Annotated in this window: 56 protein-coding genes (1 of these 56 running past the window's edge); 31 read left to right on the forward strand and 25 right to left on the reverse strand. The window is 41.4% G+C overall.

Going from position 1 to position 57,671, the window contains the following annotated elements; genetic code table 11:
• The 3 genes from H7J92_RS11395 to H7J92_RS11405 form a co-directional block, all read right to left on the reverse strand.
• Positions 1-107, reverse strand: a 107-nt coding sequence (locus tag H7J92_RS11395) for a helix-turn-helix domain-containing protein (protein ID WP_221837090.1), incomplete at its 3' end; no start/stop codon positions are given.
• A 209-nt stretch (positions 108-316) separates the two neighbouring features.
• Complete coding sequence (locus H7J92_RS11400; RefSeq protein WP_221837009.1) at positions 317-472, reverse strand: hypothetical protein; 156 nt, start codon at positions 470-472, stop codon at positions 317-319.
• A gap of 1 nt (position 473) precedes the next feature.
• The gene (locus H7J92_RS11405) at positions 474-650 is read right to left on the reverse strand and encodes a hypothetical protein (protein ID WP_221837011.1); all 177 of its coding nucleotides are present in this window, start codon (positions 648-650) and stop codon (positions 474-476) included.
• Between the two features lie 151 nt (positions 651-801).
• Between H7J92_RS11405 and H7J92_RS11410 the strand changes: the two genes are divergently transcribed.
• The 8 genes from H7J92_RS11410 to H7J92_RS11445 all read left to right on the forward strand — a co-directional run bounded on the left by H7J92_RS11410 (position 802) and on the right by H7J92_RS11445 (position 9,281).
• Positions 802-1,356 carry a DJ-1/PfpI family protein gene (locus H7J92_RS11410; protein WP_078818448.1) on the forward strand — a complete coding sequence of 185 codons (555 nt, stop codon included), beginning with the start codon at positions 802-804 and terminating at the stop codon, positions 1,354-1,356.
• 245 nt (positions 1,357-1,601) lie between these two features.
• Complete coding sequence (locus H7J92_RS11415; RefSeq protein WP_221837013.1) at positions 1,602-3,914, forward strand: penicillin acylase family protein; 2,313 nt, start codon at positions 1,602-1,604, stop codon at positions 3,912-3,914.
• A gap of 110 nt (positions 3,915-4,024) precedes the next feature.
• Positions 4,025-5,047 (forward strand): NADPH dehydrogenase NamA, encoded by a 1,023-nt coding sequence (gene namA, locus H7J92_RS11420; RefSeq protein ID WP_221837014.1) that lies wholly within the window; start codon positions 4,025-4,027, stop codon positions 5,045-5,047.
• A gap of 138 nt (positions 5,048-5,185) precedes the next feature.
• A complete protein-coding gene (locus H7J92_RS11425; protein ID WP_221837016.1) occupies positions 5,186-5,509 on the forward strand; it encodes a PadR family transcriptional regulator in 324 nt (107 codons plus the stop codon).
• The gene (locus tag H7J92_RS11430; protein WP_221837017.1) at positions 5,506-6,372 is read left to right on the forward strand and encodes a permease prefix domain 1-containing protein; all 867 of its coding nucleotides are present in this window, start codon (positions 5,506-5,508) and stop codon (positions 6,370-6,372) included. The genes H7J92_RS11425 and H7J92_RS11430 overlap by 4 nt, the downstream gene beginning before the upstream one ends.
• A 15-nt stretch (positions 6,373-6,387) precedes the next feature.
• Positions 6,388-7,416: a TolB-like translocation protein gene (locus H7J92_RS11435; protein ID WP_221837019.1), complete on the forward strand. Its 1,029-nt coding sequence runs from the start codon at positions 6,388-6,390 to the stop codon at positions 7,414-7,416.
• Positions 7,417-7,604: 188 nt separating this feature from the next.
• A complete protein-coding gene (locus H7J92_RS11440) occupies positions 7,605-8,411 on the forward strand; it encodes a DUF2935 domain-containing protein (protein WP_221837020.1) in 807 nt (268 codons plus the stop codon).
• Positions 8,412-8,549: 138 nt separating this feature from the next.
• Positions 8,550-9,281, forward strand: a complete 732-nt coding sequence (locus tag H7J92_RS11445; RefSeq protein WP_221837022.1) for a YqcI/YcgG family protein — start codon at positions 8,550-8,552, stop codon at positions 9,279-9,281.
• Between the two features lie 34 nt (positions 9,282-9,315).
• Here the strand turns inward: H7J92_RS11445 and H7J92_RS11450 are convergent, their stop codons facing one another.
• From H7J92_RS11450 to H7J92_RS11460, 3 genes are all read right to left on the reverse strand, one after another.
• Positions 9,316-10,134, reverse strand: a complete 819-nt coding sequence (locus H7J92_RS11450; RefSeq protein WP_221837024.1) for an STAS domain-containing protein — start codon at positions 10,132-10,134, stop codon at positions 9,316-9,318.
• A gap of 69 nt (positions 10,135-10,203) precedes the next feature.
• Complete coding sequence (locus H7J92_RS11455) at positions 10,204-11,229, reverse strand: NAD(P)H-dependent flavin oxidoreductase (RefSeq protein ID WP_246602861.1); 1,026 nt, start codon at positions 11,227-11,229, stop codon at positions 10,204-10,206.
• 117 nt (positions 11,230-11,346) lie between these two features.
• A complete protein-coding gene (locus H7J92_RS11460; RefSeq protein ID WP_078818439.1) occupies positions 11,347-12,030 on the reverse strand; it encodes a hypothetical protein in 684 nt (227 codons plus the stop codon).
• Between the two features lie 126 nt (positions 12,031-12,156).
• Here H7J92_RS11460 and H7J92_RS11465 point away from each other — a divergent pair, with 126 nt between their 5' ends.
• Together H7J92_RS11465 and H7J92_RS11470 are read left to right on the forward strand one after the other, a co-directional pair.
• The gene (locus H7J92_RS11465) at positions 12,157-14,349 is read left to right on the forward strand and encodes a YhgE/Pip domain-containing protein (RefSeq protein WP_221837027.1); all 2,193 of its coding nucleotides are present in this window, start codon (positions 12,157-12,159) and stop codon (positions 14,347-14,349) included.
• Between the two features lie 77 nt (positions 14,350-14,426).
• On the forward strand, positions 14,427-14,759 hold the full coding sequence (locus tag H7J92_RS11470; protein WP_078818437.1) for a hypothetical protein: 333 nt from the start codon (positions 14,427-14,429) through the stop codon (positions 14,757-14,759).
• Between the two features lie 75 nt (positions 14,760-14,834).
• Here the strand turns inward: H7J92_RS11470 and H7J92_RS11475 are convergent, their stop codons facing one another.
• Positions 14,835-15,242 carry a YugN family protein gene (locus H7J92_RS11475; RefSeq protein ID WP_009498544.1) on the reverse strand — a complete coding sequence of 136 codons (408 nt, stop codon included), beginning with the start codon at positions 15,240-15,242 and terminating at the stop codon, positions 14,835-14,837.
• Between the two features lie 140 nt (positions 15,243-15,382).
• Here H7J92_RS11475 and H7J92_RS11480 point away from each other — a divergent pair, with 140 nt between their 5' ends.
• Together H7J92_RS11480 and H7J92_RS11485 are read left to right on the forward strand one after the other, a co-directional pair.
• Positions 15,383-16,399, forward strand: a complete 1,017-nt coding sequence (locus H7J92_RS11480; RefSeq protein WP_221837029.1) for a YsnF/AvaK domain-containing protein — start codon at positions 15,383-15,385, stop codon at positions 16,397-16,399.
• An 86-nt stretch (positions 16,400-16,485) separates the two neighbouring features.
• The gene (locus H7J92_RS11485) at positions 16,486-16,710 is read left to right on the forward strand and encodes a hypothetical protein (RefSeq protein ID WP_221837031.1); all 225 of its coding nucleotides are present in this window, start codon (positions 16,486-16,488) and stop codon (positions 16,708-16,710) included.
• Positions 16,711-16,903: 193 nt separating this feature from the next.
• On the opposite strand, the gene H7J92_RS11490 is transcribed toward H7J92_RS11485, so the two are convergent.
• Both H7J92_RS11490 and H7J92_RS11495 read right to left on the reverse strand, forming a co-directional pair.
• A complete protein-coding gene (locus tag H7J92_RS11490; RefSeq protein ID WP_221837032.1) occupies positions 16,904-17,401 on the reverse strand; it encodes a TspO/MBR family protein in 498 nt (165 codons plus the stop codon).
• A gap of 51 nt (positions 17,402-17,452) precedes the next feature.
• Positions 17,453-19,036: an amidohydrolase gene (locus tag H7J92_RS11495; RefSeq protein ID WP_221837033.1), complete on the reverse strand. Its 1,584-nt coding sequence runs from the start codon at positions 19,034-19,036 to the stop codon at positions 17,453-17,455.
• A 150-nt stretch (positions 19,037-19,186) separates the two neighbouring features.
• Here H7J92_RS11495 and H7J92_RS11500 point away from each other — a divergent pair, with 150 nt between their 5' ends.
• The gene (locus H7J92_RS11500) at positions 19,187-19,489 is read left to right on the forward strand and encodes a YunC family protein (protein ID WP_040759820.1); all 303 of its coding nucleotides are present in this window, start codon (positions 19,187-19,189) and stop codon (positions 19,487-19,489) included.
• Positions 19,490-19,773: 284 nt separating this feature from the next.
• Entirely contained in the window at positions 19,774-20,469 is a 696-nt protein-coding gene (locus tag H7J92_RS11505; protein WP_221837034.1) for a polysaccharide deacetylase family protein, read from the forward strand.
• A gap of 201 nt (positions 20,470-20,670) precedes the next feature.
• On the opposite strand, the gene H7J92_RS11510 is transcribed toward H7J92_RS11505, so the two are convergent.
• Positions 20,671-20,907 carry a hypothetical protein gene (locus H7J92_RS11510; RefSeq protein WP_078818431.1) on the reverse strand — a complete coding sequence of 79 codons (237 nt, stop codon included), beginning with the start codon at positions 20,905-20,907 and terminating at the stop codon, positions 20,671-20,673.
• Between the two features lie 34 nt (positions 20,908-20,941).
• Positions 20,942-21,133, reverse strand: a complete 192-nt coding sequence (locus H7J92_RS11515) for a hypothetical protein (protein WP_221837096.1) — start codon at positions 21,131-21,133, stop codon at positions 20,942-20,944.
• 655 nt (positions 21,134-21,788) lie between these two features.
• Between H7J92_RS11515 and H7J92_RS11520 the strand changes: the two genes are divergently transcribed.
• The gene (locus H7J92_RS11520; protein ID WP_221837035.1) at positions 21,789-25,625 is read left to right on the forward strand and encodes a DEAD/DEAH box helicase; all 3,837 of its coding nucleotides are present in this window, start codon (positions 21,789-21,791) and stop codon (positions 25,623-25,625) included.
• Positions 25,626-25,643: 18 nt separating this feature from the next.
• Positions 25,644-26,384, forward strand: coding sequence for a hypothetical protein (locus H7J92_RS11525; protein WP_221837036.1), 741 nt, complete (start codon positions 25,644-25,646; stop codon positions 26,382-26,384).
• Between the two features lie 340 nt (positions 26,385-26,724).
• Here the strand turns inward: H7J92_RS11525 and H7J92_RS11530 are convergent, their stop codons facing one another.
• On the reverse strand, positions 26,725-26,904 hold the full coding sequence (locus H7J92_RS11530) for a hypothetical protein (protein ID WP_078818426.1): 180 nt from the start codon (positions 26,902-26,904) through the stop codon (positions 26,725-26,727).
• A 198-nt stretch (positions 26,905-27,102) separates the two neighbouring features.
• On the opposite strand from H7J92_RS11530, the gene H7J92_RS11535 reads away from it, so the two are divergent.
• From H7J92_RS11535 to H7J92_RS11545, 3 genes are all read left to right on the forward strand, one after another.
• Entirely contained in the window at positions 27,103-27,798 is a 696-nt protein-coding gene (locus H7J92_RS11535; RefSeq protein ID WP_221837038.1) for a DUF421 domain-containing protein, read from the forward strand.
• Between the two features lie 158 nt (positions 27,799-27,956).
• Complete coding sequence (locus H7J92_RS11540) at positions 27,957-28,445, forward strand: KGG domain-containing protein (protein WP_221837040.1); 489 nt, start codon at positions 27,957-27,959, stop codon at positions 28,443-28,445.
• 239 nt (positions 28,446-28,684) lie between these two features.
• On the forward strand, positions 28,685-29,245 hold the full coding sequence (locus H7J92_RS11545) for an integrase (RefSeq protein WP_221837042.1): 561 nt from the start codon (positions 28,685-28,687) through the stop codon (positions 29,243-29,245).
• A gap of 27 nt (positions 29,246-29,272) precedes the next feature.
• Here H7J92_RS11545 and H7J92_RS11550 read toward each other — a convergent pair whose 3' ends face one another.
• Positions 29,273-30,022, reverse strand: coding sequence for an HAD-IIB family hydrolase (locus tag H7J92_RS11550; RefSeq protein WP_221837044.1), 750 nt, complete (start codon positions 30,020-30,022; stop codon positions 29,273-29,275).
• Positions 29,991-31,208: a glycosyltransferase gene (locus H7J92_RS11555; protein ID WP_221837045.1), complete on the reverse strand. Its 1,218-nt coding sequence runs from the start codon at positions 31,206-31,208 to the stop codon at positions 29,991-29,993. Before H7J92_RS11555 ends, H7J92_RS11550 begins: the two co-directional genes overlap by 32 nt.
• Before the next feature lie 146 nt (positions 31,209-31,354).
• Here H7J92_RS11555 and H7J92_RS11560 point away from each other — a divergent pair, with 146 nt between their 5' ends.
• The 3 genes from H7J92_RS11560 (at position 31,355) to H7J92_RS11570 (ending at position 35,081) form a co-directional block, all read left to right on the forward strand.
• The gene (locus tag H7J92_RS11560) at positions 31,355-32,635 is read left to right on the forward strand and encodes a CDP-glycerol glycerophosphotransferase family protein (RefSeq protein WP_221837047.1); all 1,281 of its coding nucleotides are present in this window, start codon (positions 31,355-31,357) and stop codon (positions 32,633-32,635) included.
• Positions 32,636-32,888: 253 nt separating this feature from the next.
• Positions 32,889-34,247 (forward strand): sodium-dependent transporter, encoded by a 1,359-nt coding sequence (locus tag H7J92_RS11565; RefSeq protein WP_221837050.1) that lies wholly within the window; start codon positions 32,889-32,891, stop codon positions 34,245-34,247.
• A 174-nt stretch (positions 34,248-34,421) separates the two neighbouring features.
• Positions 34,422-35,081, forward strand: coding sequence for a 3D domain-containing protein (locus tag H7J92_RS11570; RefSeq protein ID WP_245799535.1), 660 nt, complete (start codon positions 34,422-34,424; stop codon positions 35,079-35,081).
• Between the two features lie 90 nt (positions 35,082-35,171).
• Here H7J92_RS11570 and H7J92_RS11575 read toward each other — a convergent pair whose 3' ends face one another.
• Positions 35,172-35,798, reverse strand: coding sequence for a superoxide dismutase (locus H7J92_RS11575; protein WP_078818418.1), 627 nt, complete (start codon positions 35,796-35,798; stop codon positions 35,172-35,174).
• A gap of 253 nt (positions 35,799-36,051) precedes the next feature.
• On the opposite strand from H7J92_RS11575, the gene H7J92_RS11580 reads away from it, so the two are divergent.
• The 7 genes from H7J92_RS11580 (at position 36,052) to cax (ending at position 45,610) form a co-directional block, all read left to right on the forward strand.
• Positions 36,052-37,989 carry an alkaline phosphatase family protein gene (locus H7J92_RS11580; protein WP_221837053.1) on the forward strand — a complete coding sequence of 646 codons (1,938 nt, stop codon included), beginning with the start codon at positions 36,052-36,054 and terminating at the stop codon, positions 37,987-37,989.
• A gap of 204 nt (positions 37,990-38,193) precedes the next feature.
• Entirely contained in the window at positions 38,194-39,219 is a 1,026-nt protein-coding gene (locus H7J92_RS11585; protein ID WP_221837056.1) for an ABC transporter ATP-binding protein, read from the forward strand.
• Positions 39,194-40,213 (forward strand): ABC transporter ATP-binding protein, encoded by a 1,020-nt coding sequence (locus tag H7J92_RS11590; RefSeq protein ID WP_221837058.1) that lies wholly within the window; start codon positions 39,194-39,196, stop codon positions 40,211-40,213. The genes H7J92_RS11585 and H7J92_RS11590 overlap by 26 nt, the downstream gene beginning before the upstream one ends.
• Complete coding sequence (locus tag H7J92_RS11595; RefSeq protein ID WP_078818414.1) at positions 40,210-41,838, forward strand: ABC transporter substrate-binding protein; 1,629 nt, start codon at positions 40,210-40,212, stop codon at positions 41,836-41,838. Before H7J92_RS11590 ends, H7J92_RS11595 begins: the two co-directional genes overlap by 4 nt.
• Positions 41,839-41,926: 88 nt before the next feature.
• Positions 41,927-42,931: an ABC transporter permease gene (locus H7J92_RS11600; RefSeq protein WP_078818413.1), complete on the forward strand. Its 1,005-nt coding sequence runs from the start codon at positions 41,927-41,929 to the stop codon at positions 42,929-42,931.
• A gap of 17 nt (positions 42,932-42,948) precedes the next feature.
• Positions 42,949-43,845: a nickel transporter permease gene (gene nikC, locus H7J92_RS11605; RefSeq protein ID WP_221837060.1), complete on the forward strand. Its 897-nt coding sequence runs from the start codon at positions 42,949-42,951 to the stop codon at positions 43,843-43,845.
• Positions 43,846-44,563: 718 nt separating this feature from the next.
• Complete coding sequence (gene cax, locus H7J92_RS11610) at positions 44,564-45,610, forward strand: calcium/proton exchanger (protein ID WP_078818485.1); 1,047 nt, start codon at positions 44,564-44,566, stop codon at positions 45,608-45,610.
• Between the two features lie 52 nt (positions 45,611-45,662).
• Here the strand turns inward: cax and nspC are convergent, their stop codons facing one another.
• From nspC to speD, 6 genes are read right to left on the reverse strand one after another with little or no spacing between them, the layout of a single operon-like run.
• Positions 45,663-46,799 (reverse strand): carboxynorspermidine decarboxylase, encoded by a 1,137-nt coding sequence (nspC, locus tag H7J92_RS11615; protein ID WP_078818411.1) that lies wholly within the window; start codon positions 46,797-46,799, stop codon positions 45,663-45,665.
• A gap of 10 nt (positions 46,800-46,809) precedes the next feature.
• Positions 46,810-48,009, reverse strand: coding sequence for a saccharopine dehydrogenase family protein (locus H7J92_RS11620; RefSeq protein WP_078818410.1), 1,200 nt, complete (start codon positions 48,007-48,009; stop codon positions 46,810-46,812).
• Between the two features lie 16 nt (positions 48,010-48,025).
• Positions 48,026-48,886, reverse strand: a complete 861-nt coding sequence (gene speB / locus H7J92_RS11625) for an agmatinase (protein ID WP_217698595.1) — start codon at positions 48,884-48,886, stop codon at positions 48,026-48,028.
• Positions 48,876-49,727, reverse strand: a complete 852-nt coding sequence (gene speE / locus H7J92_RS11630) for a polyamine aminopropyltransferase (protein ID WP_078818409.1) — start codon at positions 49,725-49,727, stop codon at positions 48,876-48,878. Before speE ends, speB begins: the two co-directional genes overlap by 11 nt.
• Positions 49,724-51,211, reverse strand: coding sequence for an aminotransferase class I/II-fold pyridoxal phosphate-dependent enzyme (locus tag H7J92_RS11635; RefSeq protein ID WP_221837062.1), 1,488 nt, complete (start codon positions 51,209-51,211; stop codon positions 49,724-49,726). Before H7J92_RS11635 ends, speE begins: the two co-directional genes overlap by 4 nt.
• Positions 51,192-52,016 (reverse strand): adenosylmethionine decarboxylase, encoded by an 825-nt coding sequence (gene speD, locus H7J92_RS11640; protein ID WP_078818407.1) that lies wholly within the window; start codon positions 52,014-52,016, stop codon positions 51,192-51,194. The genes H7J92_RS11635 and speD overlap by 20 nt, the downstream gene beginning before the upstream one ends.
• 386 nt (positions 52,017-52,402) lie before the next feature.
• Between speD and H7J92_RS11645 the strand changes: the two genes are divergently transcribed.
• The gene (locus tag H7J92_RS11645) at positions 52,403-52,810 is read left to right on the forward strand and encodes a PaaI family thioesterase (protein WP_009498505.1); all 408 of its coding nucleotides are present in this window, start codon (positions 52,403-52,405) and stop codon (positions 52,808-52,810) included.
• Positions 52,811-52,878: 68 nt separating this feature from the next.
• Here H7J92_RS11645 and H7J92_RS11650 read toward each other — a convergent pair whose 3' ends face one another.
• The 4 genes from H7J92_RS11650 to H7J92_RS11665 form a co-directional block, all read right to left on the reverse strand.
• Entirely contained in the window at positions 52,879-53,034 is a 156-nt protein-coding gene (locus H7J92_RS11650) for a DUF1540 domain-containing protein (RefSeq protein ID WP_078818406.1), read from the reverse strand.
• Positions 53,035-53,234: 200 nt separating this feature from the next.
• The gene (locus tag H7J92_RS11655; RefSeq protein ID WP_221837064.1) at positions 53,235-54,968 is read right to left on the reverse strand and encodes an AAA family ATPase; all 1,734 of its coding nucleotides are present in this window, start codon (positions 54,966-54,968) and stop codon (positions 53,235-53,237) included.
• 305 nt (positions 54,969-55,273) lie between these two features.
• On the reverse strand, positions 55,274-55,813 hold the full coding sequence (locus tag H7J92_RS11660; protein WP_221837066.1) for a GDYXXLXY domain-containing protein: 540 nt from the start codon (positions 55,811-55,813) through the stop codon (positions 55,274-55,276).
• On the reverse strand, positions 55,803-56,876 hold the full coding sequence (locus tag H7J92_RS11665; protein ID WP_009498500.1) for a DUF2157 domain-containing protein: 1,074 nt from the start codon (positions 56,874-56,876) through the stop codon (positions 55,803-55,805). Before H7J92_RS11665 ends, H7J92_RS11660 begins: the two co-directional genes overlap by 11 nt.
• 322 nt (positions 56,877-57,198) lie before the next feature.
• Here H7J92_RS11665 and H7J92_RS11670 point away from each other — a divergent pair, with 322 nt between their 5' ends.
• Positions 57,199-57,671, forward strand: the beginning of a protein-coding gene (locus H7J92_RS11670) for an assimilatory sulfite reductase (NADPH) flavoprotein subunit (protein WP_040759814.1). Its footprint extends 1,348 nt past the window's final position; 473 of the gene's 1,821 nt are visible here — the first part of the coding sequence; its start codon is at positions 57,199-57,201; the stop codon falls past the right edge of the window.

Consider the following 57,671-nt stretch of genomic DNA (forward strand, 5'->3'; position numbering starts at 1 on the left):
AAAAAGTGGTTAAAAACAAAGCGGCTACAGCCAATGGTTTTTGCGATTAAAATACGTTGTTCTTTGTTGGGATAGATTTGAAACCTATAAGCTTTGTTGATCAGCATGAAATTCACCTCCACCAAAAAGAATATATGTTCCCATTATAACCGACTGACATACTCTTTGGCTAGCGCCAACCGACATTCATCACCCACTTACACATTGGGCTACGCCCTACACATTCCTTGAAGTGGGCGTCTTCTGTCGGAAAATAATAAAAAATCAAAAACCTGTCACACCGTTTATTCGGGTGACAGGCTTTCTTAGATCTAAATTACTTCGTTTGATTTAAATTGCTGTTCTTTTTTCTTTCTTCTATACATTGTGTAAGCATCTCATTGATTTCATTGTAGCTTGGACCAGATTCTGCATTTAGCCTCTTTACTTCCTCGATGTCTGTACCCGCCACTGTATACTTTTTCTTTTCCATTTCATCGACTCCTTTTATTTTCAGTTTTACGATATGTTTCTTTCAACGCTTCCCGGTACTCTTTTCCTGTCGCATTTTCACGCACCCGCGCGGCCTCTGCTTCACTTGCTTCGAAATCCAAACCGATTTCTTTATTAATCGTTTCTTTATGAAAAAGATGGCGTATATTTTTATCCATATTGATCCCTCCTTTTTCTAATATGGCTATTTTCGTTAGAAAAAATGTATGACTATAGGATTTTCATCAAAAGAAAGAGGATTCATTGTTGAAATGTCGAATCAAATGAAATAGGAACATAATTCAGAATTGAGAGAGAGAGGGATTGTAGATGAGCAAAAAAGTATTGATTCTAGGCGGAGATGCGGTTGAAGCATTGGAGATTTTCTATCCGTATTATCGTTGCTTAGAAGAAGGATTTGAGACTACGATTGCTTCCCCATCTGTAAAAAAATTATACACAGTTACTCATGATTTCATTGATGGAATGGAGACGTATGTGGAAAAGCCTGCGTACGGTTTAGATTCAAACATAGCGTTTGCGGATGTCAACCCAGCTGATTATGATGCATTAATCATACCTGGCGGACGGGCACCAGAGTATATCCGGCTGGATGAATCACTGCCAAGTATTGTGCGACATTTCTTTGAAGAAAATAAACCGGTTGCGGCTGTCTGTCATGCTGCACAAGTATTATCTGTGATCCCAGATCTTATGCAGGGCAGAGAGTATACGGCTTATATCGCTTGCAAACCAGACGTGACTGCCACAGGAGCTACTTACATTGAGAAAGATCTTCATACAGAAGGGAACTTGGTTTCTGGGCATGCTTGGCCGGACTTGCCAGGTTTAATGAGAGAGTTTATGAAAATGGTAAATAAGTAAGTCTAAAAGACGTAAAACCCTTTCTACTGGGTTTTACGTCTTTTAAATGATTCTAAGGATAACTAGTTAAACTGAAAAACTTCCACGTCTTCTATGCTTCTTGTACGTCTCGCTAACTTCAACTGGCCGATTTTTAATAAATTTCTAATTTTAGCCGTTCCCGAACGCCAAAACTTGCATAAGGTAAATAAGGATACTGCTAACGTTCTTTCGGGCGATCGGTTCTTACTGAAGGAGGGCGTAAAATGTATAGATGGAAGAAGTTTCGTGAATGGCAGACAGCTTATTCTATGTTGCGGGCTCTTCCTACAACTAAAGGCACCATAAAAATTCATGGCTTAGTGAATTCGGTGCTGGTAGTACGGGATGAGCAGGGAGTCCCACATATTGAAGCTAGAAATGAACATGATTTATATTTTGCACAAGGGTATGTGCAAGCGCAAGATCGGTTATTTCAAATGGACTTATTAAAAAGACAGTGTTCAGGCAGATTAAGTGAGATATTTGGGAAATCAACTCTTCATAGGGATCAATTCTTTCGAACAATCGGATTATACCGTGCTGCAGAAAAGTCACTTCCGCAGTATTCTGTCAAGACTAAAAAAATCTTGCACTCTTTTACACAAGGGGTGAATGCATATATAAAGGATGCGATTTGCAGACGCAAATTGCCCATTGAGTTTATTTTGCGTTCCTATCAGCCAGAAGAGTGGACACCGACTGATTGTATTGCAATAGGAAAACTGATGGCATTTAATTTAGGAGGGAACTGGCAAGGGCAAGCGTTCAAATACTGGGCATTGCATAATTTGTCTGAAGAAAAATGGAAAGACTTACTTCCCGAGACAGCAGGTGATTATGAAGAAGCGGCTGCGTATTGTATGGGTCACCCTTTAAATGTGGGGGCTATCTTTAAACACGCACCAATCGTAACTGACATAAATGGAGGTAACAGTTGGGTGCTGAGCGGAAAGAAAAGTAAGAATGGCAAGCCTATGTTGGCCGCTGATCCGAATTTTTCACTTGGAACGCCTGCTATTTTGTATCAAATGCATTTAAAGTCGTGTGATGTGAATGTATGTGGGGTTATTTTTCCGGGAATGCCAGGTATTCTGTTGGGGCATAACGAGCATATTGCATGGGGAGCTGTGAATACAAGACCCGACGTGCAAGATCTCTATATTGAAAAAAGACATCCTGAAAAACCGTATACCTATTTATATAATGATGAATGGTACGAAGCGCACTTAATCAGTGAAGTCATTCAGATAAAAGGAAGTCCTCCTGTACTATTTCAAATTCAAGAGACGAGACACGGACCCGTGTTCTTTGAGTTTCTGCAGGACCTGTCCCATACAGCTTTGTCATTGCGGTGCACTGCAATGGAACCAACAAAAGAAATCGAAGCGATAATCGCAATAAATTCAGCGACGAATTGGGGAGAATTTGAAAAGGGGCTTGAAGACTTTCATGCACCTGCCCAGAACTTTGTCTATGCTTCAATTGATGGGACGATTGCTTACAAGGCAAATGGGCGTATACCAGTCCGGAAGAAAGGTAATGGCTTACTCCCGGTGCCGGGTTGGAACGATGAATTTGAGTGGGATGGTTTTATACCGTACGACAAACTTCCACGTACGGTGAATCCTGTAGAAGACTTCATTTCTACAGCGGAATTGGAAGTAGAAGAAGACTACCCCTATCACATAAGTCATGCATTATCGCGACCTTATCGACAGCTGCGCATTCAAGAAGTGTTGCAAGCTGGAAGCCACTTTACAGTGCAAGACATGAAACGACTGCAAATGGATAAAATGAATTTGTACGCAGCTGAGTTCATCCCTCTTTTTCTGGACTGCTTGCGGCCGATGAAAAAGACGATGCCAATTCGGCGGGCATTGGGAATATTGGAGAAGTGGAAATTTGAAGACCGCGTCAATGAGGCGGCTCCTCTTTTGTTTCATTTGTGGATGAGTGAAATCCAGAAGCTTTTATTGGAGAAGGAGATTCCTGAAGAGGCACTGCGCTTATTTGACGGCAAGGAACAAATAGTAGAATGTATGCTGTTTCAAGCACTGCAGAAAAAGTCTGAATCAGTGTGGGTTACACAAGCAGGCGGAATTTCTGAGGTGCTCTATCAGGCACTCAACAAATGCTTAAAGCGTGCGGAAGTTCAGTACGGGAAAAACATGAAGGAATGGAAATGGGGCGATTATCACCGGTTGTATTTTGAACATCCTTTCAGTAAAACAAGTACTTTTGCTAAGGAACTTTTTAATCGAACGAAGCCTTTGCCTGTTGGAGGAAGCCAAGTGACAGTCCAATCGGCTGGATTTAATGAAGCAGGGACTGTTCATCATGGCGCATGCTGGCGGTTCGTAAAGGATTGGTCTAACCGGTTTAACGCGCATCATATTGTGGGGCCTGGGCAATCGGGACATGTGAAAAGTCAATGGTATGCAAACCAGCTGTCTGATTGGATGTATGGAAATTATCATATAACAGAATTGAAGATGGCGGAGTCCACTTATTATTTACGTTTAGTACCAAAGGGATAAATGGTCAGTAAGGGAGACATTCTATCCAGAAGGATAGAGTTCTCCCATCATATAAAGTTAATGGAACTTTGATATACTTTGTATATTAGCTAAATAAGGAGGATCATTTCATGGCAACTTTATTTACACCTTATACAATTCGTGGCGTGGAGTTCAAGAATCGTATCGTCATGTCACCGATGTGTATGTACTCTTCTCACAATCAAGACGGAAAAGTAGGGGATTGGCATAAGGTTCACTATCCAACCCGTGCAGCGGGACAAGTTGGTTTAATCATAGTAGAAGCTACCGCTGTTCAACCAGAAGGCAGAATTTCCAATGAAGATCTAGGAATTTGGTCAGACGATCATATCGAGGGATTATCCGAACTGGTTCGATTAATAAAAGGGTATGGTGCCCGTACAGGTATTCAATTAGCTCATGCCGGTAGAAAATCGACAGTAGAAGGGGATATCTATGCGCCAAGCCCCATTCGATTCAGTGAGCAGTACAAAACCCCGGTTGAAATGACTAGAGAGGATATTAAAGAAACGATTGAGTCCTTTAAAGCAGCAGCCATCCGTGCCAAGCAAGCAAGATTCGACGTCATAGAAATACATGGTGCCCATGGTTATTTGATCAATGAATTTCTATCGCCATTATGTAATACCCGTGCAGATGAGTATGGAGGTTCGTCTGAAAATCGATACCGACTCTTGAGACAAGTTATTGACGCAGTTCGATCTGTGTGGGAGGGACCTTTATTCGTCAGAATTTCTGCTGAAGAATATGCAGAAAACGGCATGGATACCACACAATATATAGAGATGGTACGTTGGATGAAAACTCAAGGCGTCGATTTAATAGACGTCAGCTCGGGTGGTGTAGTGCCTGCAGCCATCAATGCCTTCCCAGGCTACCAAGTGCCGTACGCAGATCAAATTCGAAAAGAAGCAGATATTCCAACAGGGGCAGTCGGTTTGATTACTTCCGCGATTCAAGCAGAAGAAATTTTACAAAATGGACGAGCTGATCTGGTCCTGCTCGCCCGTGAATTACTGCGGAATCCTTATTGGCCATACAGTGCTGCAAATGAACTGGGCGTCAAAATTGAACCTCCTGCGCCTTATGAACGGGGTTGGACATTTTCTTGAGTATGGGAAACTCAACTTTTATTTAATAACTCATTCACTGCCTTACCGAAATGAATAAGATATCGGTAAGGTGTTTTTTTGTCATCTACATTGTAATGCGATGTACATCGTGTTATGATGCGAAAGAGGTGAAGCATTATGGATCAGGAAATGATGAAAGGCAGTATCGATTTAATTTTGCTGTCGTTGATTGCGCAGCGGGATTTATACGGCTATGAAATCGTCAAGGTTTTAAAAGAATTAAGTAATGATACGTACGAAATGAGTGAAGGAACTTTATATGCTGCTTTAAAGCGTTTGGAGAAAAAGGGTTGGGTGGAGTCTTATTGGCAAGGAACAGAAGGAAGCAGAAGGAAATATTATCGACTGACGGATGAAGGCGGAGTTGCGTTAGAGAATAAGCAAGAAAATTGGGAGTGGATGAACGCTCTTGTCCGCAAAAGTTCAGAAGGTTTGACATGACTGAAGTATTCGAGCGTTTCGTGAACGGTATCGTGAAACAGACCGATAGTAATCACGAAGAATCTATGGATTTGAGCGAGGAATTGCTTAGTCATCTGCACTGTTCCTATGAAGATTTACTTAACGAAGGTTATTCCAAAGAGGAGGCGATGAAGATGGCGATGATGAATTTCGGCGATGAAAAAGAGATCGGAAAACAGCTTCAGCAGGCGATGTATCCATACCGTAGAGGAATGATGCTGATCCTTGCAGGCGCTTCATTGATTTTTGCATTTAGTCTCTACTTGCTTCATTTGTTTACAAATGGTGACGCCCTTATGATCTGGCTCGTGTTGGCAGTGTTCGTCGCTGCATCCATTATGACGCTCACATTGCATCCTATCCAATCTTTAAACCGCCGTTTGTGGATGAATGGTCTGCTGATTAGTCATATCTTTATTTTTGCATATGGTGGGTTGATGGCCGCTTACTTGGATCGACCCTATTCCAATATTGCAAGCATATTTTCCTATGCAGTCGTGTTGCTGGCGATTATTCTGGTCTATCGAACAACTATCTTCGACTTTCCGTCTTCTAAACAGCTATTGCAGAAAGATGCAAAATGGATTCATTTTATTAATATTACGATAGGCATTATTATAATTCTGATCACACTGTTTTTTCTATGGGCATTTATGTTATTTGCGGCAGAGATGCAGGCTGCACTATTATTGCTCTTAATTCCGACTCTTCTTTGGATGATATCTTATGCGGTTCAAATGCGCCTACTGGCTGCTCGGCATAAAGGAGCAGCCTACACTCTTGCGATTTTGCAGGTTTTATTGATTGGCGTTACTCTAGTAATCTGGGTGTATGGAATATAGAAGGAGGGATACACTATGAAAAAGTCGCTAGTTTTCTTACTAGGTTCTATTGCGTTCCTGACTGCTCTATTCGTTGTACTCGGATTTGTATTCGACAAGGATGAAAATCAAAAACAAAATGGTCTGACTGAAGTTTACAGTGTGTCATCGGATGGTAAAATCGCCTATGTCGTCTATGAAAAAGGGCAAGCGAATTTATATATGACTCTTCAGGAACAGCCACTTATCCAGTTACCAGTTGAAAAAGAGATTGTAGATTTGACGTTTTCCGAGGATGGGAAGCGGCTGGCTTTCGCGGTTACTAATAAAGATCGGGAACAAGATGCGGAGACAGATATCCATGTCGTACAGTTGGATTCATTGGAAGATGAGCAGATACTCTCGGTAGATTCACTTATTACAGAAGTAGCGTTTGATCCGAAAAATCCAGAGTTACTGTTTTATTTGCAAGCTGCAACATTTACGAATTATTCGCCGGTCGCTTCGAAGCATCCACATGACTTTGACGTGCATAGTTATCATTTGAAAGAACAAACACATACACAATATACTGATATGAAAAAATATAGTATGGCATCCTTGCAAGTTTCTTCTAAGGATAAATCAGTATTTGTGCAAATGGACGATGATGAAAATGTTGAGTCGGCAGATGAAGTATTTTCATCCAGTCAGCGTATCTTCGAGATTCCACTAGACGATCCGGATGGAAAGTCGATAATTAGCAGTCCGGTCCAAGAGGAAGATATTTATGATTTCACCTTACTGCCCGAACGTCAAGAAATTATTTATCAGGCAGTGGCAGGGACTGGAAAGAACGGCATTTTTGAATATGAATTATTTGTTTTCAATTGGAAAACATATCAAACAGAGCAGCTGACTGCGTTGAAAGAACATGCTTCAAAGCCGGTACTGGGTCCCGATGCAAAAATCTATTTTATGGTAGACCGAAATTTTGCTGGACGGTCACCAGATTATCATCTATATAGGATGAATATGGATGGCAGGAACGTAGAAAAAGTACCATTAGAATCTGTTGGTAAATGATTTTCATAAACACCCTCTGTCCTTTCATAAACTGTAAAGACTATTTATTTTTATTCAGCAAAAGACTCCTGATGAATAAAAATAAAGCCTCCGGCGGATGTCACAGATTTTGAAAGGAGTCAATTGTGCCAAAACAATTCAAAATCTAGACCCAATCACGCCGAGGCGTAATTGATGGGGGTGTTTTGTTGTCGAAGGATTACCAAGAAGAAGCATTGTTTGAATTGCATTTTTGGTTGCAAATACTAGGGGACCATGCACGGTTCATTCATGACTCTCTCGCACCAGGCGAAGCTGAACGTATTCAACAAGCGAATACATTCATCCAGTTATTTGACCAATTGCTTACCGAATCGAAACGGCCAATGGACAATCCGGCTCTGCAATCATTACTGCAAACTTCAAAAACCGCCAGCGAACAAATACGCCTTTTCAAATTGCAGCTTGTGGCAGCGCAATTAGTGGGTGAAATCAAAATTACCTTAACTCCTTCATTCATCAATCATATGGTCAATGAAGTAGAGGAAGCCATCCGTCTCTTTGAATACTTGGCTCAAGGGGAGGTACCGCCGCCGGTTCATCCGCTTCACCATGACTTATTGTGGCTGCTGGATGCCGCTGGTCATGCAGGAGCTATTGATGCAAATTTGGATCGAGTCGAGAAGTCGTTGAAAGAGAAAGGACAGAAATTCACGCAGGAATGGGAAGCTTTCTATTTAAAGGCAGTGGAGATGGCTGGCTTTCTGAGAACAAATGTCACTCAATTTCCTGCATTGGCCAAATTTCATCAGGATATCAATTTAGAGATGACGATTTTTAAGTCATTTTTACGTGAGCTGGAAGAATGGGAAATGAACAAGGAAATCCTTGGATCGTTTACGGCTCTGATGGCGGATCATATGGCAAGAGAAGAGTGTTATTACTTGATAAAACTCTCTGAAACCACGGATATTGCGAAACCTTCATGTGATCCGAGTAAGCCAAGAACCAACTAAACTATTCTTCAAACAAAATAGACAGCATGGGAGAGATCCTATGTTGTCTATTTTTTGGCGACCAAGAGCTAGGTTTTGATTTTCGAGAGTAAGGGTAAAGAAGTTAACAGTATAGTTTGCTTGAAGGAGGTTAAACCATTGATCCAGACATCAGATGCTTTATTGACAAAAGAGGACTTTACGGAACGGGGTGATTTGCCGGATTGGTTGCTGAGAGAGTATCAGACATTTCACCAAACGGTTACGGATCGGACGTTTCCTTGTTATTTTGGAATGAATGGTGAGAAGAAGGGCGAATTGCGATACGGTTATATTACACAAGATGACTGGTCGAACTTGCCGAAAACTATGGAATTATTTTTGGAGTTATTCGAGAATCCGAAGCATAAGCGTCATGGACTCTTTGTTTTCGTGGAGCCATTTCCGAATGAAGGTACGCTAGAAGAATACCGTCAGCAATTTTGGGATATTCTGCAATATTTACATACAGCCGATGAAAAAGAATGGCCGCAAGATGCACCACGTGATCCAGATCATCATTTATGGGATTTTCATTTTCATGGCGAGCCGATTTTTGCCTTCGGCAATGCACCTGCCTATAAGCAAAGAAAAACACGAGACTTAGGCAATTCTATGGTAATCGGCTTTCAACCACGAAAGATTTTTAAGGGGCTTGAAGGAACTGAAAAAGGCGGCATCAACTCACGCGAAAAAGTAAGAGAGCGTGTAGAACTATGGGACAAGTTGCCGAAACATCCAGATATCAGCCATTTCGGTGATCCGACACATAATGAATGGAAACAATTCTTCATCGGGGATGACTGCGAACCGATAAGAGGGAAATGTCCTTTTAGCCATAAAGAAATGTAAGAAAAAGCGATACCTCAAAAGGTATCGCTTAAAATCATTGGAAATACATATCTAATGCTTGTTGTAATGTACCCCATGTCTTGGTTTGCAAATCGAAAACAACTCCTAACGCTACAATGTTACGGACTACGTCAGGCTTGAGACCAGTAATGACGACATTGCATCCCATCATTTTAGCCCCTTCAATCATTTTCAAGAATTGATCCACCACTTCTGTTTTCATGTCTCCAATCCCTGACAGATCAATGATTAAGGTATGGATATGTTGCTTCGATATCTTCGTCAATACTTGTTCTTCCATCACTTTCGCACGAAAATAATCAATAGTACCGATTAGCGGTAAAATACTGACAGTTGAGTTGATTGGAATAATGGGTACGGATAAATTTTCTACGAGCTTACGCTGCTCACGCAAAAGCATGTCTTTGTAAGTTGAGTAATTAATGAAAAATTCATTGAGAAATCGATCAACTTGATTATTTACATTTTTCTCCAATTTGAATAGATCGTAGTTCGTAATATTATATTGTTCAATCATTCTCTGAATGTTGATCCACAATGTTCGGCGAATTGCCTGAACCCATTCCAGTTTTAGGTCAACAGTCAATGAGTGGGTAGCCCATGCAATCCCTTCTTTTTTTGCAAATAAGCTTAATTTCTCTTCTTCTTGCCAAATCACAAAATGTACAAGTTTAAATGCATTATTAATTAGGTCAATATTGCCGATTTGCAAGATCTCTTTTACTCGATCCTTCACATTGACAGCCTGTTTCAATAATTCCTGTTGAAACTCTTCTTTATGTTCATCTAAAAATAGTTCTGCTAATTTTTTGTCAAATGGACTATTGGTCATTAAGTTCACCTCAAAAGAAACTTTAGGTACGTGAATGCGTTATCCTGTTAAAACCTGTTTTTTAGAGAGTTAAAGAAGAGAAGTAGAAAGAGTCAATGCTTGGATTACTTCTTTAACACTCCCGGCACTGCAACGATGAACATTTATCCCAGCCCAAAGCGACATGTATTCTGGCTTCTTTTCTTTTAATGCAGCACTTCTAATAGGTTTTGTTAAATCATTTTGATATGGATAGGGGGCGATCGGTTTTCCTTCCATCTGTTCAATAAATGTATTGCGAATTCCGCGAGCCGTCTTTCCGGAGAAGGCTTTGGTGAAAACGGTACAATTCTCAGTGGTGTTAAGAACCGCTTTCTTATAATGAGTATTCGCACCGCTTTCTTCCGTCGCAAGTAGAGCAGTGCCAACTTGCACAGCTTCTGCTCCATTCGAAAGTAAATGTTGGATGTGAGCTTGCATAGAAATACCACCTGCCGCGATTAGTGGAATTTGAACAGTACTCACAGTATCTGTGAGAAGTTTAGCTAATGGCAGCATGTCTCCTTCACCGTTAAATGCTCCCCGGTGGCCACCTGCTTCACTACCTTGAAGCACTACAGCGTCCATTCCCGCATGCTCAGCCAGTCGAGCTTCTTGCACAGTTGTCGCTGTGCCAATTAAAAATATGTCATGCTCTTTCAGTTTTGTAACGATGTTTTTTTCAGGCAGACCGAATGTAAAGGAGCAAACAGGAACTTTTTCGTCTACAAGCACTTGAATTTGCCCATCAAACTCACTGGATGAAAATGACGGCTGCCATTCTGAAAGGCCGAGTTGTTGTCTGATAGGTTTTAACGAGTGGTAAGCTTTTTCGATTTGTTCCTCATTCACGATGTTCATTTCGGGCACAAATAAATTCACTTGAAAGGGCCGATCTGTTAGTTGCTTCACTTCTCGAATAAACTGGCGTGTGTCCTCCGCAGTAAGATATCCCGCCCCGATTGATCCTAATGCCCCCGCCTCTGAACAAGCAGCGACAAATTCTGGCGTCGTTACTCCTGCCATGGGTGCTTGAATGATGGGATGCTCCATAAAACGTGTGAATAGATGTTGCAAAGGATATCTCCTCCTGAAATATTCGTAATCTTCATGCTACTAATAAGTTTACCAAATATGAAGGGAAGAAGACAATTGGGAAATGTGAATTTGTTGATATATTAAAGAAATCTCTAGTTAGTAATTTGATGCTTTCATTTCAGCTTCGAAAATTTCCTTCAAGCGCTCCGATGCTGTTGTCCCATAATTGATATACCCGGTTTCTGGCCAATAGAGGGAGCGGGTCATAGAACCATCTGTCAATTCAATGCCGAAGAAAACGCGTTTCCCTTCGGTTGTTCGACCAGCTTCCTCGTATGGAAGTAACAGCAATTCATCAATGAATTCCTTCGTATGCACCTCTGAAAACTCTCCAATGAATGATAAATCTTCTTCACTTTGCAAAATTACTCGATTTACTTTTCCTTCTATATCTAAGAAATCTTCAACTTTTTCAGCTTTTCCAGCTTCTGAAACTTCATATATTTTATCGTTCGCCAGAATACGAAAAGCGGGATCATAGCCTTTTATTTCATACAGTTTGGTTCCTTTCGGTAAGTATGCAGCATCTCCATTTTTTGACGTATGGTTCGCGCCCGCATGACCATCCAACGTATATGTGACTTCTCCTAGTACTCTTTCCGTTTTCCATACCTTATCCATCTCGTTCGTTTCATAATTCGCGGTATAAGTCGTGTCGTTCCAATTCACAAAATCTACCCAGTCAATGACAGATGATTGAGATGAAGGCAGCATTTGAGCAGGCTTGCCAGAACAGCTCGCTAGTAATAAAACTCCTATAAGGAATAAACCTTTCTTCATTTCGCAACACTCCTTTGAAACGTAGACGGAGAATTTTAAATGAAGTTACACAGATTTTCCATTGAATTACCGAGTTATGGGTATAGTAGCTAATAACAGTATGCAGCAGAAAAGAGGAGATCCTTCATGAAAGTAAGCTGGAATATTTTTAAAATGGATCTGAAAAATATAAGTAAAAACTGGGTAGCAGCTATTCTAATCGGCGGCTTGGTATTTCTGCCGTCATTATATGCCTGGTTGAATATCTACGCGGCATGGGATCCATATGCGCGCACCGATCAATTGCCGGTTGCAGTTGTAAATGAAGACAAAGGTGCTTTAGTGCGTGATGAGCAAATTGATGTTGGGGATGAATTGATCAAGACCTTGCAAGACAACAAAGACATGGATTGGACATTTGCGACTAAAAAGGAAGCGATGGACGGAGTAGAATATGGTGACTATTTTGCCGCTATTTTTATTCCGGAAGATTTTTCAAGCAAACTGGGAACAGTCATTTCCGGAAAGCCACAAAAAGCAGAAATCGAATATTATGTTAATGAAAAATTGAATTCTATTGCACCGAAGATTACGGAAAAAGGTGCTTCCGTCATTGTTGAAAAGGTGAGCAGTCGGTTTATCTCCACTGTAAACGGCGTTGTGCTTGAGATGTTCAATGATCTCGGTATCGAAATCGAAAAAGATTTACCGGATATCAAGAAATTCGAAGCCTATGTTTTCGATATCCAAAAGCAATTACCGAGTATTCATCAAACATTGGAAGGAATTGTTGGGGACGCAAATTCAGCACAAAAGATTATTAAAAAAGCACAAAAGATGATGCCTGAAGTACAGCAAACAACTTCTGAAGGCTTGCAGACTATCAATGACACGATCAGTCAGCTGACGGTAGCCCAAAAACGTTTGGAGTCGGCTTCGCCTCGTATCAAAGCCGATCTTGAAAAAGTATCTACCATAACAAAAGAGACAAATGCGTTTCTGAAAAAGGTCCAGCAGACCGAGCTTGACTTTACGGAGTGGAACCGAGTGAAGAAGGAACTGGATGAACGTGTTACAGGCAGTATAGGGAAGCTGGAAGGACTAGAGCAGGATCTCACAAATGTGAAAGAATTGGTTGAACAGTTAAACCAAGCAGACAGCGGAGAGCTGGAATCCTCATCTTCATCTCAACCGATTGACGCCGCGCTTGAGAAGGCAGGCAATCTAAAAGATCAAATTCAAGAAATTCAAAATAACGCCCGCACGATTGATGTGTTAGTACAAGGCGAGGAAGAGCGAATGAAAAACAGCATAAATGACTTACAGCAAATTGCCGATAATACATCGATCCAAGCAGATTCCTTCCTGAAAGAATATGTAAATACGATTGAGCCGTTTGTACGTGAGGAAATTACCCAAGCATTGAAAACATTAAGGAATGCGAAGGGCCTGCTTCTAGAAGTGCAAAAAACGATACCAGAAGTTGAAAGGATATTAGTTAGTACAGACGGGGATTTGAATGAAGGAAAACAGCAAGTACAAAAAGCGTTGAATGAATATCCATATGTCTACGACAAAGTGAACCAATTGGCTAATCGTATTGAAAGCATACAGGCGGAAACGGATATTAATGAAATCATTGAGTTGCTGCAAAATGATCCGCAGGCAGAGAGAAGTTTTTTTGAAGAGCCGATAATACTGAATGAAAATAAGTTATTCCCCATTAAAAACTATGGGACAGGAATGACTCCATTTTATACGGTGCTTTCAATATGGGTAGGTTGTCTTTTACTTATTTCATTACTATCTACGGATATTCACCGGGAAGGACAATTTACATCGAGACAAATTTATGTAGGGCGTTTGTTTACATTCGGGCTCATCGGACTATTGCAGACGCTGATCGTAACCATTGGCGATATTCTTCTGCTCGGAGTGACGGTTAAAGAACCGTTACTGTTCATCTTATTCGGCATGTTGATCAGCATGGTGTTCATGTCTATTGTCTATACGCTGGTGTCGGTGTTTGGCGATGTAGGGAAAGCGCTCGCTATCGTAATGTTAGTATTGCAAATTGCAGGATCAGGCGGTACGTATCCTGTCATGCTTTTACCGGAATTCTTCCAGTGGATCAATCCAATCTTGCCGTTTACTCATGCGATCGATTTGATGAGGGAGGCAGTAGGAGGAATTGTCTGGGCTCGTGCGACGAAAGATCTTATCATTTTAGTGAGTATAGGAATTTTCATGATTACGTTCGGTGTTTTATTCAAGAAAAAAGTAAATAAAGCGACGAATCGGCTGCTGGCGAAATCGCGGGAAACCGATCTATTTCATTGAATTTCAGATGTAACTGAAGGAGTTTCAATGGAAATCAACAGGGAAAGATAAGTAAAAGAGTAAAGTGAGGGATCAGTATGAAGCGAACCGAAAGTTTAGATGAATTCTTGACATTTGCAAACGCTGCTGAACAACAAGGGGAGACTGGTAATGTATGGGTGCAGCAGGCGAATTATGCGGCAGAAGAACCGATCATGTCGGATGAGGATGTAGCTGGAAGAGAGCCTTTGCAACGGTTGCGTGTTTTATTGGAAGCAGGGGAACAACCAATATATTTTGAATCTCTTTTTTATTCCGCTGCCGAACTAGAGGAATTGACAAGTGAATTACAACCTGTTTTTGAACAGTTTTCGAAGGAAGTCCTTGATGCTAAAAGGATGAATGAAAAAGTGCAGGCATTGAACGAGTAGGAAGCAGGCTAATAAAACAGCATGAGGAAGCCCCGCCACTGAATGGTCAGTGAAGGGGCTTCCTCTTTCTTGTTTTTATTCCAAATACTGAAGTATTTCTTCGATTGCCAGTTCACCTGCAGTTTCCCATCGACTTTTATCGCGAATTTGTGCATCGCGGTCAAGTGGCTCTTGGAACTGATTGAATGAACCGCTCACTAATGAACTGCTGTCTCGATCAAGCCCAGTATTGACGACATGCTTGATGACATACGGTTTTTTGAATTTGATTGATGTGTGATAATCATCCAATTCGCCTTCATCCACCTCGAATGGAACGCGCAAGTAAATGGTCTCCCCGCCCTCTTTATGAAGGATTGAATCAAAACATCCTTTATGATAATCCCAACCACCGCCGAAATGATAGCCGTGCTTGCACACTTGATCGCGAAGGACTCCGAAATTGGCGAGTTTACCTTCAATCATTGTTTCCAATTCCAGCATTTAATCACTCCTTTTTATTAGAATTCCTATGTACCGTGGTTTTTATACATTTTGAAAAATATGCATTCAAATGTTTCTTAATTTGTCAAGGGGGTAAAACAAGATTACAACAGGTTATTAAAACTTAGGAGGAGATTTACATGAATAACAAACGATATATAGGAATGTATTTTAACGAAACAGAATTGATGAATCGTGTTCAGGAACTGAAAAATGAAGGATGGCCTGAGGAGAATATTTATGTCGTAGTGAAAAATGATGATCAGCTGACTATGTTGAGAAGTCGTACAGACGCAGAAGTCAAGTCGGCGGATGGCTCTTGGTGGGACCGTTTTATGGGCTTCATTTCTGGAGAAGACCATGTACACCGAATGGTCGATAATTTGGACTTCGGCCCAGGAGAAACGGAACGCTATTATCAAGATATTGACCAAGGCGGCATGTTGCTCTATGTCGACAAAGGAGAAGCAAACCGTCAATACTTGGATAACACGCACATCTATGGACTAAATCGAAAGAGTACTGATATTAACTTAGGTGCAAATGGACTGAGCGTAACAGATCAAGAATTGAACGGTGGAGATCCAGCTTATCGTCTGAATAAAACCTTGCCGGATCAAAACCTGAATCACGACGATGAACTGGGACGCGTTGGCGCGGAAGCAGTCTTGGACAGACCTACCGATCAAACTGCCTACACAAAAGGAATAAACACATTATCGGATAACGCTACAGAAGAACGGATGCGTCTGCATGAAGAACGTTTGCAGGTGGACAAGCAACGGACGAAGCGCGGAGAAGTTCACCTCGAGAAGGAAGTAGTGGAAGAACAAAGATCTGTAGATGTAAATGTGGCTCATGATGAAATTACGATTGAGCGAAGACCGATAGTAGATACTGAATTGAACGCAGACAGTCGATTCAGCGAAGACGGAACTTTATTTAAAGAAGATGAAGAGACAATTCGGATTCCAGTCACAGAAGAACATGTGGAAGTTACCAAGAAACCAGTTGTCACGGAGGAAATCATCTTGAAGAAACATCAGGTTGAGGAACCTGAAACCATCCATGAATCTGTGAAACGAGAAGAAGTGCGCCTTGATAAAGAAGGCGATGTAGAAGTCCAAGGAGACCCTCTGGATAAAGATCGTTTCTAATTAGCTCGTGCGATATTGCAAACATCTTGTTATTCTCTCTCCGAGTAGGGTAAAATAAAGATAAATAGCCGAGAAGGAGAGAGTGTATGCTGAAGCATCCAGGTATTGCCGCTGTGCTAAGTTTCTTCTGGACTGGCGTCGGACAGATTTATAATGGGCAGATAGTAAAAGGTATATTGCTCATTATCTTGCAAAGTATAAATGCATTGCTAATGTTTGTGCTCATTGGATTTATCACGTATCCAATTGTGTGGATATGGGGCATGTATGATGCTTATAAGACCGCAGAGCGCATGAACAGATCATACTGAATTTTAAAAAGGCTTTCCTGAAAGTGAAATATCTTTCAGTGATAGCCTTTTTTTAGGTGTTTAGCCAAGCGAAGCAAAGAGGTGCACGAAATTCTCCATCACCGCACTAAAACCGCCATCCTTCCTGCATAAACAAAAGCCGCTTGAAAAGTCACGTGAAAAACGACCTTTCAAACAGCTCTAATTACGACTCTCATCTATTCAATTTCCAAGTAGAATAATTTAAAGTTAAAGCGAACATCACCCACCCGATATAAGGAATCATCAGCGCACCAGCCGTTCGATCGGTTTTATTGAATTCATAGGCTGTCATAGCAATTGCTCCTAATAAAATAGTCATTTCAACTAACGCAGTACCACGCAAATTCCATTTGAAATAAAGAAACGACCAAAGGAAATTGAGTCCTAGTTGTACATCATAGAGCGGGGTGGCAGAGTCTTTCTTCTGCAGCATTTCTTGTTTCTGCTCTACCCGGTAATTAGCCACTCCCATCACTGTATAAAGCGCGGTCCATGCGATTGGAAATACAGGACCCGGTGGAGAAAAAGATGGTTTATCCAATTGAGCATATTGTTCTTGTGTGTTTCGATTGGCCAGCCAGCCGATGACCGACCCACCAACGACAGGAATAAGGATATTCTTGGTCAACCTTTTCCAATTCGACTTTCCATTGACATTAAGCAGTTCCAAGGTAAAACCTCCTTTTATAAAAGTTTTCCCTTTCCGTCCCGGAATAAACTGTCACGGCTTACTTTTCTTGTTTTTGTACATCACTTCACCTGCCACGACCGTCATACGGACAGAAATTTCAGGTATGTGATCTGTTTCAACTGAAAATATATCCTCCTCCAAAATTGTGAAATCTGCATCGAAACCTACCGCTAACAGGCCGCGTGAATTCGCTTTTCCAATCGTAGCGGCGGCTCCTGAAGTGAAGAGCTGAATGGCTTCATAACGGCTGATTTTTTGATTTGGCAGATAGCCTTCATGTTGCTCGAAAGGCTTGCGCCGAGCAATTGCCGCGTGAATACTGAGCAATGGATTGGGGTCTTCGATCGGAGCATCAGACCCCCCTCCACAAATGAAACCTTTGTCAAGAAGACGTTTCCAAGCATAGGACCATTCCAATCGATCAGTACCGAGACGATTCTGTACCCAAGGGAAGTCAGAGGGAACAAATGCAGGCTGGATATCCAAAACGATTGGTAGTTTAGCCATGCGTTCCACTAAGTTCTCACGCAGCATTAAGACGTGTATAAAGCGATCTCGTTTCCCTATCGGTGCAGGATATTTTTCGATGACATCCAATGCTTTTTCAACTGCTAGATCACCGATCATATGGATTGCAACAGCTTCATCATACTTGCGTGCGAGTTTAACACGTTCTTCTAATTCCTCATCTGTCAAGACGGCAGTTCCGACGTTATCCGGTTCATCTGTATAAGGGGTGCTAAGTAAAGCGGTACTGCCTCCAAAGGCGCCATCAATAAAAAATTTCATCTCACCTGGTTCGACCCATGGTTCTTTGTATGTAGCTTGATTGTCCATCATTTGTGGAAACACACTGAAATGACGTAGCAAATATGTTCGAAATTTCCGTTCCTCACCTAAGACATTTTTGAATGCGTTCAACGGAGTTTTATAATCGCCGTAGTATCCTAAGTCATCTGTCACAACACCTGTTAATCCAACAGAAAACAGATGGTCTACAGATGTTTGCAAAGCTTTTGTTACATAGGTTTCAGAAGGTTCAGGCAGTAGTTGTAAAACATATTGCATGGCGCCTTCTTTCAATAGTCCAGTAGGCTCCCCGTTATCATCACGCACGATGACGCCGTCTACCGGGTCAGGTGTGTCTTTTGTGATGCCTGCAAGCTCCAAGGCTTTCGTGTTGACGACCGCAGCATGCCAGCATGTCCTTTTTAAGAGCATAGGTGAACTCGTCACGCGATCTAGTTCGTGGCGTGTAAAGATCTTTTTGTCGGTGAAATTATTTTCATCCCATCCTTCTCCTATGAACCACTCATCTTCAGGAAGATCAGGGTATGCACGCAGCAGCATGTCCATCATTTCATCCGATGAATCAGCACGGGAAAGGTCCAATCTAAGCAATTTTTCTCCCTGACCGATTATGTGCATATGATTATCAATAAAGCCTGGATACACGACCGCACCTTGTAAATCAACGGATTTCTCCGCTTGATCCTCTAACTCATCGTAATAGCCGACCGCTGTAATTTTTCCGTTTTCCGTTAGTAAAGCCTCTATTGTTTGTCCTTCAGTTTGCATCGTATAAAAAAGCGCGTTATGCCAAATCGTCTTCATTCCGTTCCCTCCTCGTAGCCTCTATAGTAAACCGATGGCCGCGAATGAACAATAGAACTGTTCAAGCGCTTGAGGTGGATTAACTGACTTATTGTGTAAGCAACTTTTCTGCATGTCTTTCATATATTGAATTGGAAAGGGGTGGATGAGTTGATTGACACTAAATCGATCCTGATTGATGGGAAGTCATTTCAAGCCGTGACTGTCAGACTGCCGAAGACGACGTTGCTGACAGTTTCGAATGACAGAGGATATATTATGTGCGGTGCGTTAGACGTCGGTCTGTTGAATAGTGTGCTGGCCGATCGAAAGATTATTGCAGGACGTGCGGTCGGAGTGAAAACGATTGAACAGCTGTTAGCGGCACCACTGGAATCAGTAACATTAGAAGCTGAAACATTAGGCATTACAGCAGGGATGAAAGGAACGGAAGCTCTTTTAAAAATGACATAAGGAAAGGGCACACTAATTCCATCATGAATTGGTGTGCCCTTTTTTTATATAATTAACGTTTTAATGAATGTAATCCCCGAATTCTCTCAAGTTTTAACAACACTAGGTAAATTTATACAATGATGTAAAAACCTGTGATAAAACGGATGGAGGATTGGGTACCGTTGATTGTACAATGAAAGGATCAGATATGTTTAATAAAAACGTGTTCAAAATGGATTGGATAAATTACTATAAAAGAATACCAAGATTACGGAAAACTTAAAGGAGAGAATAATAAAGTTATGAAAAAGAAAATAATATATATTATTATAGCTATATTATTGGTGTTTCTTTTATTATTTTGCACATATAAATTGATGAATTCTAGAACATTTCAATTATTTGGTGGCCTAACCAATAGTGTTGAAACAAATCAAAAAGTAGTTGCTTTAACCTTTGATGATGGACCAACTAAAAATGTTGATAGTGTTCTGGCAGTATTAAACCATTACAATATAAAAGCAACCTTTTTTCTTATTGGGAATGAAATTGAAACTAACCAAAAAGAAGCTGAAGAAATTGTGAAAGCAGGGCACCAGGTTGGGAATCATACTTATTCTCACAATCGAATGATTTTCAAATCAACTTCCTTTATCAAAGAGGAAATTGAAAAAACGGATAACTTAATTAGAAGAATCGGCTACGAAGATGAAATAGACTTCCGGCCTCCAAATGGAAAGAAATTGTTAGCCCTACCTTATTATTTAAATAAACACAAGAAAGATACTATAACCTGGAATATTGAACCCGATAGTGCTGTTGATAAAATTGATTATGTAAAGCAAAATATTAAGAATGGTTCAATTATTCTACTGCATCCTATGTATGATGAGACTGGGGAACAGCTCAAATTAATCGAAGATATAATTAAGTTATTGTTAGATGAAGATTATGAGTTTGTTACGGTGAATGAACTTCAAAAATTAAAAGATGAATAATATATATAGTTAACTAACGTAGAGACTAAATACAATTAGGTTGGTAAAATAGTATAAAAAACGCTCAGAAAAAGATCTGAGCGTTTTTACTTGCTGTTTATTTTGCTAATTCACTCTTAAAATACTTCCTAGCGTGGGTTGTTATTTACACTGTTTCAGCATTTTTCACCCCAACAAAACTGTTAGGAGATCATCTCGTGTTCATTCTTTTTCATATTTTTCTTCGCTGGAAGAGCGGTCTTTTGTTCTTCGTTGATGACGCTCTTCTTCTGCTTCCATTCGCACATCTTCTAATGGAATGGAATCCACGGTTTGCATATCCTCATGCATATCGTAAATACTTTCTTTGTCAGTCTTCAGATTTTCAGGGTTGTCCATATAAGGCCCTTTCGCATCGGGGCGATCTTTTTCCGTAAACACTTTTTTCTTTTCATTCATTAGCCATCGACTCCTTTATAGTCTTCTTCGATCATCAGCTAAGCAAATTGCCGAGTAGACCTTTTTTTCGTTCACGCGGTTGGCTGTTTGTATGTGAGCGATCACCACGCATCGGTGTGTCATTGAACTCATTAAACTGACGTGAGAGTTTATCACGTGAATCTTTGTTTCGCATCAAGTAAGCTGCACCCAAACCGAGCGCTGTTATAGCCATTCTTTTTTTCATAGTAAATTCCTCCTCATAGTAGTTGCTTATTCTCTGTTTTCCCGAATTCAATCGGAATAAACAATACAGTTTGATGACAAACAAAAGAAAGAGGGCAATCGTCTGTCGAGCTTGCCGACTTCCGACTGTCCTCTTCCATTCAAGCTTTATGCGGAAAATTTGATTGTTGCGACTATCCATACTGACGAAATTGTGTACACTCGCCGTATGCGTCTTACGCTGCTCAAACAAACTAAGAGCAGGTCTTTTACTTGCACTTACACAAAAAACTTTTTTTCGCACTACTTGGTAAACCTGTCTTTCTACGGAACCTTCAAAAACAGATTCCCAAACGAGAGTACCTTTTGCCAGTAAAGAAAATTTTCCGCCAAGGCTGTGCAGCTCTTCCAGAGTCAAAGGATCTACTTACTACTTCACACCTTTTCTTCTGTCAGTTTGCCTTGTTGGTATTTGTATACCCTGGAAAAAATAAAGGTAAACATCTTTTTAAATTTTATTTGGAATTCTTTTTAAAGTTCTTTCTTGCTCGCGGTAACTTGGTTTTTGATCTATAATATAGGACTGAGGTGAGAGCTTTGAACAAGGAATTAACAGGGAAAAGCATGAACATCCATCTTGCTGTACAAGAGCCCTATAATAGAAAGAATTTCATTCGATGAATTCTATAAATACGACGGAAACTATTTCTTGCAGTCTTGAAATTACAAAAAATGCTCGTCAAGGTATAGAACAGTGGTTTTTGAATGAGCAGGCATTGGTCTCGTCTGAGTCTGCTTTCGATATACATATTGAAAAAAAACCAGCCAATCGACAAGGGAATCAATCCTATTCCCTGTTTTTTGATCCGGATACGAATAAAAAGTTCGCAAAAGAAGTCCAGCAGCGTGTAGCGGTGATGGAATGTGTACTGAAACCTGATGGCTTTGTCGCCACGGGCTTTCATGTCAGGGGAGCGAAAGAACCTGTCCAGACAAACCGGCGGCTTCATACGGCGGTGAAATTCCGTTTGAATCGAGCGGGTGTTGCCTTGCCGATTCAGTTCTACACAAAAATGCGTGAACTGCCAATAGCGGAAGAGCGTTCGGAATACGTGAAGAAGCGAATTGAAAGTTGGGAAGGTTATCTGCAGATTGCCGAGAAAAACGCGGACGTAGAAGATATTTCCTGCACATTCACGCAAGCTAGTTTTACTAGTGATTTCACGAAGTTGCGCCTTCATTGCAGAGACTTACAAACGAAAAAATGGAAGCAGCTCAAAGGCTTCAGTGTGAAATTACTGGAGCTATCGACTGAAATCGGCCAAATCGTCGATGTCCAAAAATCCCAAAAAATCATTGTAGTAGAACTGAATCAGCGATTTCAAAAAAGATCACGGCAAGAGCAATGGCTGCCGAAAAACAATAAAAAATTAGTACTGACAAATTTTGCTGAACTAAGTCAAATCAGAAGGCTGCGAAAAGGGTTTAAAGATTTACAAGACGGTCTGGCGGCAAATGCCAATTTAGAGAAAGTTTTATTTGAAGAACGACCTGTAGTAAAAATCAATAATAAAAATCCTGACCTCGAGTTCCATAATAATTTGAATGAATTTCAGAGGGAAGCCGTAACAGGTGCCATGAAGGCGCATGATCTCTTCGTTATACAAGGACCACCCGGCACAGGTAAAACGACAGTGATTTCTGAAATCTGCTATCAGAACGTTAAAGCAGGGTTACGTACACTTGTCGCCTCCCAATCCAATCTAGCTGTAGACAACGCACTTGGCCGTTTGTTGACGGATCCGGCGACTCGTATATTGCGATACGGGCGCTCGGAAAGCATTGAAGAAGAAGGCAAGCGATTCATAGAAGAGAATGTAGCGTTGAATTGGCGAAATGAAACAATAGAAGCTGTGCAAGCGACTCGGGCCATTTATAAAACGAAGGATCTTGAAATGCAGCACCAATCAGATCAGCTGGAACGGATAATTAAACAGCAATCGGAAGCGGAAATAGATTTAAAGGAAGAGCTTGTCCGGCAAAAGCTTCTTCGAGAACAAGTAAGTGAACTAAGGAGCAAGCGCACAGCTCAGCAACATTTTTTTGAACAGCTGTCTCAGCAACTTTTGGAACGCCGAAAAAAAGTTCAACAAACAGAACAACAGCAGTCACAGAAGACGAGCGAAATTGTTGAGTTGCAATCCAAGCTGAACAGATTATCTGATACCGCCAAAGTAATGGAGCGGCTGGCGGTTTTACAAAATGGGCTGAGGAGATTAAGGCAAGCTCTACTTTATGTTGAGTTGCGAGGTAAGTTGCAAAATGCAACAGATTTATATCGGCAATTAAGAGTGCAACTAAAAGAATTACCGGCTAAGGAAAGTTCATTGAAAGCAGCGCACGAACAAGTTATTCCTATCACTAAAATGGACATCCTGCAAAAAACACTTTCCGCACAGCAGATAGAACTACCCATCCACATCGTCTTACAGATTAATGAATTGCAACGCCTAATTAAAACAATTTCATCAGGCGGGTTTTCATACGAATTTCAAGAGTGGAAAGAGCTCTACGAACGATTTCAGACGGCAATCGAAAAAACAGAACAGCTTTTGCTGACACATCGTTATCCAATTGCCACGCTTGAAAAGCGCTCTACAGATCACTTCACTACACTTCCGGAAATGCACGAGATGATCGATCGACTTGGCAGATTCTTAGTTGACCCGACTACAAAAAGAATATTGCAAACGCCAGGCGCATCTTCAGCAAAAACAGAGATTTTAAAAAAGATAGCGCAAGGAATGTCATTGTTTTATGGAAAAGAAGAAATCGTACGGACTAAGGGAGCCGAAATCCAGCAACAACAAATACGAACGGTAAAACAGCTGTTTAGTGAAGTGAAAAATGAAGTACTACAATTTCTAAAAACACAACAGCGTGACATCGCCCAAAAACAGCTGCACTTGCAACAACAAGAAGCTGAATTGCTGAAGCAACAGGAAGACATTCAACAACAGCTGGAGGATTGGCTGAACGAGAATGACCCGCCTGAAGTCCAGTGGGAAGAGCAGCAGCTGTCTTACGAAATCAGTGTAAATGAGAAAGAGGTTTTCGGTTGTCAGCAACAATTACAAGAAATTAACCAATCGACTGCATCTCTGCAAATCATGCAACAACAGCAACTGGAAACTGAAAAACAGTTAGAAGAACACCAACACCAACTTGAGATGCTAGAGGCCACTGAGCAACAACAGCAGCAAGAAAGCGAGAAGTTGCAAGAACGTATTGCCGCGCTGGCTGAACAAATGAATTCAGATGTCGAACACCAATTATCGCGAACTGTGAATGATCTCCGTGAGACGGAACACCAACTTCAGGAATTAAGCAAAGAGCGCCAACAATTGCCGGTCCTGCAGGAATTACAAGCACAGTGGGAACTCCTTTTGAAAGACGCCAATGACTATGACCTTGATGAAATACGCAAGCTCTATGTCGAACACGCGAATGTGATTGGCACTACGTGTGTCGCTTCCGCCTCGAAAAAATTCATGGAAGAATATCCAATGTTCGATGTGGTCATTATTGATGAAGTTTCGAAAGCGACACCGCCTGAATTGTTGCTGCCTATGCTGAAAGGGAAAAAAGTCATTCTCGTTGGCGACCACCATCAATTGCCGCCGTTAGTCGGACAAGAGACAATGGATGAGCTGGTGGATCAGCAAAAAGACGCGGAAGTCCAGCGTGAGATGAAAAAACTATTGAATGAATCTTTATTCGAAAGGTTATTCAGAACGCTGCCTAAGCAGAATAAAACGATGCTCAGCATCCAATATCGTATGCATGAACGAATCATGGAGACGATAGCACCTTTTTATAAGGAAGGGAATTACCAATTGCAATGCGGATTGCCCGATTCAGATCAAATGCGCGACCATCTACTGGAGAGCTCCATGTTCACACGGGACGATCATTTACTATGGTTGGACACACCGAATAAACCTTCATTTTACGAAGACAAAGTAAAAGGCGGAACAAGTCGGTTTAATGAATCGGAACTCCAAATTATCCGAAATACAATGCTTGAGCTGGAGCAAGCGACAGAACAGGCGAAGCTGGAAGGACGGATAAAAACAGAAGACAGAAAGAGTGTCGGCGTCATCAGCTTTTACGGCGAACAAGTGAAGCAAATTGATCGATTGATCCAACAGGAACTGCGGCCGAAACAGCTGCATTGCCGAACAGGCTCTGTTGATAAATTTCAAGGAATGGAAATGGACGTCGTCATTTTGAGCTTCGTCCGAAATCATGGAGACCCAAGTGGAGAGATCGGTTTTGCTAAGGACTATCGCCGGTTGAATGTGGCATTGTCCAGAGCTAGAGAATTGCTAATTATAGTAGGAAGTTCTGAAATGTTCACAATCAAAACGAAAAATAAGTCTACACGCGAAATGTACAGCCAGCTACAAGAAATTGTTGAGCAACATGGTCGTCTTGTAAAAATGGAAGGCTAAAGAAAGAAAGGTGAGCACGTGGACTCGCTGCGGAAGAAATTACAGAAAGAGTTACAGCAGCAACCCGACTTGCAAATAAAGCAGTCTGCCAGTTGGGGATTACCTGTACAGCTTGTAAAAGTACCATATTCGACAATCAAACGTACGACGATGGATATCTTGATGAAAATGATTTTACTGACAATACAAAAGTTAGATGTTACGGAGCCAAAAATCATTGCGGATTTTCTTGCGGTGGAGCCGTTGTTTGTAAAGGATTTATTCGAGAAGATGCAACGGACAAAAATGATACAGCAGCGAAAGGGTATCTTTGAACTGACGAAGATTGGGGTGGAACAGCTACAATCAGGGGTCTATGAGCATCCCCCTGAAAAAAATGAAAAGAACTTTTATTATAGTTTGTCTCACAGGGAGATAGTATGTGAAGAAAAAGAAAATATTCTTACTACAAAAGTCCCGCCATTTCGTCTTGCAAAAAAACAAGTTCACAACGTTGAAAACTTCGATAGAGAACTATTACGCATAGCGCTGCTTTCTGTTGAGACGGAAACGTCGGAAGGTTCCTTGCAAATGGTAGTGGATAAAATAGAAACACCTATTCAACTAGCGGATAAACTCATCCCTTGCATGGAGTTTTTAGTATACAATCGTGTCGAAAAAGTCTATTTTACGAGAGTTTGGAATACGCTCACGGAACAATGGGATGAAGTTCTTGAAAAGTATATAGAAGAAATGGATCCTCTTACATCACAAAGTTGAAAAGACTGTCCTGAAAGTTAGAAAACTCTTTTAGTGACGTCCTTCTTTTCTGTGATCAAGCAAGATTCACACCAATACTGCATGGCGCTACACCAAAACCATTCAGAACCGAACGAAACTACTTTAAGACTGCACATTTATTAAGCCAAACCGAACCAAACTACACTCTGAACGTACTAAACAGGCTTTACACCGCACATTTAGCCTTTTCTAGCAATTCAAAGAAAAAGATAAAATGCTTTCTCAACACAAAAAGGAGCACCCTGAAAAGTCGGGTGTTCCTTTTTGAATAGATGAGTTTCATTTATCCCAAAATAGAAACGTGTAATACCAAGATGGATCAGGGCCAACGAGAAGATTTCCCTCGAGTTGCTCCCGAAGATTTGGGATCTCTCCGAAGTTCCGCTAATTCTTTTGCAATTTCTTCTTTCATATCGCCAGGCCTGATTTTTTGTTTCTTCGGCGTCTGCGGAAGAGAACTTGAAGCATTACTGCCCTTTGTATGTTCGTCTCGTCCCATGTTGATCGCTCCTTTCTAAAGTTGAAATCAATATAAGTTGGCTGTTCTTCAGAAAATTATACGAGTTGCTTTAAAAAGTAGAAAGCAGATTAATGGAACACAAAAGACTAAGCAAACTGAAAAAGGGGAATAGGCTTAGTAGCTTACTAGCTGGTTACTATGTTAGCTGCTTTACGAATATAGTGAGGAGGACTTCAAATGGAATATGGATTAAACGCAGCAAAGCTCGCTGTTGGTATTTTAATGCTCATTTTCATTCTTCGGTTACTGGGGAAGAAGGAATTAGCGCAAATCACTCCATATGATGTAGTGTATTTGCTTGTATTTGGAGGGATTCTAGAAGAAAGTTTATATGATAAAAAGATTACTCTACTTCACTTTATCTTCTCTATTAGCGTATGGGCAGTCATGATCTACTTAATAGAAAGGTTGGCGATGAAATTCAATGTATTTCGCAAGCTGTTGAAAGGTTCGCCTGATCAAATTATAGGGGATGGCAAGCTCAATATGCATTTGATCAGTAAAAATCAGCTGGATATGGAACAGCTCCGTGAGATGTTGAGAAGGCAAGGGATTTTTTCACTGCGGGAAGTGAAGGATTTATACGTGGAGCCGAGCGGTGAATTTTCAATCAATCAATATGCACAATATAAGCCGGTTACCGCAGGAGATATGAAATTGAATATCCCTGAAGAAGATCCATCCGTATTGTTAATTGATCAAGGTAAAGTGAAACATGAAACACTGCAATTTATCGATAAGACTGAAGAATGGTTGCGTGAACAGCTAAATGAAAAAAAGTATACTGATTTAAAACAAATCCTGTATTGTGAATGGTCGAAAACAGAAGGTTTTTTTATTAGGACACGCCAAGAGATAATTGATAAGAAATAGTAGTTAGATAGTTAGACGGTACATTTTCTTTGATAATTCTTTATACCGATTCGAAGTAAATACGTATTTTTTTGTTTAGAAACTGGCGAACTGGGAATATAACTACTAAGCTTGTCGACGAGCTAAAAATTTTAAAAAATCGCTAGGAGGAAGTACTAATGGCTAACCGAAACAATCGCGACAATAACAACAAAGACAACAACAACAAAATGACTCTTGAAGAAGCGGGACGTAAAGGTGGAGAAGCTACCTCTAAAAATCATGACCGCGAATTCTACGAGGAAATCGGACGTAAAGGCGGAGAGGCAACAGCCGAGAATCATGACCGCGAATTTTATGAAGAAATTGGCCGTAAAGGTGGAGAAGCCACAGCCGAAAACCACGACCGTGAATTCTATGAAGAGATCGGCCGTAAAGGCGGAGAGGCACGTGCCGAACAGAGTAACAACAGTAATAACAACGGCAAAATGAGCCAAGAAGAAGCTGGCCGCAAAGGCGGAGAAGCGCGTTCAAAGAATCGAAGTAACAACAACAACGATGACAACGATAATGACAACAATGGCAAGATGAGCCGTGAAGAAGCTGGCCGTAAAGGCGGAGAAGCTCGTGCCAGACAGCGTAAAAATAATAACAGCGACGAGAAATAAGTTAAATTTTTCTCAACCTAATAATCTAACAAATAGGGTATTCTAGAATCGATTGAAACGATTCTAGAATACCCTTTTTTGTTGTCGGATAATGTAGAGCAACTTCTACTTGTGTCAATTTTACTACTATAAGTAAAAAAATATTGATTAATATCTTTTGGGGGTATATACTACTAGTATTATAGCGTTGTTGTTATATTGATAAAGTAAAAAGACAGATAAAAAAGGGAAGAACGAGAATGAACAATCAACTAGTGTCTGATCAATTGTATCAGTTGGTTTTTGCTGTTATGAAGAAAGTTCAAATGGATGTTCCAATTCGTGAAGTTCATGATGGTGTAAATATGAGTTATAACTTTATTGGCAAATATATAGGGTATGATACGAAGCGATTGGCAACAGCACATCAAGAGATGGCACCGTTTTGCACGATTGAAACATATGTGCAGACAATCACTTTGCATGAGCTTGGTCATGTGATGGATCAAGAGGCATTAGAAGCATCGTTAACAAAAACATTAGAATTTTTTACGATGAGGAAAAGTTTTACGATGAATCAAATATTTAAAGATCTTGACCTCCTTGGAATGCTCATAGAAGAAGATCTAATGAATAAGGTGTTCGAAGAAACGGCTTGGGAAAATGCAGCTCGTTTGAATGAGCAGTATGGCTTGATCGAAACTGAATGTTTTGAACAAATACGTAAAAATAGTCTCGCTACGTATGAAATGGTTTACGAAGAGGACTTATATTATTATGAAGAACTTAAACGGCAGGCGAACATCGAGCTGGCGTGTTAAATATAAAAAACCAATTGGTCAGTTTAGTTAACCAATTGGTTTTTTTATGCCTGAAAAATCATAAAAATAATCCCAAGCTTCTTGGATACCACCTGCAAAATTTGTGGTTGCCCGGTAAATTAATGGATGTGTGGGGAGTTCATCCAATTCCTGCTGTGCATTTCCTACAATTACAGCTGGATAAGGTAATGAAAGCATTTGTGCATCGTTTCCTGAGTCTCCGGCTAACAAGACGTTAACATCTTGAGCCGCATATTGACGCAGCGCATAATCCACTGCAGCTCCTTTGCCGCTTCGTTCAGGTAACAGATCCACGTCCCGGTCGGAACTGAAGACGAAATGGTGTGGAATACCTTCGCTCTTTAGTCCCGTTTCAAAGAGATGGACAGACTCGGCATGTCCCGGCTCTACTGTAAACGAAATTCGTTTCGTATGGGGCAAGTCTTGCCGATGCAGAAAAGGAAATCTGCTGGCTACACGAAGAATACTTGAAGGTTGCCAGTTTTCATTTACCCAGTCATGCCACTTCGAATCTTCTTCCAGAGTAGTTGCCTCATAGATGGACGTGCCTACATCGGTGATCCACAAATCAGGTAGAGGAAGCTGTTCCTCCTCCATCAAGTGTAAAGCAGAATCCAAATGTCTTCCTGTTACATAGATGAGTGCTGGTTCTACCTTAGACTCCTCATGAAATTCAAATAAAGCTGTGAGTGCTGCCGGATCACCTGCCAACGTGTTATCCAAATCAGTCGCCAGCAAGTACGATTTTTTCTTCATAATACGCTCCTTTGTATAAATTGGCCATTTTATAAGCCAGTACTGACCAGTTAAACTCTTGCTGTGCATATACGGCTGCACGTTGTCCAAGAGCTTTGGCATATGAAGGGTTGTGCAGAAGAATAGTCATTGCTTCTGCCAATTGTGCGGGGTTCTTATGTTTGACATGCAAGCCGGTTAACTCATGCTTCACTACATCTTGTAATCCGCCCACTTTTGAGGCAATTACCGGACTGCCGCATGCCTGAGCCTCGGCTGCTACCATTCCAAACGATTCGTAATAAGAGGGAACAATCGTTGCAACCGCATTGTTGAATAATTTAGCCAACTGTTGTTGACTTTGAGGACCGATAAATTTTACTCGATGTTCAATACCTTTGAGGGCCGTCCGCAATTTCTCGCTTCGAGGCAGTTGATTTAGAGGGTCCACGCTATCTTGACTCCCTCCAGCGATAAGCAGATTAGGGTGTGAAGACAAACGTTCTTTGCGAATTAGCAGTTTAAAAGCGTTTAGTAATGTATAGATACCTTTCGTTGTTTGCAGTCTGCCTGCAAAAGCAAAGTATGGCTGGACTTTCGGAATCCGTTGGGAAGGCTTGAATGCTTTGTCAACTCCGATTGAAATCACATGTGTAGTTGCAGGCTTGTCCACAAATTGCTGAATCAATTCCTTCTCTGTTTTCGATGTGGCAACTATATGGTCAGCGGTACTAAGTATCATTTTTTCTGTTAGTAACCGAAGTGCTTCCGAATTGCCCGTAGCTTTCTTCTTTGCAATGCCGAGCGAATGATTCGTATGAACCCAGGGTAGTTGATAATCCTCTTTAATAAAGGAACCGACTAAACCGGAAAGCCAATAATGTGTATGGATTAAATCGTAGGAGTATAAAGGAACTGAAGCAGCGAGCTCCCTATAAAAATCAGGCATTAGTTGAAATAGCTTGCTCTTTGGAACATATTTCTGCTCTCCCGCTGCAATTCGTATAACACGACATGCTTCACCGAAATGTTCTATTTGGGGAGTTGAAAGACTATTCCAATGTGTAGCAACATCAACGGAGTATCCTTCTTTTTCTAGTGCAAGTGCGAGCTGTTTGACGTAATTATTTTGCCCGCCTGCTTGTTCACTACCCAATGGCTCAAGGGGATCGCCGTGATCTGAGATGAATAATATTTTTCTTTTCAAGTCTTTTTCTCCTCTCTTATCTTGTATTCTTTAAATTTTTAAGTAGCTGTGCCTATCTTGTTATTCCCTGAACATGGTAAGTGAAACATGAACTGTTTAAATTTATCGAAAAAGGGTAAAGAAGAAGGAATAAAGGAGGCGATAGAATGAGGCTGAAAGACCACAATATAATTCTTGCATGTTGGTGTACTATTAAGATATGGATCGCCTATTTACTAGTAAAAATATTTTATAGAAATGACAGGGAAACCATTGTGTTGGTTGGAGGGAATTTAGGAGAAAAGTATGAAGATAACGCCGCTGTCTTCCATCAATATTTAGTGAATAATTATACAGAACAAATGAAAATATACTGGATGTATGATCCGAAATTCGACTACATAAATCAGCATGCGATTCCACACGCAGTCCCGCTTGGCAGCTTTCGGAATTATTTATTGTTTTTCAGAGCAAGCTATACCGTCCATGGTCATTCAATTATTTATGACCTCGCGCCATTTATGGACCGTTATATTTTCCTTAACAAGAAGGCAGAGATGCTTCATATTAGCCACGGAATTGAATGTTTTAAAAAGATTTTAATCCAGAAAGAAGATGTTCCTTTACTGAAGAGATGCAATTATTTTAACTGTGCATCTAATTATGAGTATGAAATTAAACGGAATGAATGGAAGATGCCTGAGGAAAAGCTGATTATTACAGGGATGGCTCGTTTTGATCGTTTGCCTCCGAATGAACCTCCTGTGCATATGAAACGATTGATGTTGATGCTCACCTGGAGAGAATGGCTGTTTGATTTATCGGAAAAAGAATTTCAAGAGAGTGAGTATTTTCAAGCTACGGTCGGACTTCTGAAAAGTGAAAAATTGCAGTCCTTGCTTACTGATCATCAATTGGAATTGCGTGTTATTCTGCATCCATTCATGAAAAAATATGAAGACCAATTTCGGATGGATGGATATATGAATGAGCGTATGTCTTTTTTTAGTTTCGGAGAAATTTTGGTCATGGAAGAGTTAAATGAAGCGGATATGCTTATAACGGACTATTCCAGCATTTCATGGGATTTCCTGTATATGAATAAACCGATTATTTTCTATACCTTTGATCAAAAGGAATTTTTGTCTAATCGTGGTTCGTATTTGGATTTAGATAAGGATTTATATGGCTATAAGGCGAACACGCAGAATGAAGTTTTATCTTACTTATCACATGTTCTAAATGATAAAAAATATGATAATCCATATTTCGACAAGGCTGCGAACTATATTGATTTCTTCGATCAGCAAAACTGTGAACGCTTGGCGACTGAGTTATTCAGCAAGCACTATGTAACTAAACGGACGGGTTTTAAAGACAAACATGCCTTACCAGACGATTTTTCCCTTGTTTCCAATGAGGCAGTACAGTATAACTGTAATAAGTAGAAATCAATTACGCCTCGGCGTAATTGAGTCCGGATTTTGAATTGTGCTGGCACAATTAACTCCATACAAAATCTGTGACACCCACCGGAGGCTTAGGTCAACAGGATGTTGATCATGCAGGCGTTGTCACAGGATGTGGCGATCTTAGCCTGCGTACTTCTCTTGTTCAGCAGGCGCTTGAATACCCACTGAACAAGATATCACACACCACCTCTAAAGGTGGGAGTCTTCTGCTGAATAAAGATAAAGGGAAATGGGTGAGGCAGTGGATCAGCGTAAAGAACAATGGTCATCAAAACTTGGATTTATCATGTCGTCGGCCGGTGCGGCGATTGGCCTGGGGGCTATTTGGAAGTTCCCGTATGTAACAGGGATGAGCGGCGGAGGAGCATTCTTCTTGTTGTTTGTGGTGTTCACTATCTTGATTGGATTGCCGATGCTGATTTCAGAATTCATTATTGGACGAGGTTCCGGGAAAGAAGCGATCAGTGCCTACAAACAGCTGGCTCCTGCGAGTGCTTGGCCATGGATTGGCCGGTTGGGAGTCGCAGGTTGTTTTCTCTTGCTATCTTTTTATAGTGTTGTAGGTGGATGGGTATTCGTCTACAGCGGGTTATCGGTTACAGGCAAGATCATCAGCGAAGGGGCCTCCTACTCAGAGCAGTTCGGTTCAATTGTCGGTTCGCCAATCACTACATTAATCGGACTGTTGCTGTTTACGATTGTCAATGTATGGGTGGTTTCTTCTGGCATCCAGAACGGTATCGAAAAGGCGAATAAATATATGATGCCGTTGCTTTTTATCTTCTTTATTATTCTAGTTGTGCGTTCACTGACGTTGAACGGAGCAATGGAAGGTGTTTCATTTTTCCTGAAGCCTGACTTTTCGAGTATTACTAGGGAGTCGGTGCTATACGCTCTCGGACAATCATTTTTCTCTCTAGCCGTCGGTTTTTCATGTATGGTCACGTATAGTTCATACTTGAAAAAAGATGTCAGTTTGACGTCTTCTGCAACCTCTGTTGTAGGGATGAATATATTCGTTTCTCTGTTGGCTGGTTTGGCTATTTTCCCGGCAGTATTTGCATTTGGACAAGAGCCCGCAGCTGGTCCTGAATTATTATTCATAGTACTGCCGGCAGTCTTTTCTCAACTGCCGCTAGGGCAAGTGTTCTTGGCATTATTCTTGATTCTGTTTTTATTTGCAACATTGACTTCATCGTTTAGTTTATATGAAATCATTGTGGCAGCAATGACAGCGAGCGGAAAACGTTCGCGAAAGATGGTTACATGGCTGATAGGTATTGTGGTGTTTGTGGCTGCAATTCCATCTGCACTTTCGTCGAGTACTTTGTCAGGTGTCCTTCTGTTCGATAAAAGTATATTCGATGCGACGGATTTCTTGGTCAGTAATATTTTGTTGCCTTCAGGCAGTCTGTTAATTGCGATCTTCATAATACGCCGAATGGATCAAGTGTTAGTGCGCGAGGAATTTAGGCTGATGAGCCAGAAATCTCAAGGCTATTATCCTTTATGGAATTTTCTGATGAAATGGATTGTCCCTTTAACGATTGTCGTTGTATTCTTGAATACCTTGGGAATAGTGAGATAGAAGAATAAGTTCTGAAATGTAAACAAGTGATGAAAACCAATTGGTTTTCATCACTTGTTTTTTGATTCGAGAATAATAAAATCTTTACAAGTGTAGTATATTCCGTCTTTTCGTATGAGAAGTAAATAGTTTGGTAAGACTGTGGGGAAATCTTAGAACGAAAGAGGGAGTAGCATGTTGAGGTTAACTATAAGTGTATTGGCAGTTATGATTTTATTTTTAAGCCCTGTAAATGTTCAGGCTGTGGAGCTTGGGATTGCGCCGGATGGAGAGCTATTGAAAGTAAGTCTTTTGGAAAAACAGAATAGTCCTGAAAAGACAGAAAGGTATACAGTAAAGAGTGGCGACACTTTATATCGGATCGCCTTTAATCAAGGTCTTTCGGTAGAAACATTGAAGTTATGGAATGGGATGACAACGGATAGTATTCATCCGGGCGATGAACTGATAGTAGTCTCGAATCCTAATAAACTTTCAGTGATAGATCAAGTAAAACAGAAGGAAACTGAGCCTGTACAGTCTGTCGCAGCAGAACAAGCGACGCCCAAAGAACTGACGATGACCGCTACAGCTTATACAGCTTATTGCGAAGGCTGTTCGGGCACGACGTATACTGGGCAAAATTTGCGGACCAATCCCGACCAAAAAGTGATCGCAGTGGATCCAGAAGTGGTTCCTATCGGTTCAAAAGTTTGGGTGGAGAATTACGGTGAAGCGATTGCGGGAGATATAGGAGGAGCAATTAAAGGCAATAAAATAGACGTATTCATTCCATCTTATGATCGTGCAATGGAATGGGGCGTGAAACAAGTTAAGATACGGATTTTGGATTGACGAAAAAAGGGGCTGCCCGATCTGTATTTCTGCAGATCAAGCAGCCCTAAACTGGAGTGTAGGGTAAAACTAGAAATAAAGAAAAGGAATTTAATTTGCCGCTGTTTTGCTTGCTTGCAGGAAACGTTCATTTACAACGTCCCAGTCAACCGTGTGCCACCAATTTTGAATAAATTCGGGACGACGATTCTGATATGCAAGATAATAGGCATGTTCCCATACATCGATCACGAGTAGCGGTGTTTTTCCATCTTTCAAAGGCGTATCTTGGTTTGGTGTGCTCATAATGGATAACTTGCCTTGATCCAATACGAGCCATCCATATCCACTGCCGAATCGCTGGATGGCCGCTTTGGACAGTAAGTCTTGAAAGTTATCGAACGTCTGAAAGTACTTTTCAATTTCTCGCTTAATGTCCGCTGTCGGTTCACCTTTACTTTTCGGGGTCATGGATTCCCAGAATAAGCTATGGCAATAATGTCCGCCGCCGTTATTTTGAACAGCTGTCCGAATGTCAACTGGAACCTGATCAAGATCAGTCAATAAGGATTCAAGAGATTTAGACTGAAGCTCTGTATGGTTTTCCAATGTAGCATTCAGGTTGTTGACATACGTTTGGTGGTGTTTGCCATGATGGATTTCCAATGTGCGGGCATCGATGTAGGGTTCAAGACCGTCAACTGCGTACGGCAAATCAGGAAGAATAAATGGCTTCAAATTTTCACCTCCAAAGAAACGATTTAGAAAGTTAAAAGTTGCCCTAAGGAAATAAAGTTTCCTTAGGGCAACTTTAATATAAAATCTAAAAGATAGCAAGACTTTTCATAGGCTGTCTCATAAATGAATCGAAAGAACTGGTAATTGTTTAATCTGAATTTAGATGAATTCAGTTACATTAGTTGAATATCCTTGTTAGCAAGTTTACCTTTTTTCTCGCAGGGAATAGTTTTATAAAGCGAGGGATATCTTAATGAACAAACGAATGATCTTCTATTTAACTGTAATATTAATTAGTTTGAGCCCTCTTGCTAACCAGTCTGCTGCTGCAAATAAAACGAGTGGAACAATAAGTGTGGTCTCATTTGATGGAATGGGTTATATGGATACACAGCGTTATAAGGAGAAAGGATTTATGCCGAATCTTGAGAAGTTCGAACAGGAAGCAGCCTTTGCAACAGATTTCGTCACAGTTATGCCTTCGTTAACGGCTCCCTCTCATGCAACTCTGGCTACAGGAGCTAGTCCGTCAAAGACAGGTATAGTTAGTAATCAATTTCATTCTACAGGTGAACAAGTGAAAGATGACCAGAGTGGATTCTCCCAAACTTTAGGTGTGACACCTGTTTGGAAAGAAGCTAGAAAACAAGGGGATGTTACAGCGACGGTAGCTTTTCCGGATTCAAATCCTGATAACGCTTCAGCGGCCACATATGCTGTTTATTCGGATGGTACGTTGGCGAAATCCAAATTGCATGATTTGGAATTTGCTCCGATTGATGATGGCCGGATAGATCAATTACCTACTGACAATTCCGCCGTTCAGGAAGCAGTAATTTCACTGGATATTAAGGATTTTCCGGCACAGCAGTTGTTTGTGTTAGCGGTGTCTGAAAATAAAGGGAAAGAACCATTGATATATTTATCGACGGATCAAAAAAAGATAGGAAAACAAGTTTCTTTAAAGGACTGGATAGCTGTTCCATTGAATCTCCCTTCGGTGGATAGTGCCGGATTCTATGTGAAATTTAAAGGGAATTCTCAAAAAATAGATGAACTGCAACTCTTCCAAGGAACCGTCATGGGAGGTATTTATAGAGGTCCAGAACAATTTGGGAATGAACTAGCTTCCGAATTCGGTTTCTATCCAGCGGCGGATGAAATCGACGCATTTGAAAGAGGAGATATTTCAAGGGAAGAATATGAACAGGCGGGGGAACGATTTATAGACTGGGTGACAGATGTCAGCTTGTATATAAAAGAACGATATGAACCTGACTTGTTATTTTATTATTATCCCCATGTAGATAACGAATTGCATAACTTTTTGCTGAGAGACCCTGCGCAGCCGGGCTATACAATAGAGAATGTTCAGGAAAAAGAAGCATATGTCAGTTGGGCGTTTCAACAGGCGGATCTAACTATTGGACGTATCACGGATGACCTCAATGACAATGATCATTTATTGCTTGTTTCCGACCATGGTTTGGAACCGATTCACACTAGACTTTCACCAAACAAAGAACTTGAAAAAGCCGGGTTGCTAGCAACAGATAAGAATGGAAAAATCATTACTTCCAAAACAAAAGCCTATGCGGAAGCAAGCGGTACAATTGCCCATGTCTATGTGAATTTGAAAGGACGAGAGAAAAAGGGAATCGTGGAGCCTGAGGAATTTGAAAATGTAAAGCGAGAGGCAATGAAAGTATTTCAAAATAGGGAAATGTTCTCTTCCTCCATCGCTAAACCTTCACCAGAAGGCGCACCAGTTTTCCAATGGTTAACTGGTCGAACTACATTTAACTACACTTATCCAACTTCGTCCATATTATCTAAGCAAGACTCGTCCAATTTGAATCCGTATGAAAAAGTGTGGGTAGAAGAGATGCCGGACTATGATGAAGTGAACAACGAAAATAGCGGAGATATCCTGCTATCTGCTGCCCCTGGATTTTTAATGGGGAAAGATGCAAAAACTGCAATTGAACCGACAAAGGAATTGGGAAGTCATGGTGGAAATCCCGAAAGAAAAAGCTTACGTCCTATACTTTACGCATTTGGTCCCATGATTGAATCTGGCGAAATGACAGAAAGGATTTCCATGACAGATATTGCACCAAGTCTATATGAATTATTAGGTTTGCAAACACCTGAATTTGTAGAAGGTAAACCAATTTGGAGTTTAGAATAATTATTCAATTAATAGGATATATATAAGTATTAGAAATCAATACTTTTATGAAACGCACAGGTAGAACGTTTACCTGTGCGTTTCCTATATTTACATAACTTTTTAAGAAATAATATTTTTCAAAAAAGCATCTTGTGTTTAATTAGAAAAAAAGTATAATAGTGATTAATGAATCATTTCAGAAAAAAGAAAAAAGGTGAGCAAATGAGAGAAAGGCAGAAACTACTAGAAGTAAAAGATTTGCAGACGACCTTTTTCACAGATTCTGGGGAAATTCCAGCTGTAGATCATGTGGACTTTTATGTAAGAGAAGGTGAAGTCTTAGGAATCGTCGGGGAGTCTGGTTGTGGAAAGAGTGTAACATCTCTATCAATCATGCAGTTAGTACCGAATCCGCCGGGGAAGATTACCGGGGGAGAAATACTGTTTGAAAATCAGGATCTTTTGAAAAAGACGGAGAAAGAAATGAGAGAAATTCGTGGAAATGATGTCGCAATGATCTTCCAAGAACCGATGACTTCCTTGAATCCGCTCTTTACGATTGGTAATCAGATTGCTGAGGCTATTTCCCTGCACAAAAAGAACTGGTCGAAAAAGCAAATTAAAGATCGAGCGATTGAGATGCTGCGGCTAGTTGGATTACCGCGTGCGGAAGAATTAATGAAAGAGTATCCACACCAGTTATCGGGCGGTATGCGGCAACGTGTGATGATTGCGATGGCGCTCGTATGCGATCCGAAAGTTTTGATTGCGGATGAGCCGACAACTGCATTAGACGTAACCATTCAGGCGCAGATTTTGAAATTGATGCGTGAACTGAATGAGCGGATGAATACAGCTATCCTATTAATCACGCATGATTTAGGAGTAGTGGCGGAAACATGCGAACGGGTAGTTGTCATGTATGCAGGACAAGTCATAGAGGAAGCTCCGACACAGGAGATTTTCGAAAATCCTTGTCATCCATATACGCGCGGTTTAATACAATCTGTACCGGATATGCGGGATAAAAAGGAACGTCTATATTCGATACCTGGCAATGTTCCGAAGCCGGGCTCCATCAAGAAAGGCTGCAGGTTTGCAGCTAGATGTGAAAGCGCTTTCTCAAGATGTTGGGAAGAAACACCGGAACTATATAGAAACTCCGATGTTCACCAGACTAGATGCTTTTTATACGATGAACAAGAAGGAGTGACTAATCGAGATGAGCAAGCCACTGCTAAAAGTTGAGGGGTTGAAAAAGTACTTCCCCATACGTAAAGGCCTGATCGGCAAGACGGTCGGTCACGTCAAAGCAATTGATGATATTTCATTTTACGTCAATGAAGGCGAAACGCTCGGGATTGTTGGAGAGAGCGGTTGTGGAAAGTCGACAACAGGCCGAACGATTATGCGTTTATTGGAACCTACGGAAGGCGTTGTAGAGTTTGAAGGAAGAGACTTGAACTCGATGTCAGCGAATGAAGTAAGGAAAGTCCGGCGCGATATCCAAATGGTTTTCCAAGATCCCTATGCTTCCTTGAATCCTCGCCATACAATCGGAAAAATTTTAGAAGAACCTCTCATTGTTCATGGAGTCAGCAATGCAAAAGAACGACGTGAAAAAGTAGTTGAGTTTTTGAAGATTGTCGGGCTCAGCGAGTATCATGCTAAGCGTTATCCCCATCAGTTCAGTGGTGGACAACGGCAGCGGATCGGGATTGCCAGAGCGTTGATGACCAATCCCAAATTAATTATCGCAGACGAACCTGTTTCTGCACTTGATGTATCGATACAGGCGCAAGTCTTAAATTTAATGCAAGATCTGCAAAAGGAATTTAATTTGACGTATATTTTTATTGCGCATGACCTGGGGGTAGTACGTCATATAAGCAATCGCGTTGCAGTAATGTATTTAGGGAAAATTGTGGAGATCACGGAAAGCGAAGAGTTGTATGCAAATCCTCTTCATCCATATACACAGGCATTGTTGTCTGCTGTACCGGTACCGGACCCAAATTATAAAAAAGAACAGATCATTATAGAAGGGGATATGCCAAGCCCGGCGAATCCTCCAAGCGGCTGTGCGTTTCATACGCGCTGTCCGTTCAAAATGGATGTATGCACGAAAATAACACCAGTTTTAGCTGAGGAAAGTACCGGTCATTCTGTTGCCTGCCATCTTTATACGCAGGAAGGCAACGATGATATAGATAGAAAAAAACAACTGGAGGGATCTGTATGAGGAAAGGGAAACTGTGGTCGTTCGCTTTGATCATGCTTCTCGTTCTGTCAACTGCATTAGCAGCTTGTTCAGGCGGAGATGACAAAGAGGGCAGCAGCGATAAAGATAAAGACGCTGCGGATACAGGTGGAAATGAAAACAAGACATTAGTGTTCGGACGTGGTGGAGATTCAACGTCTCTAGACCCGTCGCGTGTAACAGAAGGGGAAACATTTAAAGTTACAGTGAATCTATTTGAAACATTATTGAATTTCGGTGAACAAGATACAACGGTTCAACCAGGTCTTGCAAAAGAATGGGAACCAAGCGAGGATGGTCTGACGTACACGTTCCAATTGGAAGAAGGGGTTAAATTCCATGATGGAACAGATTTAAATGCAGAGGCAGTCGTCAAAAACTTCGAACGTTGGGCAAACGGTGATGCGGATACATTCCCATACTATAACTCTATGTTCGGTGGATTCAAAGATGATGAAAATCATATAATCGAATCGGTAACAGCGGATGGAGATCATACGGTTGTTATTAAATTGAAACGTCCACAAGCACCATTCTTAAAAAATATCGCAATGAGCATGTTCGCGATCTCGAGCCCTACTGCATTTGAAAAGGGTGATGATGAGTACGAGCGTAATCCTGTTGGGACAGGTCCGTTTAAATTTGTAGAGTGGAAACCAAATGAAACGATTACAATTGAGAAGAATGAAGACTATTGGCAAGACGGACTTCCAAAATTGGATAAAGTAATTTTTAAATCCATTCCGGATAACTCTGCTCGTTTGAATTCATTATTATCTGGTGAAATTGACTTGGCAGACGGTATTAACCCGGCAGATGGCGCGAAAATTGAAGACAATGACAAGCTGCAGTTATTTGAGCGTCCTTCCATGAACGTCGGATACTTAGGATTAACAGTAACTCGTGAGCCGTTTGACAAGAAGGAAGTACGCCAGGCATTAAACTATGCAATTGATAAACAAACGATTATCGATTCATTCTTCGAGGGGCGTGCTGAAATTGCGAATAACCCAATGCCGCCATCCATTTCAGGTTATAACGAAGACATCAAAGCATATCCATACGACCCTGAAAAAGCAAAGGAACTATTGAAACAAGCAGGTCTTGAAGATGGATTTGAAATGGAACTATGGGCAATGCCAGTTCCGCGTCCTTACATGCCAGATGGAACGAAAGTAGCAGAAGTTATCCAGAGCAACTTGGCTGATGTTGGGATCAAAGCGAAAATTGTTTCCTATGAATGGGCAACATACCTGGAGAAGGCTGAAAAAGGGGACGCAGATGCCTTCATGCTCGGTTGGACAGGAGATAATGGAGACGCAGACAACTTCTTATATGTTCTTTTAGACGAGGATAATATCGGCAGTAACAACTATACGTATTTCAAAAATGATGAAACACACAAACTATTCTTAGAAGCGCAAACAGAAGTAGATGAAGACAAACGGAACGAACTCTATAAGCAAGCACAGGAAATTCTTCATGAAGAAGCTCCTTGGGTACCGCTTGCGCATTCCATTCCATTGTTAGGCGGAGTGCAAGAGTTAACTGGTTTTGTTCCGCATCCTACTGGCTCTGATTTATTATCTAACGTGGAATTTAAATAAGTAAGAAAGTATGAATAAAGAAGAGGGAGAAGCTCATATTCTCCCTTTCTTTGATTCATGGATATGATAAGCCGGAGGAGTGAAAGAGTTGTTCAATTACACGATTAAAAGGCTTTTACAGCTAATTCCTGTCCTGCTTGGTATGACATTTATAGTCTTTATGTTGATTCGTGCAATTCCTGGTAATCCAGCACAAGTTATTTTGGGACAGCAAGCGACAAAAGAAGCTGTAGAAGCATTGACTGTCAAACTAGGACTCGATCAGCCTTGGTATACTCAATACTTTAGTTATCTAGGCGGTATATTAAAAGGTGACTTGGGAGAATCGATGCGTACGCGTCTACCGGTTGCAGATGAAATCTGGCCCTATTTAGCGGCTACTTTGGAATTGGCACTATTCGCTATTATTATTGCCGTCATTGTAGGTGTCAACGCGGGAATCATCTCTGCGTGGTTCCAGAATTCCTGGTTTGACTACTCAGCGATGATATTAGCTTTAGTAGGAGTCTCCATGCCTATTTTCTGGTTAGGCTTAATGGGACAGTGGGCTTTTGCTATCGAGTTTCAATGGTTACCGACTACAGGCCGTGAAAACGTCCGGGATCCGGTTACAGCCATAACGCATTTATACATAATTGACACGCTCATACAAGGCAGGTTCGATCAGCTATGGGAAGTTCTGCGGCATTTGATCTTGCCTGGGTTAGCGCTTGCGACAATCCCGATGGCGATCATTGCGAGAATGACCCGTTCGAGTATGTTGGAAGTCATGCGTTCTGATTATATACGTACTGCACGAGCGAAAGGGCAAAAAATGTTCTGGGTTGTTTACAAGCATGCTTTGAAAAATGCGATTATCCCTGTTTTGACAGTCATAGGTCTGCAAATGGGCCTGCTTCTAGGCGGTGCTATTTTAACAGAAACCATTTTCGCATGGCCGGGCATTGGACGTTATATTTATGACGCGATCAATTTTAGAGATTATCCAGTCATACAGTCTGGTATCCTGATCGTTGCATTTATCTTTGTCATGATTAATCTAATCGTCGACTTGCTATATGGATTGATCGATCCGAGGATTAAGTATGATTGAGGAAGGGGGAACAGTTCATGTCAGAATTAACGCCTAAGGTAGATGGAGTTGCTGAAGCACAATTAGAAAAGACAACAGGACCTTGGCGGGAAGCTTGGATAGGTTTTCGCAAGAGTAAGGTGGCGGTCGTTGGAGCTGCCATAGTGCTCTTCTTTATCCTCCTCGCTCTATTTGGTCCATTAGTGACGAAAGAAGGAATCAACGAACAGCTAATGGCAGATCGGCTGCAGCCTCCTTCTTCAGAATATTGGTTTGGAACGGATGATTTCGGCCGGGATATTTTCTCGCGTATTATCCATGGCGCTCGAATTTCATTATCTGTTGGATTTTTCTCGGTAGTCGGGTCGATTATCGTGGGCAGTATTTTAGGAATCGTAGCAGGTTACTACGGCCGCTGGATAGATACGATCATTTCACGGATTTTCGATATCATGCTCGCATTTCCTTCGATTTTATTGGCTATTGCAATTGTCTCTGTATTAGGGCCAAGTTTGCGTAATGCACTCATAGCTATTGCGATTATCAATATTCCAAACTTCGGACGATTGATTCGATCCAAAGTATTAAGTATTAAGGAAGACGAGTATATTACCGCGGCAAAAGCGATTGGAATGAAGGATTTACGGATATTGTTCTCGCACATTTTACCTAACTCGATGGCTCCGGTAATTGTACAAGGAACATTAGCAATTGCTACGGCCATTCTAGAGGCGGCTGCGTTAGGGTTCCTTGGACTTGGAGCAGAAGCGCCATACCCTGAGTGGGGAAAGATGTTAGCGGACTCTAAGGATTATCTACAAAACGCTCCTTGGACAATGATTTTTCCAGGACTGGCGATTATGTTAACTGTTTTAGGTTTTAATCTGATGGGCGATGGTTTACGTGATGCATTGGATCCGAAAATGAAAAGTTAACATAAGAGGCTGGGACAAAAGGTTTCATAACGATAAAAAAACCGAACGAATACAAAACATTCAATCAAAGTTTTGTAAAATAGTTCGGTTTTTTCTACTGCAAAGGTATTGCAGACTTGGAGCTGCCTATGGGATTTCCGCTGCGGGCAGGGACGCTTTCCGCGGGGCGCAGGTGAGCCTCCTCGTCCGCTTCGCTTCCTTTGGGGTCTCACCATTTGCGCTACATCCCGCAGGAGTCGCCCTGCCCTCCGCTTCAATCCTAATTTTTGTATACAAGGCAGTTTGATAGCAATTTTACATTCTTAAAAATCCCAAAATATGAATTAAGCACTGGGTTTCTATGCTTCAAAATTGAACATAGGAAAACTTTCTGTATTCGGGGCCAAGACAACTGTCCTACCGTACAAAATGTAGGATTTGCCCGGAAAGCGTCCCTGCCTGGAGGGCAAATCCCTAACCGCACACTAAGTAACCCACACCTTTTTGTGTTTTATACGATTGTTCGTCTTTCATTATGACCAAATTAGTTTTGTCCTGGCCCCTTTTTGCGTTTCAGAATTGAATGGCCGATGATTCATTAGCTGGACTGTACCTATAATGGGTGCAGTTTTTTTGTTCTATATTCTACTCTTACACATGAAATTTCGCTGCTCTCCGTTTGTCTAAAGAGAAATAGGGGAAAGATAATAGAAATTGTATTAGAGATGAGGTGGAGAAACTGAATAAAGTATTCACTGCTTTAGCTTTCATGGGTGTACCGTTAGTCTTAATCGGCTCTTATTTTCATTGGTCGGATTTGTGGATGTTTGCGCTTTGCTGTATAAGCATCATTGCATTGGCAGCTTTTATTGGCAGGGCGACAGAAAGCTTGGCAATTGTCAGCGGTCCACGGATTGGTGGTTTGCTGAATGCTACATTTGGTAATGCCGTTGAATTAATAATTTCTATATTTACACTGAAAGCGGGCTTGATTGGTATTGTGTTGGCCTCTTTGACAGGTTCTGTTTTAGGGAACTTGCTACTAGTTCTGGGACTATCCTTTTTCGCCGGAGGTTTGAAACATAAGCGCCAAAATTTCAGCATTTATGATGCTCGTTATAACTCGGCTCTGCTAATCTTTGCGGTAATTGTTGCATTTGTAATACCGGAAGTTTTCACAATGACGATGGATGAGAGTACAACACTGAATCTCAGTATTGGTATTTCGGTAATTCTCATTGCACTTTATCTAGCAGGATTGGTCTTTAAATTATTTACTCACCGAGGAGTATTTGGTTCAGATACGCATGAGACAGACGAAGTACCGGAATGGACGAAAAAGAAGTCTATCCTTGTTTTATTACTTTCAACTGTTGCAGTGGCATTTGTATCAGAGAAGCTAGTGCATACATTTGGTACCCTAGGTGAGAAGTTTGGCTGGTCTGAACTATTCATTGGGGTTATTATCGTTGCGATCGTTGGTAACGCTGCAGAGCACTCATCTGCAATCACGATGGCCATGAAGAATAAAATGGATGTTTCCGTTGAAATTGCAATTGGCTCAACTTTACAAGTGGCAATGTTTGTCGCACCAGTATTGGTGCTGATCTCGTTGATGATGCCACAAGCCATGCCCCTCGTATTCACTTGGCCGGAACTGATCGCCATGATCACCGCCACATTGCTAGTTGTGAATATTTGTCATGATGGCGAGTCCAACTGGTTTGAAGGGCTGACGTTATTCGCCGCGTATGTGATTATGGGTATCGGGTTCTTTTTATTGTGAAAAAATGAAGCACATGTGAAAACCCCGGTTCGCTATGCGAACCGGGGTTTAATTAGGATAGCCGTCCTTTGAAATCTTCATAGCCAAACTGTTTAACAATTTTAGTTTCGCCTTTAACTGTATGCAGCGCAATGGACGGCAAATTCATACCGTTGAACGTATTGTTTTTCACCATCGAGTAGTGAGCCATATCGCAAAAAACGAGACGATCACCGGTCTGTAAAGGAGCATCAAAAGAATAGTCTCCAATGACGTCACCTGCCAGGCAAGTAGGACCGCCCAAACGATACGTATAAGGTTTTTCGTTCGGCAAGCTGGCTCCGATAATTTCAGGACGGTACGGCATTTCCAACACATCAGGCATATGACACGAAGCCGAGGTATCAAGAATCGCAATCGGCATGCCGTTATGCAATGTATCGAGCACTGTAGCAACTAGGAAGCCGGTATTGAGCGCAACAGCTTCGCCCGGCTCCAAATAGACGTCCAATCCGTATTTATCCTTCATGAAATTAATCGAATGAATTAATGTTGCGTTGTCGTAATCAGCACGTGTAATGTGGTGTCCACCGCCAAAGTTGATCCATTTCATTTGCTTCAGATAAGGTCCGAACTTTTCATCGACCACTTGAATGGTACGCCATAATGTATCGGAGTTTTGTTCACACATCGTATGGAAGTGTAGACCGCTAATGCCTTCAAGTAGATCAGGCGCGAAATCAGCTGACGTGACGCCAAACCTGGAATGCGAAAAACAGGGATTATACATATCGACTTCAATCTCCGAGTATTCGGGATTGATCCGGATGCCGCATTCAACATGTTTTTCGCTCTTCTGGATTCGCCCTTTGAATCTCCGCCACTGTGCGAATGAATTGAAGACCAAATGATCGGAATAACGGAGGATCTCATCAAATTCATCTTCCTGAAAAGCAGGTGAATAGGTGTGGACTTCCTTACCCATTTCTTCATAACCGAGCCGGGCTTCCAGCAAGCCGCTTGACGTTACGCCGTTTAAGTATTCGCCAATTAAAGGATATACTTCAAACATGGAGAATCCTTTTTGGGCGAGCAAGATTTTACAGCCGGTTTGATCGATGATGGTCTTCATTTTTTGTAAGTTGTTTATGAGCAGCTGCTCCTCCACCACGTAACTAGGTGAAGGGACTGCTTTCACATCGAAGTTCATGTCATTCTCCTCAGTCGATCAATGTCGGATTGAAATCTTCATGCCAAGGCAAACCGTATTCATTCAATGCTTCCATAAACGGATCAGGGTCGAATTCCTCAATATTGAAGACGCCAGGTTTTTTCCATTTGCCAGTCAGCATCATCATGGCACCGATCATCGCAGGCACGCCTGTAGTATAGGAAATTGCCTGTGAGCCGACTTCTCGGTAGCATTCTTGGTGATCGCAAACATTATAGACGTAATAGGTTTTAGGTTCTCCATCTTTCGTACCTTGGTAAATACAGCCGATATTCGTTTTACCTTTAGTACGCGGTCCAAGTGAAGCTGGGTCTGGCAGAACAGCTTTTAAAAATTGTAGCGGTACAATTTGTTGACCTTCAAATACGATGGGCTCAATAGATGTCATGCCTACATTTTCAAGTACGCGTAAATGAGTTAGATATTTTTCAGAGAAGGTCATCCAGAAACGGATCTTTTCTATACCGGTAATATTTTTTGCCAATGACTCCAGTTCTTCATGATAGAGCAAATAGACATCTTTCGGACCGATTTCGGGTAGGTCATAGACACGCTTCACTTCGAGTGGCGCTGTCTCCACAAACTCGCCTTTTTCATAATAGCGGCCATTTGCAGTAATTTCGCGAATATTGATTTCAGGATTGAAATTTGTTGCGAACGGGTAGCCGTGATCGCCTGCATTGGCATCTACAATATCAATTGTATGGATTTCGTCAAAGTAATGTTTTAAGGCATAAGCAGAAAAAACACCGGTTACGCCAGGGTCAAAGCCGCTGCCAAGCAATGCAGTGATCCCCGCTTCTTCAAACTTTTCTTTATATGCCCATTGCCATTTATACTCAAATTTTGCTGTGTCGAGAGGCTCATAGTTTGCTGTGTCCAAATAGTCCACTTTTGTCTCTAGACATGCATCCATAATCGTCAAATCCTGATAAGGCAACGCGACATTGATCACGATATCTGGTTTGAATTCGTTAATCAATTCGACTAATTCCGCGACATTGTCGGCATCTACTTGAGCAGTTTGTATGTTTGTACGGCCGCCATCTAATTTTTCTTTCAAGGCATCACATTTTGCTTTCGTCCGACTGGCGATACAAATTTCCTCAAAAACATCCGGTACTTGACAACATTTGTGAACCACTACACTGGCTACTCCGCCAGCTCCGATAATTAATGCTTTTCCCATTAAAAACACCACCAATTTATAATTTTTTATTAAGTGCAATTGTTAATTCCCGTACAACTTTACAAGCGACAGCCGTCGATACACCGCTTTGGTCGTAAACAGGGGATAGTTCATTGACGTCACATGCCACGATATTTAAATTGCTGACCGTCAGTATAGCTGTCAGAAGGTCCATAAAGCTGACACCTCCAGCCTCAGGCGTCCCCGTTCCAGGGAAGACGGAAGGATCGAGCACATCCAAGTCTATCGTCAAATAGACGGGTTTACCTTGTAACTCTTGCACTGTATCTTCAAGTCCATCAAAATTAAATTTATTCATAAAAACATGCTGTTTAGCAGCCCACTCGAATTCAGGGCGATCTCCTGAGCGGATTCCGTATTGATAAATCCGATTGTCTCCAAGAAGATCCCAAACTCTTCGAATGACGGTAGCATGCGATAGACGTTGGTCTAAATAGTCTTCGCGTAAATCTGTATGAGCATCGAATTGAATGACATGCAGATCCGGGTAGCTCTTTGCCGCCGCGCGAACAGCACCCAATGTGACAAGATGCTCACCACCAATCATGCAAGGGATTTTTTGATCATCCAAAATCTTCGCGGTGAATTGCTCGATTTGTTCCAATGCACGTTCCGTATTGCCGAAACTTAATTCTAAATCACCGCCATCGAAGAGGCGATAGTCCGTCAAATCTGCGTCTTGATAGGGACTATACGTCTCAAGGCCGAATGATTCGCTGCGCATCACTTTGCTGGCAAAACGTGTGCCGGGTCGAAAGGACGTCGTGGAATCAAATGGAGCCCCAAAAACGACGAAAGAAGACTCTTGGTACTCAGCATCGAAACCAAGAAATGTTTCAATATTTTTATTCAGCATGGATTAACAGCTCCTTTACATAATTAGGCAATGCAAAAGAGCCTGCATGCAATTTAGTATTATAATAGTTTGTCTTCAATCCAAGCTCATTCCAGATATCCGCCTGTAAGTCTTCAATAGGATGATATTTTTTGGATGCAAAGCCAAACAGCCAGTGACCTGACGGATAAGTCGGTATATGGGCTTGATACACTTTAGAGATTGGAAAGAAGCCCATGATGCTTTTATGAGCACGCTGCATCCCGCGTGCATCTTCTGCGTAGAAAGGACTTTCATGCTGATTCACTAAAATGCCTTCATCGTTTAGTGCTTTATAACAATTGCCATAAAATTCTTTCGTGAAGAGACCTTCTCCTGGACCGAATGGATCTGTAGAATCGACGATGATCAAGTCGTACGCATTTTCTTGTTGACGGACGAATTTCAGTCCATCTTCGAAATATAGATTTACTCGTGGGTCTGTCAGCTGGGCAGCAGTTTTCGGGAGAAACTTCTGACATACTTCCACTACTTGTCGATCGATTTCTACCATGTCAATTTGTTTGATGTTTGGATATCTCGTCAGTTCGCGAACCGTACCGCCGTCACCAGCACCGATCACCAGCACTTTTTCAATGGCCGGGCTCGTTGCCAGCGGAACGTGGACAATCATGTCATGATAGATAAATTCATCTTTCTCCGTCACCATAACATAGCCGTCCAGTGTCAGGATCCTTCCAAATTCTGTAGATTGGAATACATCAATTTTTTGAAACTCACTTGTTGCCGTATATAAATGCTCTTCTACACGAAAAGAAAAACGCACATGCGGTGAATGATCTTCGGTATACCATAGGTTCATCGGTCAGCCTCCTTTACTACATTGATGATTTCTACATTTGGATCTTCGGTCCCCGTTAAGAAACAACCTTTTTCCTTGCAGTATTCGATATAGTCAACAATCTCTTTTGTCACACGTTCACCCGGTGCGACGATCGGAATACCCGGGGGATAGCACATAACAAATTCACTGGCAACACGGCCGACTGCATTTGGTAATGATAATATTTCTTTGGGCGCGTAAAATGCCTGTTGAGGTGTTTGAATGATCTCAGGATTGATATATTCATGGTCGAATAAAGAGCTTGAGTCCCTTTTATAACGTCGTCTGATTTCAGTCAACGCAGCTACGAGACGTTCCAAATCAAGCTTTCGATCACCGACGGAAATGTAAGCCAAGATGTTCGCCACATCGCCGAATTCGATTTGGATATCGTATTCATCCCGCAAAATATCGTACACCTCAATGCCGGCCAAACCTATTCCGCGCGTATGGATTGACAGCTTTGATTCATCAAAATCAAAGATGGTATCCCCATTGATCAATTCCTTTGAGTACGCATAGAAGCCATCGATTTTATTGATTTCATCTCGTGTATATTGGGCCATCTCAATTACTTTATTGAAGATTTCCTGACCATGCAGTGCCAGGTTTTTTCGTGAAATATCGAGCGACGACATCAATAGGTAGGAGCCACTCGTCGTTTGAGTCAAATTGATGATTTGACGTGTATAGCCCTCACTTACTCCATTGTTGATCAATAAGAACGAGCTTTGTGTTAGCGATCCGCCCGATTTATGCATGCTGACGGAAGCCATATCAGCTCCGACAGACATAGCCGATGCAGGAAGTCGGTCATTGAAATAAAAATGCGTGCCGTGAGCTTCATCCACCAGTACGAGCATCTCGTATTCATGTGCTAGTTCAGTAATTTCTTTTAAATTAGAGCAAATCCCGTAATACGTTGGGTTGTTGATCAGTATCGCTTTTGCGTCAGGGTGTTCCAAGATGGCAAGTTTCACTTCTTCGACCGCCATACCGAGCGGAATTCCAAGATTATCATCGACACCGGGATTGACGTAAACAGGCACAGCACCGCTTAAGATTAATGCATTGATTGCGCTACGATGAACATTGCGCGGCATGATAATTTTCTCTCCTGCTTTACAGGCTGTCATGACCATCGCTTGAACTGCAGATGTCGTGCCGTTAACGAGCAGGAAAGCATGTTTTGCGCCAAATGCTTCAGCTGCCAATAGTTCAGCTTCCTTGATGACTGAAACCGGGTGGCATAAATTATCGAGTGGTTTCATCGAATTTACGTCGTGTTGCAGACAGGTTTCACCTAGGAACGCAGCCAACTCACTGTTGCCGCGTCCATGTTTATGTCCTGGTACGTCGAATGGGACAACTCGAGCAGCTTGATAGCGCTGCAATGCTTCCATGATAGGGGCTCTTTGTTGTGAATGTATCACGATTTTCTCCTCACTCATTTTCATAAACATTGGAACCGCTGAAAATTTCAATCATCTCTTTTCGTAAATTATGAGAGATTTGAAGCCGTTCCTTCGGCGGAAGTTCTGAAACGTCTTTATTGAATAGGTAATCCTGCAAATCAATTTCTTTAATTAGCATTTTTGTATGGAAAATATTCGATTGGTACACATTAACATCAATAGCGTCATACTTCTCTAAAGTTTTTCGATCAATAAAATCTTGGATGGAAGTCATGGCATGATCCATAAATAACTTTCTACCGTCGACGGATCGCGTGAAGCCTCGTACCCGGTAATCTGCTGTGATGATATCCGAATCAAAGCTGCCAATCAGATAATCCAATGCATTCAATGGAGAAATCTCTCCACATGTCGACACATCAATATCCACCCGGAATGTCGCAATTGAGTTATCAGGATGATACTCGGGATACGTGTGGACCGTCACATGACTTTTATCTAAATGGCTAACGACAGAATCCTTTTCAGGAGGGAAAGGTATAGCTCCTTGATTGCAAGAAGGATCGATCTGTGAAGCAGGAAACTTTTCTTCCGAAATCATTAACGTGACACTTGCGCCTTGAGGATCGTAGTCTTGTTTGCTGACATTTAATACATGAGCACCGATCATTTCGGTCACATCATATAGAATCTTAGTCAATCGTTCTGAATTATATTGCTCATCGATATAGGCGATATACTCACTTTGCTCTCGTCTACTTTTCGCATAGCTTACATCATATATGTTGAAGCTAAGAGTTTTGGTGAGGTTGTTAAAGCCGTAGAGCTTCAGCTTATTTTCCAACCTTAACATCCGTCCTTTCTATTCATATTGTTCAAATCTATGTGCATAAAAAAATCCCTCCCCAATCTACATGCGCGTGCACAAACATGACAGATTGGAGAGAGACCTTTACTCTGTTGGCTTGTATATAAAAGACGATATACGTTTAGAGGGTATCCTCTAGTCTATTACATAACAGGTGATCAGCTTGGTGAAATATTCACAGAATTACTCTTCCTAAATTTAAAAAACTTATGAAATTGATTTCATTATAAAGGAAAATTACAAAAAAACAAACCCTTTTTTTTGAAAAAAACATGTCGATATTTCGTCAATAAAAAAAGTTATGAATTGTCGTACTAAGAAGATTGCGATATGGTATAGGGTAAACATCTTATTCTTATGGAGGGGTTTAAATGAATCATACGACAGTCGAATATTTGGAAAAAGTACGGCAAGATTTTGAAACGAGTCCATTTTGGAAATTTGCAAGTTTGCAAACGAAAAAACTGGAAGAGGGCGATGTGGAATTATATCTGCCGTACCGTCCAGAATATGATAATGTGCGTGGTACAATTCATGGCGGCATGTATATGTCTATCTTAGACACAACGATGGGTATGCTTTGTCGCTCACTAGGCTCGGATGATGTTATGACCATTCAAATGGCAACACAGTTCCTGAAGCCGGTTGTTCAGGAGTCCGTCTATTCCAAAGCATCCGTGATCAATCGGAGCCGCAGTACGGCGTTAGTGGAAGGTAAATTGTTTAATGAAAACGACGAGTTGGTCGCACATTGTACTGCCACTTTTAAATTGAAATGACGGTGCTTTGAAGTTGACGGCATGAATAAAAAACAGCCAAGCTTGAATGCTTGGCTGTCAGTAGGTGGTCATCCTTTTGGAATAAAGGTCTGACAATCTGTTTCTGCGGAGTCTTTTGCTTTTTTTCCTTTTCTGGTCACTACTTTGATTTCTTCTGCACCACATTGGTTGCCGGATTCCCAGAAATGACAATTAGTCACTTCGCATAATACATCTTTTGCCATTCGACACACCTCCCTTTTCATATTGATGCCCAGAAAGATTGAATTCATGCTGAACAATTAGAATAAAAGAGCAAAACTAGGTTGAATAATATGCGTGCGTTTATTGGCACATGCAACTCCGTCTGAAATGAAAAAACAGCTGGGATCATTTCAAATGATCCCAGCTGTTGTAAATTCTGGTCATTAAATTTGTAAGAGGGTCAAACTAATACAACCGTCTCTTTAGGGGAGGATAACTCTACAATACGCTGAACTTCCTCGCCTTCGAGTGTTTCTTCTTTATAGAGAGCATTGACTAATTCCTCAAATTGATAGGCGTGTTCCTTGATCAAGGATTCGGTCTTTTGCGCCGCCTGATTAAAGAGCATTTGCATCTTTTCTTCTTTTTCGGCTTTATTGAAGATCAAAGAAAATCCATCTTGAAATAAGCCTGTATTCACCATACGGTCAAGAATGTCTTTCGCTTGTTCGACATCACCGCCAACACCGATACTATGCTCACCTAAGTATATACGTTCTGCAATACCGCCAGCTAAAATCATACTCACTTGATCTAGTAATTCACTGGCTGTTGATAAATGCAGTTCTTTTTGAATAGGCGCCACATAGCCGAGCGCTTGTCCGCGAGGAATAATGGTCGCTTTTCTTACAGAACCTGGTTTGGTCAATGCGGCGATAAGCGCATGACCTGATTCGTGAATGGCAACTCGGCGCTTCGTTTCCTGATCATTCAGAGTGCGCGCTGTATTCCCAAGAATCGTCCGGTCTATCGCAAAATCCAAATCATGCTTTTCGATCAGCTTGCGCCCTTCTCTGATTGCGCGACGGCTGGCCGTTTCAAATAATCCGCTGATTTCAGCTCCTGAAAAACCAGATGTGCTCTCAGCAAGAGTATCTAAAGAAGCGGTGACGTTTGGCGCCAATGTTTTACCGTTTGTATGGATATCGATGATTTCCCGACGTCCTTTTGTATCGGGTAACTGCACGTTGAATGTGAAATCGATACGGCCGGGACGCAAGAACGCATCATCTAGCATATCTTTTCGGTTGGTTGCCGCGATGAACAGTACACCATCATTGTCATTACCGCCATCCAATTGAACAAGTAATTCGGTTAATGTTTTTTCAGATTCCTCACCGCCATGCTCTTTCCGTTTTCCGGCCAGCGCATCCACTTCATCAATAAAAATAACAGCAGGGCTTTGTTTGCGAGCGTTTTGGAATAATGTCCGGACACGCGAAGCACCGACCCCTACAAATAATTCAGTGAAAGAAGCACCGCTTGAAGAATAGAAAGTGGCACCGATCTCCTTCGCCATTGCTTGAGCCAACAGTGTTTTGCCTGTTCCAGGAGGACCGTACAGCAAAATCCCTTTTGGTAATTCAATGCCCATGTCTTTGGCAGTTCCTGGATTTTTAAAAATTTCCAACGTTTGCTGGATCTCTTCTTTCATTTCTTGTGGAAGACCGCCGATGTCCTCAAGTGTAATATCGGGCAGTGGTGTTGCTTTAGATGCCTGATGTTTCATGCCGGACGCTCCGATATTTAACTTGCCTTTTTTGTGGAGTAGGAACAATGTGACGAGAGCTGCCAATACTAATCCCCCAATGATCCATCCTCCAGCTGAACCGGCTGTTTTATATTGATAAGATATATTATATTTTTGTACTAGATCGTCCACTAACGTACTTTGTGGACGGACCATGGTGAAGTATGTCTGATTATCTAGTGTAAGGGAGAGTTCTCCATCAGCTGATTCATTCAGCGTCAGCGCAGCACCTGATTGCTCAGCAATCAATTTTTCCATCTCTGCAAAAGAGATTTCCTGCCCACCAGTTCCTTGTAGATAGTTCCATGTGACTCCTGCAGCGATCGCCGTGACAAAGAGGACTAAAATTAGAATCTTTGATGCTAATTTCGAGATAGGCTTCAAGGTCAGCTACAGCTCCTTTTCTAAGTTACTTCAAAGTATAATGAAAAATAGTAGTTTTGAACAGTACAAAAGCCTACGAAATAGTTACAAATTCTTTACGTTGTGAGTAAATACCTAGCAAGTTAGCGATTTATTACTAGGCGCTAGAATTGAAAAGGAGGTAAACGCGAAGAGTATACAATGAAAATCAGGAGATTCTCTTAGTGATCGTCTTTTTTCATGAACGGGAAAGGAGCGAACCAAAGCCTCCCATATAAAAAAGAGTCGCCTGAAAAGTCAGTTGGAAATGACTTCTCAGACACCCCTTATTTCTGAACAATATCCTGTAACACGGCATACCCGTTGTGTACTTTTATTTTTGCGATGAGCTGTCCTTCACGCGAAAGATCCTCTAGACGCTTGCCTGTATTTTCAGGGACATAGAAACGATCGGGCAGAAAGTTGGCGTAATAAGTCGTTTGCGGATTATATGGAGATTGACCGTAATAATGCATACGTCCCTTCAAAAATACCCCGCTATCGGGTTTTTCTGCAGTCACCATTTTTAGTCCGTATTTGTTTTTGTCTTCCTGCTGCAACACGGCATAGACAACCATCTTTCCGTATGATTCAGTTGAAAGTTCTTTCAATAAAGCTGGGTCCATGTCTTTCGCTTGAACTTCTTCCACAGCAAACTGTAAGCTGACATAATCTCCGTATAAAATATCACGAGGATCGACAGGCACGGTCTCCAATAAAATTGGCGTACCGACATTCAGTGTCCACAACGGTTTCCACGTCATAGACAAAAGTACAACGAGTGGAGCAATAAAGGCCAGTAGAAATAGATTCCTTTTATTCTTCATGGCGCTTCACCGTCTCTCGTCGTGATTTTTCAAACCAGAATCCGAATGCGATCAAAAGCAAGCCGCCAATTATGAAAAATAAAGACTTTGGCATGAAGTCATATGTGATGTCTGTGTAATACCGATAAATTAACGCACAAGTGATCAAAATTGCGGGCAGGCTGTTTTGCTTCAAGAAATAAACCAATAGGATAATGAATAAAGCAGTGAATATATAAGGTGCAATGGTTTCCAACTGCCATTCTCTCCAAGAATAGGGGAAGGTCAGCATGATACCCACAGTACCAAATAGGAAAGAACCAATCCAAGATGACTCCGTACGGAAATGTTTGATAGGAAATAAAGCTATCAACAGACCACCGGTAAAGACGATCAACATGGAGATCCATTCGTCAAAATGGAATGCTTCCAGCGTATTGACAATAAATGCTGTTGCCAGCAAGGTCGACATGACAAAGAGTGAACTTTTCCTGCCAAACCTTTTTTCATTCATCCAAAATAAGATAGGAAGAAGTAATAGTAACCAATAAGGTCCGAAACTGCCAGGTTCGAAAGCTGTAAAACTATAGATTATTAAAAAAACACTTGCGAATACGGCAAGAAGTTGATCCTTCAGATAATAAGCGAGAGGAAGGATTCCGACAGCCCATAATAGAAAGTCCGTGTAGACAGTATGCTGCAAATGAAAACTTTGGCCAACTAGAAAAATGCCTGCACCATAAATAGCTGCTCCAATGTAATACATGCTGCGAGCTGTTCTTTCATAGTTTGGTTCCAATTTGTATCCGGCCGAATACGATAAAATAAATGCGATGACAATTAATCCGAATTTAGAAAATGGAATCAGTCCATCCCAGTTGCCGGCTATGAAACTTAATATGCCAACCCCTACCAATATAGCTCCGAAGACAAGCAATAAACGTACGAAATTCGTCGCGCCCTTTGGTTCGTAAAGTGCAAGTAAGTCTTTAGCATCCTCTGATTCTAGTTTTCCATGTTGCTCAAGAAAGTTGAATTCTTGTTTTAAGAAAGCGTACTGTGGTTTGCTTACTTTTCTCTTCACTCCTTTTCCCTCCTATCATGTCAGTACTAAGTAGACGTAATATTTTGTATAAAGTTACATCTGCCTAGCGCTTAGATTTTCTTAGGTTACTATCATACTGGAAAAACACACGGGAAGTTGAATGTTTTTTAGTATACTTCGGATGGAAATCCTGTCTAAAAAGTCTGAAATCCAACTCAATTCACTAAAAACCTACTTGACTAATAGGAATAATCATAATACAATGTAAACATCTTTTAACTGAAGTTGACAGGCTGATTGGGTCTTGTCGATGAGATGATGACAAAAGAGAATACTATATTAGTTTGCGAGGGTGATGAATGTGGCGTTACAAGTTACGAACAGTCCTTTTAGTGAAGAGCAAGTAGAATTGCTGAATCGTCTGCTGCCTAGCATTACGGAAACTCAGCAAAATTGGCTGAGCGGCTATTTGACAGCGATCAGTGCGGCAACATCTCCGCCAAGCGGGAGTCATATTGCTGTTGTTGAACGTCCGGCAATAGAGGTGCCGACCGCAGTGAAAGAAATAACTATTCTTTATGGTTCCCAGACAGGCAATGGGCAAGGGGTTGCTGAACAAGCGGCAGCGAAATTAAAAGAACAATCCTTCGATGTAACGATCCAGTCAATGAGCGATTTCAAGCCAACTACATTGAAAAAACTTGAGCATTTACTTCTGGTAGTCAGTACACATGGAGAAGGGGACCCGCCTGACACAGCGTTGCCTCTATACGAATTCTTACATGGACGTCGAGCTCCAAAACTGGATCATCTTCAGTATTCCGTATTGGCACT

The organism is Sporosarcina aquimarina, assembly GCF_019748715.1.
GTDB lineage: Bacteria > Bacillota > Bacilli > Bacillales_A > Planococcaceae > Sporosarcina > Sporosarcina newyorkensis.

Coding starts and splice junctions, on each gene's coding strand:
- H7J92_RS11635 (WP_221837062.1), bottom strand. CDS start 51,211: ATGTTTATGAAAATGAGTGAGGAGAAAATCGTGATACATTCACAACAA.
- H7J92_RS11450 (WP_221837024.1), bottom strand. CDS start 10,134: ATGACCAATAGTCCATTTGACAAAAAATTAGCAGAACTATTTTTAGAT.
- nikC (WP_221837060.1), top strand. CDS start 42,949: ATGTCAGAATTAACGCCTAAGGTAGATGGAGTTGCTGAAGCACAATTA.
- speE (WP_078818409.1), bottom strand. CDS start 49,727: ATGAACCTATGGTATACCGAAGATCATTCACCGCATGTGCGTTTTTCT.
- H7J92_RS11585 (WP_221837056.1), top strand. CDS start 38,194: ATGAGAGAAAGGCAGAAACTACTAGAAGTAAAAGATTTGCAGACGACC.
- H7J92_RS11410 (WP_078818448.1), top strand. CDS start 802: ATGAGCAAAAAAGTATTGATTCTAGGCGGAGATGCGGTTGAAGCATTG.
- H7J92_RS11645 (WP_009498505.1), top strand. CDS start 52,403: ATGAATCATACGACAGTCGAATATTTGGAAAAAGTACGGCAAGATTTT.
- H7J92_RS11535 (WP_221837038.1), top strand. CDS start 27,103: ATGGAATATGGATTAAACGCAGCAAAGCTCGCTGTTGGTATTTTAATG.
- H7J92_RS11460 (WP_078818439.1), bottom strand. CDS start 12,030: ATGAAGAAAGGTTTATTCCTTATAGGAGTTTTATTACTAGCGAGCTGT.
- H7J92_RS11545 (WP_221837042.1), top strand. CDS start 28,685: ATGAACAATCAACTAGTGTCTGATCAATTGTATCAGTTGGTTTTTGCT.
- nspC (WP_078818411.1), bottom strand. CDS start 46,799: ATGAACTTCGATGTGAAAGCAGTCCCTTCACCTAGTTACGTGGTGGAG.
- H7J92_RS11580 (WP_221837053.1), top strand. CDS start 36,052: ATGAACAAACGAATGATCTTCTATTTAACTGTAATATTAATTAGTTTG.
- speD (WP_078818407.1), bottom strand. CDS start 52,016: ATGTTAAGGTTGGAAAATAAGCTGAAGCTCTACGGCTTTAACAACCTC.
- H7J92_RS11495 (WP_221837033.1), bottom strand. CDS start 19,036: ATGAAGACGATTTGGCATAACGCGCTTTTTTATACGATGCAAACTGAA.
- H7J92_RS11470 (WP_078818437.1), top strand. CDS start 14,427: ATGAAGCGAACCGAAAGTTTAGATGAATTCTTGACATTTGCAAACGCT.
- H7J92_RS11435 (WP_221837019.1), top strand. CDS start 6,388: ATGAAAAAGTCGCTAGTTTTCTTACTAGGTTCTATTGCGTTCCTGACT.
- H7J92_RS11505 (WP_221837034.1), top strand. CDS start 19,774: ATGAAAAAGAAAATAATATATATTATTATAGCTATATTATTGGTGTTT.
- namA (WP_221837014.1), top strand. CDS start 4,025: ATGGCAACTTTATTTACACCTTATACAATTCGTGGCGTGGAGTTCAAG.
- H7J92_RS11485 (WP_221837031.1), top strand. CDS start 16,486: ATGCTGAAGCATCCAGGTATTGCCGCTGTGCTAAGTTTCTTCTGGACT.
- H7J92_RS11510 (WP_078818431.1), bottom strand. CDS start 20,907: ATGAATGAAAAGAAAAAAGTGTTTACGGAAAAAGATCGCCCCGATGCG.
- speB (WP_217698595.1), bottom strand. CDS start 48,886: ATGCTGAATAAAAATATTGAAACATTTCTTGGTTTCGATGCTGAGTAC.
- H7J92_RS11650 (WP_078818406.1), bottom strand. CDS start 53,034: ATGGCAAAAGATGTATTATGCGAAGTGACTAATTGTCATTTCTGGGAA.
- H7J92_RS11565 (WP_221837050.1), top strand. CDS start 32,889: ATGGGTGAGGCAGTGGATCAGCGTAAAGAACAATGGTCATCAAAACTT.
- H7J92_RS11550 (WP_221837044.1), bottom strand. CDS start 30,022: ATGAAGAAAAAATCGTACTTGCTGGCGACTGATTTGGATAACACGTTG.
- H7J92_RS11590 (WP_221837058.1), top strand. CDS start 39,194: ATGAGCAAGCCACTGCTAAAAGTTGAGGGGTTGAAAAAGTACTTCCCC.
- H7J92_RS11465 (WP_221837027.1), top strand. CDS start 12,157: ATGAAAGTAAGCTGGAATATTTTTAAAATGGATCTGAAAAATATAAGT.
- H7J92_RS11515 (WP_221837096.1), bottom strand. CDS start 21,133: ATGAAAAAAAGAATGGCTATAACAGCGCTCGGTTTGGGTGCAGCTTAC.
- H7J92_RS11480 (WP_221837029.1), top strand. CDS start 15,383: ATGAATAACAAACGATATATAGGAATGTATTTTAACGAAACAGAATTG.
- H7J92_RS11620 (WP_078818410.1), bottom strand. CDS start 48,009: ATGGGAAAAGCATTAATTATCGGAGCTGGCGGAGTAGCCAGTGTAGTG.
- H7J92_RS11425 (WP_221837016.1), top strand. CDS start 5,186: ATGGATCAGGAAATGATGAAAGGCAGTATCGATTTAATTTTGCTGTCG.
- H7J92_RS11475 (WP_009498544.1), bottom strand. CDS start 15,242: ATGCTGGAATTGGAAACAATGATTGAAGGTAAACTCGCCAATTTCGGA.
- H7J92_RS11520 (WP_221837035.1), top strand. CDS start 21,789: ATGAATTCTATAAATACGACGGAAACTATTTCTTGCAGTCTTGAAATT.
- H7J92_RS11530 (WP_078818426.1), bottom strand. CDS start 26,904: ATGGGACGAGACGAACATACAAAGGGCAGTAATGCTTCAAGTTCTCTT.
- H7J92_RS11660 (WP_221837066.1), bottom strand. CDS start 55,813: ATGAAGAATAAAAGGAATCTATTTCTACTGGCCTTTATTGCTCCACTC.
- H7J92_RS11405 (WP_221837011.1), bottom strand. CDS start 650: ATGGATAAAAATATACGCCATCTTTTTCATAAAGAAACGATTAATAAA.
- H7J92_RS11400 (WP_221837009.1), bottom strand. CDS start 472: ATGGAAAAGAAAAAGTATACAGTGGCGGGTACAGACATCGAGGAAGTA.
- H7J92_RS11540 (WP_221837040.1), top strand. CDS start 27,957: ATGGCTAACCGAAACAATCGCGACAATAACAACAAAGACAACAACAAC.
- H7J92_RS11595 (WP_078818414.1), top strand. CDS start 40,210: ATGAGGAAAGGGAAACTGTGGTCGTTCGCTTTGATCATGCTTCTCGTT.
- H7J92_RS11560 (WP_221837047.1), top strand. CDS start 31,355: ATGAGGCTGAAAGACCACAATATAATTCTTGCATGTTGGTGTACTATT.
- H7J92_RS11430 (WP_221837017.1), top strand. CDS start 5,506: ATGACTGAAGTATTCGAGCGTTTCGTGAACGGTATCGTGAAACAGACC.
- H7J92_RS11415 (WP_221837013.1), top strand. CDS start 1,602: ATGTATAGATGGAAGAAGTTTCGTGAATGGCAGACAGCTTATTCTATG.
- H7J92_RS11570 (WP_245799535.1), top strand. CDS start 34,422: ATGTTGAGGTTAACTATAAGTGTATTGGCAGTTATGATTTTATTTTTA.